Below are 57,671 nucleotides of genomic sequence, written 5' to 3' on the forward strand. Positions count from 1 at the left end.
TATTCTCGAAGGAATTTTGTCAATCCAGGCTGGCTTACCCGCCAAGACAATCGAAAAGAAACTATATTCAATGATTGACGACGAATACATCGAAGAATAGGACGGTTAGTATTTTGCGAAAAAAAAATAAGCATGAAGAAGAGCCAAGTGAGGCTTGGCTTCTACCATATTCAGATATGCTGACATTATTACTAGCTTTATTTATTGTTTTATTTGCCGTTTCAAAAGTTGATACCGCTAAATTACAACAACTTGAAGCTGAATTTGGCAGTATTTTAGCAAGTAATCCTAATTCGAGTTTGATTGCTAAGAGTAAAAATAATGCTCAGGGACAACCCAATAATGTCATCAAACCAATTAATTCGGTTAACTTTAAACGACAACAAGAGCAACAACTTCTAACTAGAACATTTGAGGAAACAAAAAAAGATATTAATAATTCACCACTGCATGACAAAGTTAAGATTACTCTTCAAAGTGATGGTATCCATCTAACTTTAAATAGCGATATTTTATTTGATACTGCTAGTGCAGCCATCACTAGTGAGATGGCTAAATCGTTAACGCTTTTAGCACCACACATTAAGATGCTAGAAAATAATAAATTTATTATTGCAGGTTATACAGATAACTTACCAATTCAAAATAATCCACAATATGCATCTAATTGGGAATTAAGCTCAGCTCGGGCAATTAGTGTTATGAATTATCTAACCAATGCTCACGTTTTAGCCGCTAATAAAGTCACCATTGAAGCTTTTGCAGAAAATAATCCAGTTGCTACTAATGATACAGCTGCTGGTCGTGCTAAAAATCGTAGAATTGAAATAATTATCCAACGCAAATTTTAATAATAACGAAAAAGGACCTCGATTGAATATCGAGGCCCTTTTTCGTTATTATTATTTTAAGGCTGTTTGAGGCACTTTTCGTTGCTCAAGTATAATTTATCATAACTTAGATAAAAAATTCACATATAGCCGTTTTTTTAAGTTTAAATTATGCTATTAATTAAATAATCTAATATCTAATTTTTTTAGACACAAAAAACCCATTATTTATAGAATTCAGTATATCACTTATTTTTTACTTATACTAGCATATATTTTAAATTTAATAAATTAAATTATATGCGCTACTTTTCTTTAGTCAAAGAGAGTTGTACATCAAAACCGTATCTTCTTAAATCTGAAGAGCCAAAACGTGCAAATCACCTCAGCTACTTCCGTCTAAATTAAAAGCGGTCCGATATGCACGCATATCGAAACCGCTTTTCTTTAGTACTCAGCACCTACCGAGGTGATTTGCACTCTTATAATTTCTAGTGGTACAAGTCAAAACGACCCTTGGCAAGCATTTCTTTAACACCACCAGTTTCCCAAAGAGACTTGTTCATAATGATTTTCTTCAAGGCTGAGGCAACATATCCCTTAACCTTAGTACCGTTACCAAGCACACCAATAGCATCAGTGTTACCTAATGAACAAACAGTACCTTGACTTACGTACTTGAAGTCTTCACCTTCTTGACCGTTCATGTCAGCAATGATGTTCATTGCAGCAACATGACCCATTACTAATGCGATTTGAGCAGTAGTTGGGTATGGGCGGCCACTTTCAGCGTCCATAACAGCAGCAACGTCACCAAGGATGTAAACCTTGTCGTTTTCAGGATCTTTAAGTTGTGAAGTAACCATCACACGGTTACGACGAGCTTCGATACCTGAGTTGGCGATAACATCAGAACCTGAAACCCCAGTAGTCCAGATAATCGTACCGGCTGGGAATTCGATGATTTCTTTAGTTTCCATGTTTTGGGCAACTACCACACCATCTTTAACTTCGTTGATTCCACGGCTAGTGTAAACCTTAGCACCACGCTTAGCTAAGCGCTTAACAGCGTAGTCAGCCAAGTCTGATGGGAACATTGGTAACAATGAAGGTGCCGCATCGATACAAGTAAGTTCAATGTCATCTGGAGTAACACCGGCAATCTTAGCGTACTTAGCTTTGTTTTCAGCCATGGCACCAAGTAATTCCATACCAGTAAATCCAGCACCAGCAATCAAGACCTTCAAGTTATCTGGTTTCTTTGATGTCCGGTAGTCTTCCAACTTAGCAATAAAGTGCTTGTAAACAGCTTCTGATGATTCAACATCGTCCATTGGTAAAGCAAATTCAGTTGCACCCTTGATACCGAAAGTTTCTGAACGGAAACCTAAGGCAACAATTAAGTAATCAAAAGTCATTGGCTCGTGACCTTCGATTTCAACTGTCTTAGCTTCTTTGTCGATCTTAGTTACAGTTGCTTGAATAAAGTTAGTGATACCTGGTTTTACAACGTCTGCAATTTGGTAAGTGATTTTATCGGCATTCACACTACCTGCAGCAACTTCATGATAATCGGTTGCTTCGTTGTGGTAGCTGTTACGGTCAATTAATGTAATTTCTACATCTTTCGCTTTGCTTTGCAATACTTTCAATGCTAACAATCCGGCGTAACCTGCGCCCAAAATACCGATTTTCGTCTTGGCCATGATTAAATTCTCCTAAGTTTTTTTGATGTCTGTCCAATGTATACTGCTAAAATGCACATTTTAGCCATATCAAATATAGTATAACTAATTTTGTGCTTTTTTGGCAAGATTTTCAAGCTCATAAATTAATTAATTAAGTTTTAAATTTTATTGTCACTATTTGTTTTTACAATGCGCCCATTTTGAACATACACACTCAAAATTGCAATATCAGCTGGATTTACTCCCGAAATACGTGAAGCCTGGGCCAATGTCTCTGGTTCTATTTTAGCAAGTTTTTGCTTAGCTTCAATAGCTAGCCCTTCAATTGCTGAATAATCGATATTAGCAGGAATTTTCTTAGCTTCCATTCGGTGTAGTTTTTCAACCTTTTCCTGGGCTTTAACAATGTAACCTTCGTACTTGATTTGAATTTCAACTTCCTCAATTACATAGCGATCTAATGGTGTTTCGCTAGCTGGAATGAAGTCCATTAATTTTTGGTAATTGATTTCAGGTCGGCGTAGTAATTCAGATGCTAAAATTGAATCTTTCATTGGGTTTGAACCACAACTTACTAAGTACTCATCTAATGGACCATTAGGGTTAATACGAATACTTTGTAACCGGGCTTTTTCGGCTTCAATGGCCGCCACTTTAGCTTCAAAAGCGGCGTACCGCTCATCATCAATCAAGCCTAATTCATGGCCGACTTTAGTTAATCGTAAATCCGCATTATCATGACGTAATAATAATCGGTATTCAGCGCGAGAAGTTAAGAGGCGATATGGTTCATTCGTTCCCTTAGTGACTAAATCATCAATCATTACCCCAATGTAACCTTCTGAACGCTTCATTTCATAGTCAGGTCGACCAAGGGCGCGCAAACCAGCATTAATTCCGGCAATAATTCCTTGACCAGCAGCTTCTTCATAACCAGAAGTTCCATTCATTTGGCCGGCGGTGTAAAGATTTTTAATAATTTTAGTTTCTAAAGTATGCCGTAATTGGTGTGGGGCAACAACGTCGTATTCAATAGCGTAACCCGGACGCATTAATTCGGCATTTTCCAAACCAGGCACTGAATGCAACATCTTCAATTGGACTTCTTCAGGCATTGAAGTTGAGAACCCTTGGACGTACCATTCATCAGTTGTTCGACCTTCTGGTTCAAGGAACAATTGGTGTTGTAACTTATCAGCAAACCGCACAATTTTATCTTCAATTGATGGGCAATAACGTGGACCAACCCCTTCAATTACCCCAGTAAACATAGGGGCACGGTGTAGATTTTCGTTAATAATCGCGTGCGTATGTTGATTTGTGTAAGTTAACCAGCAAGAAAGTTGTTGTTCCAAGGCCAAGTAGTCTTCATCCTTTGATGTGTAACTAAAGTGGTTAGCTTGGACATCCCCAGGTTGTTCTTCAGTAACTGAAAAGTCAATCGTTTTACCATTAACCCGTGGTGGTGTACCTGTTTTGAAGCGTTTCAATTCAAAACCAAGATCCAATAAGTTTTCTGATAACTTAATTGATGGTTGGGAGTTGTTTGGGCCCGATGTGTACATCAATTCCCCAATAATAATCTTCCCACGTGATGAAGTTCCAGCCGTAAGTACCACTGATTTAGCCTTATAAATGGCCCCGGTATTAGTCCGAACCCCAGTGGCCACGCCATCTTCAACGATAACTTCTTCAACAATTCCTTGGCGAAGCGTTAAGTTAGGGGTTGTTTCAATTGTGTGTTTCATGCTGATGTGGTATTCATCTTTATCAGATTGGGCCCGCAAAGCACGCACGGCAGGACCTTTACCTGTGTTAAGCATCCGCATTTGAACGTATGTTTTATCCGTGTTGCGACCCATTTCACCACCAAGGGCGTCAATTTCACGCACCACAATTCCCTTAGCCGGACCACCAACAGCCGGATTACATGGCATGAAAGCAACCATTTCAAGTGAGATGGTCATCAATAAAGTTTTATTTCCCATGCGGGCAGCCGCTAAAGCAGCTTCAGAACCAGCATGCCCAGCTCCAACAACGATTACGTCGTATGCACCAGCTTCATATGGAACTACAGCCATTTTTAATTCTCCTATTTTTAAAAGTTATTTTCCTAAACAAAATTGACTAAATAATTCTGTTAATAAGTCGTCTTGGACGGAATCCCCAGTAATTTCACCAAGTTTGTCCCAGGCATTGGTCATATCGATTTGGACAATATCAACCGACATCCCCATTGCAATCCCATCAATGACAGCTTGCAATGATTTAGCCGCTTGCGCTAATAACCCGATATGGCGGGCATTAGTAACCATCACTGTAGTTTGGTTATTTTCAATTCCTTCATCAAAGAACAAGTGAGCAATTTTTTCTTCTAATTTGTCCATGTTGTCATTACGTAAAACTGATACAGCAATCATTTCATCAGCGGCAACTAAACTAGCTAACTCCGCTTGGTTAATATTTTGTTCAAGGTCGGTTTTATTTAAAATAACAATCCGTTTTTTATCGTTAGTAATTTCAATTAATTGGCGATCTTCATCAGTTAATGGTTGATTAGTATTTAACACTAACATTACCAAATCAGCTTTCGTAATCGCGGCCCGTGAACGTTCAACCCCGATTTTTTCAACCACGTCTTCGGTATCGCGAATCCCAGCAGTATCAATTAATTTCAACGGCACGCCACGCACATTGACATACTCTTCAATCACATCCCGCGTGGTCCCAGCAATATCAGTGACAATTGCTTTATCTTCATGTAATAAGTGGTTCAAAACTGAACTTTTACCAACATTAGGCCGACCGATAATCGCCGTTGCAAGCCCTTCACGTAAAACTTTACCTTGTTTAGCCGTCCGTAATAATTGTTCAACGTAGGCCTTAACATTTTCAGCCTGTTCTAACAATAACTTGGTTGTCATCTCTTCAACCGCATCATATTCAGGATAGTCGATATTAACTTCCACGACCGCTAAAGTATCAACTATGTCTTTACGAATTTTACGAATTAACGTTGATAAATTACCATCGAGTTGATTTAAGGCTACTTGCATTGAGCGATCCGTTTTAGCCCGAATTAAATCCATCACGGCTTCGGCTTGTGATAAATCAATCCGACCACTTAAAAAGGCCCGCTTCGTAAATTCGCCCGGTTCGGCAATTCGGGCCCCATTAGCAAGTAATAATTGCAAGATTTTGTTAGTTGCCACAATTCCACCGTGCGCGTTAATTTCGATAACATCTTCTCGCGTAAAGGTTTTAGGCGCCAACATTACGGACACCATCACTTCATCAATTTCTTGATTATCGTGATCAGGGTCAATAATGTGACCGTAGTTAATCGTGTGACTGGCAACTTTGGTTAAGTTTTTACCTTTAAAGACGCGGTTGGCAATCACAACGGCCTCTTCTCCACTCAAACGAATAATTGAAATTGCCCCTTCACCAGGTGGCGTACTAATTGCGGCAATCGTGTCAAATTCTGTTAATGCATCTCCTGCGTTAGCCATGATATTTCCTTTCTGGGTACTAAAAAAGTGCCTACACCACCCCATCATTTGGGTGGCGAAGCACTTTCACTACTTCGGTGATATAGAGTGCGACAACCTACGGGAAAAGTCGAGTCCTAACGCGACAACCCGCCTAATGCGGTCTAGGCATTAAAGGGCTTGTGAGTTAGACGGAGACTTTTGTAGGTTGGAGCACATTTTAAGAGTGCGACAAGGGCCGGTTAAGATCCGTAGCATACTAGGCAGAACCGTTGACTCGGTTTATGAGTCAGTCGGTTGTGACGTATATGTTTAGGAACTTGGCCTTTAGAGCACGTTTTTTATTGTATATAATATTCAACAGTCTACGTCACTACTCAAGCACTACTTAAAAAAGCGTCTTGAATAACTGACAACAGATTTATTCTAATCAGTCAAGTAACATATGTCAACCAATCAAATTATTTTATTTCTAACCTAAGCATCAAGACGAGCAGTTGCTTCCGGTGTCAATTCAATTTTAACGCAACGAAATGGTTCTTTCCCAATGGAAGTCGTTAAAATATCTGGATCGTCTGCTAGTGCACTATGAATTACCTTACGTTCAAAAGCTGGCATTGGTTCCAATGTTTCGCTTTGACCAAGGCTAACTACTTTATCAGCTAAGCGATAAGCAAGGCGTTCAAGTTTTTCAGTGCGTTCTTCACGATAATTTCCAACATTTAGCATTACTTGCGGGTGATTAATGCCAGCTTCACTCAAGTAAGCCGTTGCTAGCGTTTGCATTGCATTTAATGTCCGTCCATACTTGCCGATTAATAAGCCTTCGGTTGTTGTTTCAAATTGAATATTCAAGGTGTTTTGGCCCCAAGTAGCGTTAAGGTCACCTTCAATACCTAAAGCTCCCAGGATGGTCACTAAATAATCAATCACATCATCAGTTGCTTTTTCCCAGCGTTCACGATTTTTAGCTTGACGCTCCAATAATTCTTGGGCTTCAATATCAGCTTGTGAATCTACTGTTTTACCAACACTTGGTTCATCCATTGTTGGCTTTGATTGTGTCGCAACTTGCATTGATTGCATCATCTGATTTTGCTCTTTGATGATAATTTCAACTTCTGCCGATACATGGTATAGCCCAAAAAACTTAGCTTGTCCTGCATTGATTACATAAATTTCAACCTCATTACGGTTAACACCTAGAATTTTTAATCCTCGATTAGTTGCTTCTTCTATTGTTTTTCCTTTAAATCGTGCCATTTTATTTCCCACTTATTATATTCTAAATCCTAATTATACCCAAAATTTGCCTATTTGTACGTGTTAAATCAATAAATATTACAAATAATTCATATATATTACGCAAAAAAAGGTAGAAGACTATAAATCTTTCTACCTTTTTACTATTTTATGAACTTTACTAACTAGCAAACGTCTTTTTTAATTAAACCAAATTCCAATCTCACGTTCAGCATGTTCGACACTATCAGAACTATGCACGACATTACGCATAACTCCATCAGACCACTGCCGGCCAAAATCACCGCGAATAGTTCCAAAATCAGCTTCCAATACATTAGTTTGACCAGCCATCCGTCGAAAAACATCTACTACACTAATTCCACTTGCAATAATTGCTACAATTGGTCCTTCTTGCATGTATTTAACCATTTCAGGATAGAATGGTTTATCAATTTTATCTTGATAATGCTGATCCAATTGTGCGCGGGTTGCGTATGTTACCTTAAGTGCTTCAATCTGATAGCCTTTACGTTCCAAACGAGTGATTACTTCGCCAATATGCCCTTGGCTAACACCATCTGGCTTAACTAAAATTAACGTCCGTTCTTGACCCATAATTAAATCCATCGCTTTCATGATTTATAAGTACGTTATTATTAATAACTATATTAACTATTCTATCTGATTTTGTTTTATTTTTCACATTTTTGGCATAAACCAATATTATTTTGCTTATATCTTGATTTAAATAAATTTTATGGTTTTTGTTCACTTATTCACGTATTTTCAGGAAATATTTTGATTTACTCATAATTATTTCCCGAAAATGGTTTTATCCAATAAAAAAGTGTCAAGATTCATCATCTTGACACTTAATGTTACTTACTTCTTTTTAAGCGCATTTCGGCGTGCTTTTTCAAGCTTCCGTTGGCGTGCTTTTTCAGCCGCTTTCTTTTCAGCGCGTGCTGCATTAATCTTAAATGGATTTTGGATAAACCAAGTTTGCACCATTTGGAAGGCGTTTGAAGCCACCCAATAAAGTGATAATGCTGATGGCAATGATAAAGCAGTAATAAAAATAATTACCGGCATCATAAATGTCATCGATTTAGTAATCCCTGTTTGCTCTGGCGCTGAAGCCATTGCTAACCACGAACTACCAAATGTAAAGATTGCTGCTAAGATTGGTAATACCAAAAATGGATCTTGGTGACCAAGTTGAAGCCACAAGAAGTGACCAGTGCGCAATTCTTGTGTTCGGAAAATCGCTTGGTACAAAGCAATCAAGATTGGCATTTGTACTAACAATGGCAACAAGCTTGCAAATGGGTTAACCCCTGCTTCTTTGTATAATTCTTGTGATTCACGTTGCATTGCAAGCCGTGATTCATTATCACGACCTGGATATTTTGCTTGCAAGGCTTTAATTTGAGGTTGTAAATCTTGCATTTTCAACATTGATTTTGATTGATAAATCATCAATGGCAAAATAATAATCCGAATAATTAACGTGAACGCAATAATCCCAAACGCATAATTGTTTCCCAAAAAGTGAGATAAACCAATTAACGCACGGGAGAAGTTCAAGATAATGCCACCATCCCAGATACCAGTTGAATGTTCTGTGATTGGCTTATTACTGCAGGCAGCTAAAAAGACTGTTAACCCTGCCACCATAGCCACAATTAAGCCAAGCTTTTTTTGTGACCGTTTCTTTGCTGTGTGCATAAATTCTCTCCTACATACTTGAGATTTACGAATAATTACTTATTTGAAGTTGGCAAAAGCGTTGCTAATTGTAGGGCATGAACTAAATTTTCACGAATTTCAGCCATTGGTCGTCCATTAGCAGCTGGACGTGCAATCACAAGAAAGTCGTAATTAGGAGCAATCTGTGCTTTATATTCCAATAACGTTTGCCGGATACGACGCTTCACATATACTCGATCGTGAGCTTTTCCAACCTTTTTTCCCACTGAAATTCCCACTCGAAAGTGCTTAGCGGCCGGCTGCTCCATCTTGTATAGGATAAACATACGATTAGCAACTGAATGTTTGCGATCAAATACTTTTTGAAATTCCGCTTCTTTTTTTACGCGATATGACTTCCGCATTTTTTCCCTCTCAATCCTGGAATAAGCGATAAAAAAAAGTCACTGTGACCAGTGACCTTCTTATGCAGATAACACCTTGCGGCCTTTTTGGCGACGACGTGCTAATACTTTACGTCCGTTTGAAGTGCTCATGCGCTTACGGAATCCGTGGACACGTTCACGGTGACGTTTCTTTGGTTGGTATGTGCGTTTCATTGAGAAGACACCTCCATTCTTTTCTATATATTTACATCGAAATTGTAACATCTCTTTGCATTTCCGTAATATCATAGCACAAAAGTAATTAATTGTGAACTAAAAAAATCGGAATATTTTTTTTAATTACCATAGATTATCCCCAATCTGACAGTCCGTTGTCAACAGGCCTGTGAATTATCTTTTTTTCTATACTTAGTTTTACAAGATTTCTACACAAGTTATCCCAAAATCCACAGCCTGTGAATAGTTATTAACATTCACCTGTGGATAAAGTGGATAACTATTTTAAAGCTTGGCGTGTCTGCTTTTTTAAGCCACAAAAACTGGTGGATAACTATTAAATTTTGAGTTTTCCACTGTTTTATCCACATATTTGTGGGAAAGTAACACACAGTGGTGTGGATTTTTTTATTTTTTTGTCCACACCTGTGGATAACACTGGAAAAATTTTTTATTTATGCTATTCTAGATTAAGTTAAATTTATGATTGAGAAGAGGAACCACAATAATATGGTTGAACGGAACGCATTATGGTCGGCAATTGCTGACCGCTTCAGAAACAAACTGGAGCGTCCATCATATGACAATTTCATCCAGCCAGCTCGTCTAGCACAATTTGATGCCAGCAAACATACGGCTGTGATTGAAGTTCCAAATGAATTATCACGTGATCGGTGGCTAAAAACCTATGCAAAGGAATTTACCACCTTTGCATTTGAAACTAATCAAATGCTACTTGCAAATATTGAAGTACGCGTCGTGGAGCCAGTTGTTGACTTAATTGAAGAAATTGAAAAAAATGATAATCCTGATTTACAACGTCAAGCCGTGCTAAAGCATGGAAATAACTTAGATCCAAAGTATATTTTTGACACGTTTGTTGTTGGGGCTACAAACCAATTAGCATATGGGGCCGCTTTAGCTGTCTCAGAAGGTTCTTTGGAATATAACCCATTGTTACTTTATGGTGGGGTTGGTCTTGGAAAAACTCACTTAATGCAGGCTACTGGTAATAACGCATTATTAAACGATCCAAACCAAAAGGTACTTTATGTAACATCCGAACAGTTTACCAATGACTTTATTAGCGCTGTGCGAAATGGAACTACCGAAAAATTACGCGAAGAATATCGCAATGCCGACTTATTATTAGTCGATGATGTCCAATTCTTATCTGGTAAAGAATCAACCCAACAAGAATTTTTTCACACCTTTAATGATATTTTGGGACATAGTGGTCGGATTGTAATGACCTCAGACCGCTTGCCAAAAGACATTCCCGATTTAGAAGATCGCTTAGTATCTCGATTCCAGTGGGGATTATCAGTTGATATCAATAAACCAGACTTTGAAACTAGAATTGCTATTTTGTTAGAAATGTCTGAAAAAGAAAATATTGAAGTTGATCGTAATGTGATTGAATTTATTGCTAAACAAGTCGACAGTAATGTCCGTGAACTTGAAGGCGTATTTAAACGTGTTGCTGTAATATCTAAATTTGATAGCGGTGTTAAAGCAACCATTGATGATGCTACTAAGATTTTAGCGGAACTTGATATCGCACAAAAATCAGAAGTTACAATTGGCTTTATCCAAGAAACTGTGGCTAAATTCTTTAATATATCAGTTGCTGATTTAAAGGGGAAAAAACGGAACAAAGAAATCGTTATTCCTAGACAGATTGCCATGTACTTATCACGTGAATTGACTGATAATTCATTACCTAATATTGGCCGTGAATTTGGTGGTAAGGATCATACAACAGTGATGCACGCAACTGAAAAGATTTCAAATAATTTAGAAAAAAATAGTCCCTTGCAAAAAAATATCGCCATATTAAAAAAACAAATTAGTGGCGAATAAGTTATTCACTTGTGGATAAGTTATTAATAATTAACATAATATCCACACATGAATACACAGGTATGTTTCTTGACATAGCTGGTTTCGTATTAGTTTTCCACAGTATCCACAATACCTATTACTACTACGAACTTTTTATATATAATATCTATATACTTAAACACTCAGATTGGAGCTCGAACTCATGAAATTTACTGTCAATCGTGCAGCCTTTATCAAGGAACTTAACGATGTGTCACGCGCCATTGCATCACGAACAACAATTCCTGTTTTGACAGGTTTAAAATTAGTTGTTGATCAAGATGGAATTACTTTAACAGGTAGTGATTCAGATATTTCAATTGAAACTACTTTAAGTATTGCTGATGAAGCTGCTGCTTTAAATATTGAACAGCCAGGTTCAATTGTTTTACCAGCACGTTTCTTTATTGACATTGTTAAACAATTACCAGCACAAGCAATGACTTTAGAAATGACTACTGGATTTCAAACTAAAATTACATCTGGTTCAGCATCATTTACAATTAACGGTTTAGATGCCAATTCATATCCTAATTTGCCAGAAATTGAAGCCACTAATTCCGTAACTTTAAGTGCGGATACTTTACGTGAAATAATTTCTCAAACTGTAATTGCCGTTTCAAATCAAGAAAGTCGCCCAATTTTAACAGGAGTTCACTTTAGCTTAAGTGAAAACCAGTTTTTAGCAGTTGCAACTGATTCTCACCGACTTGCACAACGTAAAGTTGCCTTAGAGGATACATTAGCTGCAAGTGCTGACGTGATAATTCCTGGTAAGTCACTTAATGAATTGGCTAAAATGCTTGAAAATGTTGAAACAGTTGAAATGCGAATTGCTGAAAATCAAGTATTGTTTATCTTGGGTAAAACATTGTTCTACTCACGCTTACTTGAAGGTAATTACCCTGATACAACTCGTTTAATCCCTAAGGAAAGTGATACAACCGTTACTTTTAACGCTACGGAATTACTTTCAGCCATTAACCGGGCATCATTACTTTCACATGAATCACGCAACAATGTGGTTAAATTAGAAATTGATCCAAGTGGGGCCAAAATTACTGGTAACTCACCTGATGTTGGGCAAGTTGAAGAAGCTTTAAACGTGAAAGTACAAGCTGGTAACGAATTGGCAATTTCATTTAACCCTGATTACATGAAGGATGCTTTGCGTTCATTTGGTAATATCGATATTGAAGTTAGCTTCACAACTGCTTTACGACCATTTACCTTGATTCCAGTTGAAAATGGCGAAAGCTTTATTCAATTAATCACGCCAGTACGGACATTTTAAAAAAGTCTAAAAATCGCCAATACTTATCCACATGTGGATAAGTATTGGCGATTTTTAGACTTTTTTAATAATTTAAATTCTTGGTAATTAAAGTATTTCCAACTTGCCTAAAAAATAGCTAAATGGCGTTTTAAGCTAAAATGAGCTAATTTTTACGAAATATAATAAATCTATCTAAGACTATTCTTTTTTGTTCAAACCGTTTTAAAACGCTAATTGAATTGTTTTAATCGCACAAAAACGGTATAATTAGCTAGTATATTAGTGTCGAGTCGAGTTATTAGTTACTCATTTAGAGAAGTTAATCAAAAACTTGGCTGCAAGAGAAAATAGGACGGTTTAAATGGCAACAGAAGTATTGATAAACACAGAATACATAACCCTTGGACAAATGTTGAAGATTGAAAACGTGATTAGCTCTGGTGGCCAAGCTAAATGGTTTTTATACGAAGTTGAAGTGCTTGTTAATGGTGAGCATGATGAACGTCGCGGGCGTAAATTATATCCTGACGATGTTGTATCAATTCCAGACTTTGGCGACTTTGTCATTCGTGCTAAATAAAAGAATTCATGCAATTAGCGAATTTAACGCTGCATAACTATCGTAACTATGAGAATTTAACGGTCACCTTTGCACCGGGTGTGAATGTCTTATTAGGACCTAATGCCCAGGGAAAAACAAATTTGTTAGAAGCGATATATGTCTTAGCTCTAGCTCGATCTCATCGGACTAGTAGTGATAAAGAATTGATTAACTGGCAAGCTGATGATGCCCGTATTAGTGGTAAAATTCACCGCCAACATGGTGATATCCCATTAGAATTACAATTTACAAAAAAAGGTAAAAAAGCCAAGGTAAATCACTTAGAGCAAGCAAAATTGTCGCAATACATTGGTCATTTAAATGTGGTTTTATTTGCACCTGAGGATTTAGAACTCGTTAAAGGGGCGCCTAGTGTCCGGCGTAATTTTATTGATCGTGAGTTTGGACAAATTAATCCTAAATATTTATATAATGCGAGTCAGTATCGCATCATTTTGCGCCAACGTAATAATTACTTACGGCAGCTAATGACCAAGCAAGCAAAGGATTTAATTTATCTGGATGTTTTAACTGATCAATTAATTGAATTTGGGGCACAAATTTTATTAGCTCGTAAAATACTCTTAGAGAAACTTGAAATTGCAGCAGCACCAATTCAAGCATCAATAACTAATGATCGAGAACATTTAGTTTTCGAATATGCATCACCGATTGTATTAGCAGAATTAACAGATTTAGCTGCGATAAAACAAGCATTAATTGAACGCTATGCTAAGCAACGAACTCGAGAAATTCAGCAAGGAACAACCTTAGTTGGCCCGCATCGTGATGATTTACAATTTATTGTTAATGGTAAAAATGTGCAGACATATGGATCACAAGGTCAACAGCGAACAACTGCTTTGGCGGTAAAACTCGCAGAAATTACTTTGATGAAAGACGAAACTGGTGAGTACCCAGTATTGTTATTGGATGATGTGTTATCAGAATTAGATACACATCGCCAAACACATTTATTAAAAACGATTCAAGATAAAGTGCAAACATTCATTACGACACCTAGTTTGAATGATATTGCGCAACAATTAATCAATGAACCAAAAGTTTTTGCTATAAAAGCAGGACAGTTAACGGAGGAAAATGATGGCTGAAGATAATATCCAAGATTTAGCAGCTGATAATGCAGAGGTAGATGCTGATAAAGCAACACAAATGCAAACTAATGCTGCAGAATATGATGCAAGTCAAATTCAGGTGCTTGAAGGTCTAGAAGCAGTTCGTAAGCGTCCCGGAATGTATATTGGGACAACTACTTCACAAGGACTTCATCACTTAGTATGGGAAATTGTTGATAATGGAATTGATGAAGCTCTTGCAGGCTTTGCTGATCATATTACAGTGACAATTGAAGCCGATAACTCAATTACTGTTACTGATAATGGTCGTGGAATTCCAGTTGATATTCAAGCCAAGACTGGTAAACCAGCCTTAGAGACAGTTTTTACAGTCTTGCATGCCGGAGGTAAATTTGGCGGTGGCGGATATAAGGTTTCTGGTGGACTTCACGGGGTGGGGGCGTCAGTTGTTAATGCTTTATCAACTAATTTAGATGCTAAAGTTGTCCGTGATGGTAAGGTATATGCCATGACTTTTGAACGTGGGCATGTAACTAAAAATATGCACATTTTGGATGAAACTCCCGAACTTGAACGTGGAACAATTGTTCATTTCTTACCAGATCCAGATATTTTTCAAGAAACTCAAATTTTTGATGCCAAAATTTTAACAACACGGGTCCGTGAATTAGCTTTCTTAAATAAAGGTTTGCGAATTTCAATTACGGACAATCGTGAAGGTGAGCCAGCTACACAATCATTCCACTACGAAGGTGGGATTAAAGAATATGTAAAATATTTGGACGAAAAAAAGGATGTCTTATTTGACGAACCGGTCTATGTTGAAGGTTTGGAAAAGGGCATCATGGTCGAAGTGGCCTTGCAATATACGGATGATTATCATTCAAACTTATTATCATTTACAAATAATATCCATACGTATGAAGGTGGAACTCACGAAACTGGTTTTAAAACTGCTTTGACACGGGTAATTAACGACTACGCGCGCCAAAATAAATTAATCAAAGAAAATGAAGACGCTTTGAGTGGGGAAGATGTGCGAGAAGGTTTAACGGCAGTTGTGTCAGTTAAACACCCTGATCCTCAATTTGAAGGTCAAACGAAAACTAAACTTGGGAACTCAGATGCGCGGCAAGCAACTGATCGGATGTTCTCAGAGACGTTCTCACGCTTTATGTTGGAAAACCCGGATGTGGCCCGAAAAATCGTTGAGAAGGGTTTAATTGCCTCTAAAGCCCGGGTCGCTGCCAAGCGGGCACGGGAAATGACACGTAAAAAGTCTGGTTTGGAAATTTCTAACTTGCCTGGTAAATTAGCAGATAACTCTTCAAAAGATCCTGCTATTTCAGAATTATTTATCGTCGAAGGGGATTCAGCCGGGGGGTCTGCTAAGCAAGGCCGTTCACGGTTGACGCAAGCAATCTTGCCAATTCGAGGTAAAATTTTGAACGTGGAAAAAGCCTCAATCGATAAAGTTTTAGCGAATGAAGAAATTCGCTCACTCTTTACAGCGATGGGGACTGGTTTTGGTGGCGATTTTGATATTTCTAAAGCACACTATCATAAATTAATTATTATGACTGATGCCGATGTTGATGGGGCCCATATTCGGACGCTCTTGTTGACATTATTCTATCGTTACATGCGTCCGCTTGTTGAAGCAGGATATATTTATATTGCACAACCACCTTTGTATCAAGTTCGCCAAGGTAAATTTGAAAAGTATGTTGATTCTGATGAAGAATTGGAAGAATTAATTGGTCAATTACCAGCAGCACCTAAGCCAGCTATTCAACGTTATAAAGGGCTTGGGGAAATGGACGCCGAACAATTGTGGGAAACTACTATGGATCCAGAACGCCGTCGTTTATTACGCGTAGATCCAGCGGATGCAATTGAAGCTGACCAAGTATTTGAAATGTTGATGGGGGACAAAGTTGAACCTCGTCGAGAATTTATTGAAAACAATGCCGTCTTTGTTAAGGACTTGGATTTCTAAATACGATTTGGTACGTAGTGATAATTAATGTTGTCATAGTACGGAAAGGAACATATTTTGACTGAAGAAAGTTTTTCAAAACAAGATGGACGCATCACAGATGTTAATCTTGGAAACACGATGCGCGAATCATTTTTAAGCTATGCGATGTCAGTTATCGTAGCACGGGCGTTACCAGATGTTCGTGATGGGATGAAACCAGTTCACCGTCGGATTTTGTATGGCATGAATGAACTTGGGGTGACGCCTGATAAACCATACAAAAAATCAGCCCGGATTGTCGGGGATGTCATGGGGAAATATCACCCCCATGGTGACTCTGCAATCTATGAATCAATGGTGCGAATGGCCCAAGACTGGAGTTACCGTTATCTATTAGTAGATGGGCATGGTAACTTTGGATCAATCGATGGTGATAGTCCTGCCGCCATGCGGTATACCGAAGCAAAAATGTCCAAAATTGCAATGGAAATGCTCCGTGATATTAACAAAAATACCGTTGATTTTGGTGCTAACTATGATGGTACCGAACGCGAACCATTAGTATTACCTGCGCGTTTCCCTAACTTGTTGGTTAACGGGGCTTCAGGGATTGCCGTAGGGATGGCGACTAATATTCCACCACATAATTTACATGAGGTAATTGCGGGATTACACATTTTGATGAATAATCCAGAAGCAACCACGGCTGACTTGATGGAAGCTATTCCAGGCCCTGATTTCCCAACCGGGGGAATTGTGATGGGGAAAGCCGGAATTCGTAAAGCATACGAAACTGGTAAAGGAACAGTCACAGTCCGTGCCAAAGTTGATATTGAAGTTGAAAAAAATGGTCGCGAACGCATTATTGTAACTGAATTCCCATATATGGTTAATAAAGCTAAATTAGTTGAACGGATTGCTGATTTAGCACGTGAAAAACGAGTTGAAGGGATTACGGGTGTTAATGATGAATCTGACCGTGATGGTTACCGGATGGTCGTTGATGTTCGTCGCGACACTTCAGCAAGTGTTGTTTTAAATAACTTGTACAAAAATACATTATTACAAACAACATTTAGCTTTAATATGTTGGCGATTAAAGATAAACAACCAAAAGTATTAGGCTTAAAAGAAATGTTAGTAGCCTATTTGGAACATCAACAAGAAGTTATTCGTCGACGGACCGAATTTGACTTGAAGAAGGCCCAAGCACGGGCGCATATTTTAGAAGGTTTACGAATTGCCTTAGATCATATCGATGCAATTATTAAAGTTATTCGATCATCTGAAACATCTGAAATTGCTAAGAAGCATTTGATGGAAAATTACCAATTATCTGATAAACAAGCACAAGCAATTTTAGATATGCGTTTAGTTCGTTTAACAGGCTTGGAACGCGATAAGATTGAAAATGAATATAATAATTTATTAGAATTGATTGCTGATTTACAAGATATCTTAGCTAAGCCAGAACGAATTAATGAGATTATTTATCAAGAATTACTTGAAATTCAAGATAAATTTGGGGATGACCGCCGTACTGAATTACAGGTTGGTGACGTAACTTCCATTGAAGATGAAGATTTGATTGAAGAAGAAGATGTAATCATTACATTAACGCATAATGGTTATGCCAAGCGTTTAGCAACATCAGAATTCAAATCACAACACCGTGGTGGCCGTGGGGTGCAAGGAACTGGTGTCCATGATGATGATTTCGTTGAACATTTGATTTCAGCATCAACGCATGACACTCTCTTGTTCTTCACTAACCTTGGTAAAGTATACCGTTTGAAAGGATATGAAATTCCTGAATACGGACGCAATGCTAAGGGAATTCCGGTAATTAACTTATTGGGAGTTGAAGGCGGTGAAAAGATCCAAGCCGTGATTAATGTGCGTGGCGATGCTAAAACAAGTAAAGACTTCTTGTTCTTTACAACGTTAAATGGGGTTGTTAAACGGACTGCGGTGGCTGATTTTAGTAACATTCGGACAAGTGGGCTACGAGCAGTCAGCTTGCATGATAACGACCAATTAATTAGTGTTAATATCACTGATGGGGCGGCTAACATGATGATTGCCACCCACGCTGGTTATGCAGTATCATTTGCTGAAGCAGATGTTCGTCAAATGGGACGTTCAGCAGCTGGGGTGCGTGGTATTCGTTTACGTGAAGGTGACTATGTAATTGGGGCAGATATTTTGCTCCCTGATCATAAAGTCTTAGTAATTACTGAAAATGGTTATGGTAAGCAAACCCCAATCACTGAATACCCAATCAAGGGCCGTGGTGGTAAAGGGATTAAAACGGCTAATGTTACTGAAAAGAACGGTCCATTAGCTGGGATGGCCATTGTTAATGGTAGTGAAGACATTATGTTAACTACTGACCGTGGGGTAATGATTCGTTTCGGTTCTGAAAATGTTTCTGAAACTGGTCGGGCAACCCTTGGAGTACGGCTAATTCGTCTTGAAGATAATGCTAAGGTAGCAACTTTAGCGAAGGTTGATAAGGAAGTAGAAACTTCTGCTACTGAAGAATTAGTATTAACAGTAGATACTGATGAAGCAGTTGTTAGTGAAGCAACGACCCCAACGGAAGCAGAAACCGCTAAAGTGCAAAATTTTGCTGATGAACTAGTTAGCGAAAATGAAGTCAATGAAGAAAAGTAAGTTGACATTGTAACGTATTTTAGAAGTTCAAAGCTAAATGTGGCTGAGATTTGATTAATTTTAGTAGTAATTTGTAGCTAAAATTAATTTAAAAAAGCCCATATATTCGAAATATACGAAAATATCCCAGGAAAATCATTTTCCTGGGATATTTTTATTAGGATATTTTCAATACTATTTAACTTTTAGTGTATGTTTTTTATAAAAGTTTTTTGGTCAATTATGAAGTAACTGCGTATTATTTCTGTTAGTAAGGGCCATTGTAACCGTCGTTTGAGCTAAAGTTGCTTGGGCATCAATTACAAATTCTGATGGATACGGTTCGCGGGCTTGAGCAACTGATAATTCCGTACAGCCTAAAATAACATAATCACAGTGGGCGTCAATCAATAATCGATTAATTAACGTATGATATTTAGTGCTGTCAACAAAGTCGTTATCTTTAACGTCATCGTAAATGAACTGCATCGTCATTTTTTGCCAAGCTGGTTCAAGGAGCACCACATCACCACCAAGTGATTCAATGTATTGTTGGTAGATGTGGGATTCAATGGTGCCATTAGTAGCTAATAAACCAATCCGGGGATGTTTATTTTCCATATTAAAGCATTGTTGGGCGGCTAATTGGGGCATGTTGAGAATCGGAAAATTAGCGGCTTGTTCTAATTGGGGTAAGAAATAGTGGGCGGTATTACAAGTAATCACCGCAAAATCAGCCCCGCAAGCATTGAGCTTAGTAACGTCATCAAGGAGGGGCGGTAAAGGATTATCAGTTGATTTGCCCAAAATATATGCAGTACGATCAGGAATTTGGGCATCATTGATTACCAAATAATTTAAATATTCTTGATCTGAATGTGCAGGTGTTAAATCGTTAATTGCACTAACAAAGGTTTCCGTAGCTTTGGTTCCCATGCCACCGATAATCCCAAAAAAGTTCTTCATTATTTCTGGCCTCCAAATTTTTACTAATGTCATCTTAACGTCAAAATGATTAGAAATCAATTAAAAATAATGACAATTAGATTTGAATGATTAAATTAATATAATTAATATTAAGCTTAATCAATATAATTTAAAACGGTATACTTAAAAATAAATACGTATGATATCAACTAGAGGACTTACTTATGAAATTACTACATACTGCCGATTGGCATATCGGTAAGCAATTAAATCAATTTAATTTGATTGACGTACAAAAAGATGCTTTTCAACAAATTAGTACTATTGCCAAAGATGAAGCGGTTGACGGTATTATTATTGCGGGTGATTTATATGACCGTGCAATTCCAAGTGTTGAAGCTGTTAAAAGCTTTGATCTAATGTTAAAACAGTTAAATTTGGAGCAAAATTTACCGATTTATGCCATTTCAGGTAATCATGATGGGGCTAATCGTTTAAACTTTGCTCGTGACTGGTTTGGCACACAACAGCTATATTTAAATACTAAAATTAAAGAAGCACTTATCCCAATCGAAACACCAACTGCGCAAATTTTCTTATTACCTTATTTCGATCCCCAAGATGCTCGAATTTTTTATAATGTTTCAGTTGAAAGCAATGAACTGCGCACAATTCAACAAGCAATGGAACGAGTCGTTACTGATATCATTGCCCAATTTGATCCGCAAAAACGACATATTTTAGTGACGCACTTTAACGTGCAAGGAACAGATAATGAAAATTATGAACTAACCTCTGAAACAACATCAACGGTGGGCGGGTTAAACACGGTTGCTGCTAGTACGTTTGCGGCGTTTGATTATGTGGCACTTGGCCATCTGCACTTATGGCAAGCATCACCCACAAAACAAATTCGGTATAGTGGTTCACCAGTTAAATTCAATACTAAGGAAGCTCAAAATAAAAAAGGGGTCTATATTGTTGATATTCCAGATGATGGGCCGATAAAATATACTTTTAAAGAAATTATTCCTAATAAGGATTTATATGTTTTACGTGGAACATTTGCGGAATTAACTGCACCGGCCACTTATGAACAATATCCTGCTAAAGGGGCGGCTTTTTTTAGCATTCAATTACTTGATCGGCCGCAAGCTAAAAATATTCGTCAACAATTGGAAGAAATTTACGGCGATGTGGTTGAGTTAAAATATCATGTTAATTCAACGCTAGTTAACACTAGTCATCAACAATTACAAGAGCGGGCTGATATATCTGATAGTGAAATTATTAAACAATTTTATGCGGCTGTAATGGCCCCAGATGAATTAAGTCAAGCACAGAGTGACATGATTGATCACATATTAACGACATTACGCAGTGAAAGTGAGGAACAAGCTTAATGCGCCCAATTAAAGTTGAAATGAATTATTTTGGTCCCTATGCCCATGGAGTCGTTGATTTTGATCGATTCACGGCCAGTCCATTATTTTTAATTAGTGGCCAAACTGGGGCGGGAAAAACAACGATTTTTGATGCAATGACCTATGCCTTATTTGGTGAAGGCAGTGGTAGTCGTAAACCCGAAGATATGCGCTCGGATTTTGCAACGTTAAATGATACGACGAGTGTTCGCTTTTGGTTTGAACAACAAGGGACAACCTATTTAGTAACACGAACGCCAGCCCAGGAACGGGCCGCTAAACGTGGTAGTGGGACGACAATGGGCTTAGCGAGTTGTGCGGTATCTGAATATGATATGCGCACTGAACAAGAGCAAGGCACGAGTTACACGAAGAAAAAAGATGTTGATGAGTTTATTAAAGATTTGATTTCATTAACCGCTGACCAATTCCGACAAATAATTTTATTACCGCAAGCTCAATTCCAAAAATTCTTAACCGCTGATAGTGGCGATAAAGAAAAAGTATTACGAGATTTATTTGGCACGAAATTATTTTTAGACTTTAGCGAGCAGTTGAAAATGCAAGCAAGTGAATTAGGTAAACAACAAGAAGCTCAGACAACCCAAATTAATAATTTATTTGAGCAAGTTAAATGGACTGAGGATGAAGCACTAGCTTTCCAAGCAGCGCGAACATTAGCTGAAAAGCAAGCGTGTTTAGCTACTAAAGTCAATGATCAACAAGCAGCTAATATGCAAGCTCAATTACAATTGACCACTTTAGATGAACAATTAACGGTAAAAACGCAAGCCCTAACTGCTGGGGAACTTTTACAAAAAGATTTTGCACGGTTAGCGGCATTAATGCAAGAACAGACAGAATTAAGTGCACAAAGTCAGCTAATGGCAGCTAATCAAGCTGAGGTCCGTAAATTACAGTGGGTTAACCAGCAAGCACCGTTGATGGATCAATATCAACAACTAAGCCAAGCTTTACCGAATTTAGCGACCCAAGTAACGACTATGGCAGCCAATGTAGCAACATTAACGGCAGAAAATGCGCAATTAACGGTGACAGCTAATGAATTAGCCCAAGTACAACCAATGATTGATGAAGCGATTATTACGCAAGGTAAAATTACCAATTATTTAATTCCATTAGCCGAACGTAAATTACGTTTAAGTGCGAATATGGATGCAGCGGATGCTAATGCACGCATGGTTCAAGCAAAAATTAGTACACAAAATAAGCAAATTAAAACGACAGAAAGTCAATTAGCGACGCAAAATACGGAATTAACTCACGATCCTGATTTTACCGCAGCGAGTACCCAGTTAGTAACATTACAAGCAGACATTAAGCAAGCTAATAATGTGGCTGAAAAGTTAGCAGAAGGACAACAAAGTTTAGCACAGGTTGCTGAGCAAAAAGCCACTATCGAAGTTCAAAGTGCAAAGTTAACAACCGTTATCGCTGCAGCCAATCAAGCGGTTGACCAACAACGACAACGACGTCAAAGCTTAATGATTGCCCAATTACAAAATGAACTTACAGACGGTCAAGCATGTATTGTTTGTGGCGCTTTAGAGCACCCAGCAGTGACAAAAATGGCACATCAACAAGTGACTGATGCCGAAATTAGAGCGGCGATAGATGAGTTAGAGGCGCAACAAACCGCCTTAGCGGAAAATACTGCCCAAGCCCAGGTCTTAGCTGAAAAATTAATGGAACTAACAACTAGTCAACAAGCTAAGCAAGCCCAAGTAACAACATTAACGATTGAATTAGGAGAATTAAATACTGCTTTAGGGGAATTAGTTCAGCGTGAATTTACCGTTGCTGGTCCAGCTGAATTTAATTTTAGTGCTTGGCAACAAGTTGTGGCCTTAATTCAAACAGATCTTAATAAGCAACAAGCACATCATAAAGCCTTACAAGCTAACATTGATACTTTAAATGACCAACTTAAAAATGATCGGCAACAATTAGCCAAACTCCAAACTAAAGAAGCTCAATATATTGGCATTCGTAAAACGAATGCCGCTGAACTAGCTGATATCAGTACCGAAGTGTGCGACTTAGCGACGGTGAAGGAGTATCAAACTGAATTGAGTGCAATAACTACCAAAATAGATTTACACCAAACTAAAGTTACTAAGTTACAAGCTCAACAACAGCAACAACAAATTGCCTTAGCTGATGCTAAAGCTAAGCACACTAGTTTACAAGCACAACAAACGAGTGTTGCCACTGAATTAACGGCTGTCACAAAGCAATTAACGGCCGCTCTAGCGACGAAAACAACAGTGTCGACACTTGATGAGTTAGAAGCATTAATTGCACAAGAACGACGTGAAAACCGCCAAGAAATACTTACCAAAATCTTGGCAGCTTACGAAACTAATCAAAAGCGGGTTGTAACTGAAATTAAGATGTTAAAGACAACTCTTAAAGATAAACAACAACCTGATTTAACAGCAATTAAAGCCACTATTGAGGGACTTAAAGTACAGCAACAAGCGGCACAAACCATCCAAACCGAAGTATATGCCCAAGTGATGCAACTTGAACAAACACAAGATGCAATTACCAAAATCGTAACAGCAATTGGCAAGCAAGCCGACGTATTAAATCAATTAACGCAACTGGCAGCGGCTGTGAACGGTAAAAATGACCGACGCTTAACTTTGGAACGCTATGTTCTCCAAAGTTATTTAATAGAGGTTTTAGAGTATGCCAATGAATACTATTTTGCCGATTTAACTAATGGCCGCTATCAGTTTGATATCAACCAAGCAACGGGGAGCTATGCAACTAAAACTGGTTTAGAAATCAATATTTATGATAATGATGCTGATGAGTTCCGGTCAGTTGATACTCTTTCAGGTGGGGAAACCTTTTTAGCATCATTAGCAATTGCATTATCATTGGCAGAAGTTATCCAGAATAAAGCTGGTGGTATTCGCATTGATGCGTTATTTATTGATGAAGGTTTTGGTTCTTTGGATGAAGAAACTTTAGAAAAAGCGATGGAAGCTCTTAATAAACTAGAACGTAGCGGGCGAATTATTGGCATAATTTCGCACGTCGAATCAATGAAACAAGAAATTCAGCAACAATTAAAAGTTGTTAAACGTGGTGATGGCCAAAGTGAATTAAAGTACCAATTAGCATAAATTTTTTTAATGAAAGCATGGCAAAAAATTTTTTCAAACGTATCTTATTGTTGATCGTAAGCATTTGAAATAAAAAAATCTTTTAGGTTGTATGATTCATAAAAAAGTGCTATCATACTAAATTGTTAGTGCATAAATAAAAGGCACTTTCCTTACTACTCTTTGAAGAGTAGTCATAGACCATAAGGAGGAGAACAGTTCAAATGACTTACGAATTAACTTACATCATTCGTCCTGACTTGGATAGTGAAGCAAAAACTGCTTTGGTAGAACGCTTTGACAAGATCTTGACAGACAACGGTGCAGCTATTGCTGATTCAAAGGACTGGTCAACTCGTCGTTTTGCATACGAAATCTCACGTTTCCGTGAAGGAACTTACCACATTGTGAATTTTGATGCTAACGATGACGCGGCTATCAACGAATTTGACCGTCTTGCTAAGATCAGCCAAGACATCTTACGTCACATGATCGTTAAGCGTGAAGCTTAATTTTCATTAGTGTTAACTATCATTGCATTAATTTGCAAGCATGAAAGGAGCATTATTCGTTATGATTAATCGAGTTGTCTTAGTTGGTCGTTTAACTCGTGATGTTGAACTTCGTTACACCCAAGGTGGTGCAGCGGTTGGTTCATTTACTATTGCGGTTAATCGCCAATTTACCAATCAACAAGGTGAACGTGAAGCTGATTTTATTAACGCCGTTATTTGGCGGAAGTCAGCCGAAAACCTTGCTAATTTTACCCACAAGGGTTCATTGATCGGTATTGAAGGTCGTTTGCAAACCCGCAATTACGAAAATCAACAAGGTACCCGTGTTTATGTTACAGAAGTAGTCGTTGATAACTTCTCATTGTTAGAATCACGCGCTGATTCAGAACGACATGCAGCAAGTGGCAACAATAACAACTTTGGTGGCAATAACTTTAATAGTGCTCCAAATTCAGCTTCATCAAATGAGAACCCTTACGGGAACAGTTTTGCTGGCAATAGTCAACCAAAACAACCATCAAATAATGATCCATTTGCTTCAAATGGTAATGATATTGATATCTCAGATGATGATTTACCATTCTAAAAAACAGGAGGAACTCAGTCATGGCTCAACAACGTCGTGGCGGTAACCGTCGTCGCCGTAAGGTAGACTTCATCGCCGCAAACCACATTGAATACGTTGATTACAAGGACACTGAATTGTTGGAACGTTTTATCTCAGAACGAGGTAAAATCTTGCCACGTCGTGTTACTGGTACTTCAGCAAAGAACCAACGTAAGCTTACAACCGCTATTAAGCGTGCTCGTATCATGGGCTTACTTCCATTCGTTGCCGAAGACTAATATCAATTACGTCTTTAAGAAACGTGCCCGCATTTATGCGAGCACGTTTTTTTGTAGTTCGTTTTATTAATATTAGCGCTAGTAAGCGAGAATATTAAAAATATGGTAAAATGAACGTTATCAAATTAAGATTACGAGGTAATGAATCGTGAACCGATTCTTCAATGTAAGTAAATTACCAGAGTTTCTACAAAATGGCCGGATTCGAGTTTTATTCACTATCGTTTCCGGGTTAGCAATTATTGGATTAGTTGCAGCTTTTTGGGCTAATATTGTGTTTGGCTTTATTTTTTTCTTTTTAGAAATTGGCGTCTTAATTTATGTTATTGAGATTTTAAAACGTATTGGGGCAGATTCAACACAATATATTTCAGATTTATCATTTCGAATTGAACGTGGTGAGCAAGAGGCTTTAATTGCAATGCCATTAGGTATCTTGTTGTTTAATGAGAAACATGAAATAAGTTGGATTAATCCGTACTTGCAACAGTACTTCGGTGAAGAAAGTGTCATCGGAACTAAATTAGAAGATGCTAGTCCAGAATTAAATGAATTACTAAATGCACAGGTTGATGAAAATGAGCCTAGCAAAATTTTTTGGAAAAATCGGAGTTTCTCAGTTTCAATTCAAGCTAATCTACGTGTTATCTATTTAATGGATATTACATCATACACTGAAATCGAACAACGCTATTTGGATGAACAGCTTGTTTTTGGGATGGTATCGCTTGATAACTATGAAGAAATTGCCGAGCGATTAAATGATTCTGAGGCGTCAGCTTTACGCTCATATGTAACACGAGAATTGACACAATGGACTGAAAATCATGGCATGTATATGCGACGACTTAATACCACACACTTCTTTATTTTAGGTCACGCTGCCAGTTTGTTAAGCTCTGAAAATGATAAATTTTCAATTTTGGATATTGTCCGTGAAACAACGTCAAAACAAAATATTCCAGTTACATTAAGTATGGGATTTGCATATGCAGAAAAAGATTTGGCTAAATTAGCTCAACAGGCACAAGCAAATCTTGACTTAGCCTTAGGGCGTGGTGGTGATCAAGTAGTTGTCAAGGCTAGTGAAGAAGAAGCTCGTTTTTATGGTGGAAAAACCAATCCGATGGAAAAGCGGACTCGAGTTCGAGCACGGATGGTTTCACAAGCTTTGACTGATTTAATTAGCCAAGCTGACCATATTTATATTATGGGACATAATAACCCTGATATGGATGCACTTGGTTCGGCATTAGGTCTTCGGCGAATTGCGCAAATGAATGGTAAAGCAGCATCAATTATAGTTGACAGTAGGAATGTGCATAGTGATATTCAAATGTTGTTGGCTGAGGTTAATAAAGTTGAAGTTGATAAAAATGCTTTTATAACATATGAAGAGGCATTGATTAATGCGACTGATGATAGTTTATTGGTTATGGTTGATCATTCAAAACCATCAATTTCAATGGAACCACAGTTATATCATAAATTACAATCACGCGTAGTAATAATTGATCACCATCGACGTAGTGAAGAATTTCCTGATAATCCAATGTTGGTATATATTGAACCATATGCTTCCTCAACTGCTGAATTGATTACGGAGTTATTTGAATATCAAGATCATGAACAAGATCCAATTAATCGGATTGAAGCAACTGCTTTATTAGCCGGAATTCAAATAGATACAAAATCATTTACATTAAGAGCTGGAACTCGGACTTTTGACGCTGCTAGTTATTTACGTTCTGCTGGTGCAGATGCTGGGTTAATTCAACAATTTATGAAAGAAAATGTTGAAAGTTATATGGCTCGCACACATTTATTAGAATCAGTAAAAATAGTTGGAAATGCAGCAATTGCTATGGGTGAAAATGATGTTATCTATGATAATGTTGTGGCAGCTCAAGCAGCTGATTCATTATTGCAAGTTCTAGGAATTGAACAATCGTATGTGATAACATTACGTAATGATGGCAGAGTTGGTGTATCAGCACGTTCAACGGGACAGATTAGTGTTCAAATGATTATGGAACAAATGGGTGGTGGTGGTCATTTATCAAATGCAGCTACCCAAGTTGCTGACAGTACAGTTGATCAGGTTGGTCAACAATTACGTGAACTATTAGCTACACAAGAAATTTAAAAGGGGTAAAAAGATGAAAATTATTTTTTTAGAAGATGTTAAAGGTCGTGGTAAGAAAGGTGAGGTAAAAGAAATTCCAGATGGATTTGCAAACTTTCTTATTAAAGGTAAAAAAGCAGCCCTTGCTAACAATTCTGCGATGAGTGCTATTAAGGGACAAAAGAAAGCCCAAGATCGTGAAGCTGCTGAAGAATTAGCTGCAGCTAAACAATTGAAAGCTAAACTTGAAGATGATAAGACAGTTGTTCAAATTCATGCTAAGGCGGGTGCTGATGGTCGGCTATTTGGTGCAGTATCTTCAAAACAAGTTGTTGAGGCAATGCAAAAACAATTTGGTATTAAAATTGATAAACGTAAGCTTGATATGAAGCAACCAATTCGTTCAATGGGATATACTAATGTATCATTGAAATTACACCATGAAGTTGATGCCAATGTCCGTGTTCACGTGGTTGAATAATAAATATAAGTAAATAAATTAATAATAACAAGCGATAAAGTCGACATGAACTTTAGTTCATGTCGACTTTTATTATTGCTTTGACCACAGATGTTATATAATAGATGGGACTTATTTGAAAAGGAGAGGGTAGCATGAATAACGATGAAATGCGAATGCCACCGCAAAGTGTTGAGGCCGAACAGTCGGTTTTAGGGGCGATTTTTCTAAACGCTACCCAAAAAGATGCTTTAGCGGAAGCTGATCAATATTTGACACCACAAGATTTTTATCGGCAAGCACACACACTTATTTACAAAGCAATGAAGGAGCTTGATGAGGCTGATTTGCCCATTGACATCATTACTTTACAAAATAAGCTTAATAGTGAGGGTACTTTAGAAAATGTCGGTGGCGTGGCGTATTTGGCGGAATTAGCTGGTGCAGTACCAACTGCGGCTAATATTGGTTACTACGCGCAAATTGTGAAGGAAAAAGCAGTTTTAAGACGTGCAATAAATATAATGACTGACGGGATTGCTAAGGCTTTCTCAGAAGAAGAGCCATCTGAAGATTTATTAGCTAACTTAGAGGCTAAACTTGAAGCAGTAGCAGAGAATCAAGTTAATGCAGATTTTTTAAATATTCAAGATGTTTTAAAAGATGCGTTACAAGAAATTGAGCGTAATTCACAAAATCAAGATATTGTAACAGGCTTATCGTCTGGATTTCATGAATTAGACGCGCTAACAACTGGTTTTCACGGTGGTGAACTAATTATCATCGCTGCCCGACCAGCTGTTGGTAAGACCGCTTTTGTGCTCAATATTGCCCAGCATGTAGCCGTTCATAGTGATGAAGTAGTTGCAATGTTTGAACTTGAAATGAGTGCTAATGGCCTTGTACAACGCTTGTTGGCTGCTGAGGGAAGTGTCAATTCTAATCATATGCGAACTGGAAATATGGATAAGCAAGAATGGCAAAGTTTAATGATGGCCATGGAAAGCTTATCACATACTAAACTGTTCATTGATGATACGCCAGGGATTAAAATTTCAGAAATTCGAGCTAAGTTACGGCGATTGGAAAAAGAGCAGGGGAAAGTTGGCTTAGTAATTATCGATTACTTACAATTAATTGAATCAAATAATCATGAAAATCGGCAACAAGAAGTTTCGGATATTTCACGATCGTTGAAAAAATTAGCTAAAGAACTAGACGCACCAGTGATTGCTTTATCTCAACTTTCACGTGGGGTTGAACAACGCCAAGATAAGCGTCCAATGTTATCAGACATTCGTGAATCAGGATCAATTGAACAAGATGCGGATATCGTAGCCTTTCTATATCGGGATGATTATTACGAACGTGAAGGTAGTAATGATGATGATGATTCACCGATTGATCCACGCGATGAAGGTGAAAATGATGCAGGTCCCGTTGAAGTTATTATTGAAAAGAACCGTTCAGGAGCTCGTGGAACAGCTAAACTATTGTTTATTAAGTCATATAATAAATTTAGTTCATTGAGCTATGTTGATGAAAGTCAATATCGATAGAGGTAGAAAAAGTCGATTCTTCGGAGTCGATTTTTTAGTTTTTAAATTACAAATAATGGACTAATAAGTATAGTTAGGGAGATTAGAATTTGGTTTAAAATTAAAAGGCGAATAATAAACAAATACGGCATTTATGTAAATGAAGTGGATGTAAACGCATTAGTTTATCCACACCTGTGGATAACTTGTGAACAACTAATTGATAAATGCACATTATCCTTGATAGGATGGGGAAATTCAGTGTTTAAGTATTGTGTGGATAACCATAAAAGAGTTAATTGCCATATACAATAACTTGAATAGTAGACAACTTAAGTTTGTAAATTTTTATAGAATGTTTGTGTGTACAAAAAAATGATAGTTACTTAATAAATCGGAACGGTATTAGTTATTTTACGAAATAAATAAAGTTAAATACGAACTTTTTATTAAAAAAAAGGCTATTTTAGCAGATTATTACTATAAAGACGAATTAAAAATTAAAAATAACAATCGGTTGTAAAAGGCGAACATGTAAACATCACGTAAATGTGGATAACATTTGGTAAAAATGTGGTTTTAAATATTTAGTAGATAAAAATCGCATAAAAGCGGCATTTTTGATTAAGTTTTAATCTGTGGATAACTTTACAAATCTGTGGATAAATTTTAGTGTTCGTATTAGAATACTAATATTATTAGGCTTTATCCCCATGTTGATAAGTTAGCTGTTCGTGTGGATAAAAATTGAAAAATTAAATGCATGGAGGCATAAAATGAATATTAAAATTATTGGTGTGGGCCGGTTGAAGGAAAAGTATTTGAAACAAGGAATTGAAGAATACGCCAAACGGTTGAGTAAATTTGCAAAATTTGAAGTTGTCGAAGTACCCGATGAAAAAGCGCCGGAACAATTATCTGAAGCTGAAATGTTGCAAGTTAAAGAACGTGAAGGTGAACGGATTCTAGATAAAATTAAAGATCGAGAATATGTTTTTGCATTAGCAATTTTAGGTAAAGAACGTTCAAGTGAAGAATTAGCTGCAGAAATTGATAAACTCGCAACCTATGGTAATTCTGATATCACGTTTGTTATCGGTGGTTCATTAGGCTTATCAAAAGCGGTTTTAAAACGGGCCGACACGCAAATTAGTTTTGGACGCTTTACTTTACCGCACCAATTAATGCGCTTAGTACTAACTGAACAGGTTTATCGAGCATATATGATTAATGCTGGTAGCCCATACCACAAGTGACCCCGATTAAAAAACGGAGCTGTGACATAACTCTTTCCTGATGGTAATTTGTTGCTACAACGTGTTCCAGAAATCCCGATATATTCGAAAAGATACGCAAAAAAGCCGAGAAAATACATTTTTCTTGGCTTTTTTGCTATTATTGAGCACCAGTGTTCAACACTTTAATTATATTAAAATTAATGGTAAAATAACTTTTAATATAGAAAAGAGGATTGTTGCGTGTCAGTTGTAGATGATTTAAAAAAATATAAAGAATTGTTAGATAGTGGTGTATTAACGCAAGAAGAATTTGATGTTAAAAAAGCGGAATTGTTAAAACAATCAGATAATAATGTTTTAAACAATTATGTTCAAGATGTAACTGCAAACCCAAATCCTACTGGGGTTAGGAGTAATAAGTCAAAGATTGTGGCAGGTATATTAGGTATTTTTTTAGGCAGTTTAGGAATTCATAATTTTTATTTAGGTAAAACTGCACGGGGACTGACACAACTTATTTTAACGATTTTCGGTTGGCTGACAGCAATTTTCATTATTGGTTACTTGATTATTGTCATTGTTGATATTTGGGTCTTTATTGAAGGAATTTTAATTTTAATTTCAAATCGTGGTTCAAAATGGCACCTCGATGGATTTGGTAATGAACTTAATGATTAATAAAAATAGAAGACAGCAAATGGGCCAAAAGATAACCAAGCTGCTTGGAATTGGTTTAGTAACGATCGGGGTACTGAGTCTAAGTGCGTGTGGGGCACAAAAACATGTCGATAATGCTAGCGCATCAAGCCAAAGTAGTAGCACTAGTAGTAAAACTAGCAGTGCCATTAGTAGCCAAGCGTCTAAGAAGAGTACAAGTCATCAAGTAAGTAGTAAAAAGTATACTCAACAATCAAAGGCCACACCAATACCAGTCATTAATTTGGCCCAAATTCAACAAGGTAATTTTAGAAGTTTACAAGGGCAATGGCAATTAATTGCTACTTCGGTTAATCGCGAAGACGGTAATGGCCAACAAGCTTATCAACATGAAAATGGTAGTGAGCAGCTTTTTGTAAATCAAAATACAATTTCGGATGGTAGTTTTGTTTTACAAGGCTCAACAATTGCGGCTGATTCAGCGATGCAACCAGTAGCCTATAAAGTGGCTGATAAAATGCTCGATGCATCATTTTCAAACCAAGGTGCTGTGAGTGTCAATCATGTAATTACATTCATCCCCCGTGGAGTTGATAGTGGCATCAAAATTGATGGTAAATCAATTGGAACAAGTCAAAATTTAATCCAAGTGTGGAGTAGCGGGCCAAGCTTTTATAGTATTTATGCGCAAACAAGTTGCCAGCAAATACAGCAACTAAATTAAATATCCAAGCAATTCAGTCAAATCAATTCAGTAGCTTAGTAGGGACATGGAAAAATCCAACCGATGGCAAAGAAATTACGGTAATTAATCAAATTACCATTAAACCGACTAGCTCACATTATTCGGGTTTCATGGGTGTAACCACTGATGGTCCAAAAGATTCGGATGGCAATGCTGAAGTCATTACGAATGGCGATATTACGAATGGTTGGTTAGAAGGTGGGATTGGTAATTTTTCAAGTGGTCCCGGGAGTGCTTTTGAACCATTAGCGATTGCTCCGGCGGGCATTAAAATTGCGCCAGAAGATAATTCTGATGTCAGTAAAGATCGCTTAATTGTCGGTAGCGGCCAAGGAGGCTATGCAACCTCAGCTTACTATCGCATTAAATAAAAACGGTAAAATAACCAGCGAAAGATTATTTTCGCTGGTTATTTTTTGTGCTTTAATTCACTATATATGATTTAAAAATCTTTTAACAGCATGAAATTAAATTATTAATCTGACTTATACTTTAATTTATACAAGATATATAGGGGAGATAAACCTTGATAAATAAACGTTTATAACTTGTGAAGTGTTTTGCAATCTTTGACATAAAAAGCGGAATACGGTTTAATAAAGGCATCGCTTAAGCATGTGAAAAAACAAACTAATGAGGATAAGTGAATGAATTTTGTCGCGATTGTTGGAACCAATGCGCGTAAATCTTACAACCGTAAGTTACTTTGGTTCATGAAAAAACATTTTAAGGATCAAGTGAATATCGAGATTATTGAAATCGCGGATTTACCATTATTTAATGAGGATGATGAAGCTCCATTGCGCATTGGTGAAATTGCGCGTTCAATTCAAGCATCCGATGGAGTTATTATTTCAACCCCTGAATATGATCACTCAATTACTGCCGCCTTAAAGTCATTTATTGAATGGATGAGTTATGGCACGTTGCATCCCTTTACCAATAAACCGGTAATGTTAGTGGGCGCATCATTAGGCCGCCAAGGAACTAATAACGCCCAAGAACATTTACGGCAAATTATGGATGCACCGGGACTAGATGCCTTAGTGCTACCAGGGAACCAATTTTTAGTTGGTCCGGCTGCTCAAATTATTGATATGACGACGGAAGAATTAACTGATGCGAATACGATTGGCTTTTTGGAAACGATCATGCAACATTTCATCCGCTTTGCAAGTTTATTGCAACCAATGTGTGGTGAAGGAGTTGATCGCACTAAGCCTGCGCCAACTAGTGATGTTGATATCGCCACCGTTAACTTAGGGTATGCTTCATTAGATAGTGTCATGCCAGGTTCACCGCTTGATGAAGATGCCATCCCCACGATTATTCAACCAACCCCCACTGCAGCAATTATCGAAAAAGGTGATGGTTGGTGGGTTGAAAAGACGATGTTGACGGATAAGGTGGCCGCGCCGGTTGTTGGTACGATTACACCAGCAACTGCCACGCCAGTCGAAGCTGATGCCACAACCGGTGCATCGATGTTTTGATTAAAATTGAAAAAACCTGGCATGCAATGGGAACGATTAATCAGTTGACTTTGTTTGGTACTCGACAAGTTAATGAACTTGATGCCACGATTGCCCTAGTTAATCATTATGAAGATTTATTGACGGTTAATCGCACCCAATCGACGGTCATGGCCGTTAATCAAGCGGCGGGGGCTCATCCAGTGGCCGTTCCACCAATTGTATATCAATTAATTAAACGGGCAGTTTATGAAAGCCAGCAACATTTTGGCTTTAATGTCGCGATTGGACCATTAGTAAATTTATGGCATATTGGCTTTGCAGATGCCAAAGTACCAAGTGATACGGCAATTACGCAAGTCCGGCAAAAAATTGTTAGTGATGGCATTATTTTAGATGATGACGCCCTAACCGTTTACTTGCCAGTAGCGGGGATGGCCTTAGATTTAGGGGCCATTGCGAAAGGCTATATTGCTGATCGGGTCAAAGATTATTGGCAAGCCCAAGGTCAAATGGCGGGCATCATTAATTTTGGCGGCAACATTGTACTACTAAATGCCGCCCCCCACAATGATGATGGGCGCTGGACAATTGGCGTGCGAGATCCACTTGTCCGTCATGGTGCAACAATTGCCTTACTTACCACCCCGGCAATGTCGATTGTGACTAGCGGAGTCGCTGAACGTCATCTAGTGGCAAATGGCCAAACGTATCACCATATTATTGATCCAGAAACTGGTTATCCACACGATAATGAACTTGCGAGTGTGACCGTTTTATCACCAAAATCAATTGATGGTGAAGTTGAAACGACCCGACTATTTTTCAATGATGGGCCCATCGAAGCGGATGACTATCCCTTTGGAGCGATATTTATTTATCGTGACCGCTCGATTCGCTTAGTAAACATTAATCCGGCTGATTTTAAAATTATTCAGCCCACATTTTATATTAAGGAAGCATAGATTATGGTAGATCAAATTGAAGTAGAAAAAGAAAAAACATTTGTTGATAATCAAGGAACTATCAACTTACCCACGGGCCACGTGTCATTAACCGCCTTACGTCAAATTTTAAATAGTTTACCATTTGAAATTACATTTGCTGATGCTGATGACCGGTTAGCATATTATTCTGATAATGAACATCGCATCGAACGGTATGCAGCGTCTGAATTAGGAGCATCGTTTGTCAGTTTATTTCCAAAAGCTGATCAAGTTGCGGTAAGTAGGATGCTAAGTGATTTACATCAAGGTGCCGCTGAGCATTTTGAACAATGGTTCCCTAAAAATAATCAGACCATCTACAATAATTTTTACGCCGTGCGCGATATTGATGGGACTTTCTTAGGAACGTTACGATTTACGGGTGATATTAGCCGGATTCAAGGCTTCCGCGGGGTTAAGACTACCTTTAATTCAGGCAAAGTTGATAACTAGTTGTTAAATATTAAGATTCCATAAGTTATTATATAGGCAAGGTTAGTTGTGTTATACTTTGTGAAGGTGGTAGATTATGTTACTCAATGACTTAGATTATTTTGTAGCGCTTGCTGAAGAAGGAACATTTACAGGTGCATCACGCAAAAAATTTGTATCACAGCCTTCAATTACAAACGTATTACAGCGCTTGGAAAAAGAATTGGGCGAACAATTGATTATTCGTCAACGCGGAACACGCTCAGTCCAACTAACTACTGCTGGTACAACTTTATTTCAACATAGTAAGAATATTTTGCGAGAAACAGAAATAATTAAAAGTGACATAACTAATCAACATAAAGTTGGTATCGGTGTCCCACCAATTATTGGGGCGACTATTTTTCCTAAGATTATGCGCCGCTTAAATGACCAAGAGATTGAAGCCTTTCATATGGTCGAGAGTGGTTCAAGTAATATGTACGAGCTGCTTGATAACGATAAGGTTGACATGGTATTTGTCGGTAGCTTAATGCCCGAACATGATCGAAATTATGATAGTCACTATATAACCAAAAGCCAATATGTAGTTATTTTGCCTATTGATCATCCTTTGGGACAAAAAACAAGCCTAAATTTTGATGATTTACGGGGTGAGCGCTTTATTTCAGTTGGTGAGGCATTCATGCAACATCGAGTATTAGTTGAGCAACTTATCAAACATAATATGGTTGATGAGCTACACAGGACATATATAACTAACGAAATAACTACAGAACAAGCATTAATTGCGGCTGGCAACGGCATTGGTATTATGGTTGAATTAGCAGTTCAAGGGCGTAGTGATCTAGTAACGGTACCCTTAGCTGAACCACTTGATTTCTATATTTATTTAATCCAAAAGCGTGATCATCAATTATCCGCTTTTGCAAATCGTTTAAAACAAAAAATGGTTGAAGTTATTAACGAAATATACTTAAAAGACAATAAGGAGAATAAGTTATGACCCAAGAATTTCGAATTGAAGCAGATGCAATTGGTGAAGTAAAAGTTCCGGTTGAAGCCGCTTGGATGGCCCAAACCCAACGTTCACTTGAAAACTTTCCAACTGGTGCTCGGATGCCACTAGCAATTATCCGGGAATTACTCAATATCAAACGGGCTGCTGCTTTAGCTAACAAAGCCAATGGTTCATTAGATGCTGCTCGCGCCGATGCGATTATTACAACGATTGAAGCGTTACTTAAACTAGATGATGTTGAATTACGTAAGGATTTTCCATTGTCAGTTTACCAAACTGGTTCTGGAACCCAAACTAACATGAACACGAATGAAGTTGTGGCTCACTTGGCCAGTCAAACGGGGATTGAAGTATTACCCAATGACCACGTTAATATGGGCCAATCATCAAATGATATTTTCCCAACAGCGATGCACATTGTCGCCGTGGCAGCCGTGGCAGATGTTGAAGCAGCTTTAGCCCACTTGATTGCCGAATTACGCCTCAAACAAGACGCTTTCTGGGATGTGATTAAAGTTGGGCGGACGCACTTACAAGATGCAACGCCATTGACATTTGGCCAAGAATTATCTGGATACATTTCAGCCTTGAAGCACAACCAAGCTAACTTAGAAATTTTACGGCCGCAATTGTACGAATTAGCTATGGGTGGGACCGCAGTCGGTACGGGGTTAAATGCCAATACTGAATTAGGAGCTGCGATTGCCGCCACCGTTTCAGAAGTCTATGGCTTCCCATTTACCGGTGAAAGTAATAAGTTTTACGGCCTTGCTAACCATACGGCAATTAACACAGTTCACGGTGCCTTTAAAGCCTTAGCCGCTGATTTAATGAAGATTGGAAATGATATTCGCTTCTTAGCTTCTGGTCCCCGGGGTGGCTATGGTGAATTAACAATTCCAGCTAACGAACCCGGTTCATCAATCATGCCTGGTAAAGTTAACCCAACGCAAGTGGAAGCCTTAACGATGGCGGCTGTGCGGGTGTTTGGTAACGATACGACGATTACGATGGCCGCAAGCCAAGGTAACTTTGAATTAAACGTCTTCAAACCAGTAATGATTGATGCGTTCTTAGAATCAGCCGAATTATTAGCCGGCACGATGACAGGCTTTGCTGATCGCATGATTCACGGCCTTGAAGTTAACCCAACGCGGATGCACGAATTGCTTGATAATTCATTGATGACCGTGACGGCATTATCCCCCCACATTGGTTACCATGCGGCTGCTGAAATTGCTCAAGCCGCTGATAAGAATGGGACAACGTTAAAAGTGGCCGCTTTAGCATCCGGCGCCTTAACTGAAGCACAATATGATGAATGGATGGACTTCATGGCAATGACGAACCTTGAACGTTCACATAAGGAGTAAAAAAATGGCTAAATTTATTTTTCCAAAAGCTGATATCGCTGATTTAAAAGATGCCTATGACTTTGTGGTGATTGGCTCTGGGGCCGCAGGGATGACCGCCGCCATTCAAGCCCAAGAACTTGGCCTAGATGTCGCAATTTTTGAAAAATTAGAAGTTTTAGGTGGGAATTCAAACCGGGCTTCTTCTGGCATGAACGCCGTGGAAACCTTTGTGCAATTAAATAATAAAATTGTTGATTCGCAAGCTTCATTTTATGAAGATACATTAAAAGGTGGTGGCGGGACCAACGATAAAGACCTTTTGGAATATTTTGTTACGCATACGGAATCAGCTATTGACTGGTTATACAACCACAATATTAACCTCACGGATATTACGGCTACTGGGGGGATGAGCCAAAAACGGGCTCACCGTCCGGGTGATAAATCAGCCGTGGGCGGTTACTTAGTTAAAGGTTTGCAAAAACAATTAGCCTTTAAAAAAATTCCTTTATTTGATGGTACTGAAGTGACGCGATTAGAAAAAACGGGTAATCAAATTACTGGTCTAACGATTAAAAACGCCAAGCTTGGTGAAAAAACAATTCAAGCCAAGGCGGTCTTAATTGCTTCAGGTGGGTTTGCGCAAAACCGTGAAATGTTAGCCGAATATGCCCCTGAATTACTTGATTTAAAGACAACTAACCACCCTGGTGCCACTGGGGATGGAATGAAATTGGTAACGGCAGTTGGTGGGACGTTAGTGGATATGAATAAGATTCAAATTCACCCAACCGCCCAACAAGATACTGATCACGTCTATTTAATCGGTGAAGGGGTGCGTGGTGAAGGGGCGATTTTAGTTAACCGCGCTGGCCAACGGTTCGTTAATGAAATGACTACCCGTGATAAAGCGACGGCGGCGATTAATGATTTACATGAAGATGGGGCGACGTTAATTTTGGATCAAGGAATTCGCGAAGCCTTTACCGCAATTGATTTCTATCACGCCATTGGTTTGGTAATGGAAGGGGCGACTTTGGCTGAGTTAGCTGAAAAAGCGCATTTAGATGCCGCTAATTTAGCAGCAACCGTAGCGCAATGGAATATTTTCCAAGCTGCCGGTGCCGATACCGAATTTGGCCGTAGCACCGCCATGGAACGGGGGATTTTAAAGGCCCCTTACTATGCCATTCACATTAAACCAGCCATTCATTACACAATGGGTGGCGTCAAGATTAATCCGTTAACCGAAGTTGTCGCAGCAAACGGGGATGCCATTAGTGGATTGTATGCCGCCGGTGAAGTAACGGGTGGTCTACACGGTAACAACCGCATCGGTGGGAACTCAATTGCCGAAACCGTGGTCTTTGGGCGCCAAGCAGGGAAGCAAGCAGCAAAATTTATTCTAGGTTTGTAAGTAAAAATACTTAATTAGAGGAAAATTGGGATGAGTTCATTAGAAAAAATTGACTATCGTAAATTCATTGCGCCAGTCATTGTTGGTTTGATTATTTGGTTTGCCGCACCCCTGCGCCCAGATACATTGAGTGTCGTGGCATGGCATATGTTTGCAATTTTTGTCGCCACCATTATTGGTTTGGTTACTAAGCCCTTACCATTAGGTGGGATTGCGTTACTCGGTTTTGTCGCCACGGTGTTAACTGGTACCGTACCAGTTGAAAAGGCGATTGTTGGCTTTGGGAACAGTTCAATCTGGTTGATTGTGATGGCCTTTTTCATCTCACGCGGGTTTATTAAAACTGGTTTAGGTCACCGGATTGCGTTAATCTTTGTGCGGGCCTTTGGGAAGAAAACATTAGGTTTATCATACGCATTATCAGCGGTTGATTTGATTGTCGCCCCAGGAACACCTTCAAATACCGCACGGGCTGGTGGGGTGATGTATCCGATCATCAAGTCATTAGCGCAAACTTTCAAATCAGATCCAGCTGATGGAACTGAACGCAAGATTGGTTCATTTTTAATTTTTACTGAATTTCATGCCAATATGATTACGGCAGCGATGTTCTTAACTGCCATGGCTGGGAATCCAATTGTACAAGCCTTTGCGGGTAAGCAAGGGGTTAACATTACGTGGATGAACTGGTTCTTAGCCGCATTGGTTCCCGGAATTATTTCATTAATTGTGATTCCCTTTGTGATTTACAAACTTTATCCACCAGAACAAAAAGCAACGCCAGATGCTAAAAATTGGGCCACCGGTGAATTAGCCGCAATGGGTAAGATTACTAAGGCTGAAACGATGATGATCATTGGTTTCGTAGCCGCATTGGTTCTTTGGATTACTGGTGCGATGACTGGGATTGATGCGACAACAACTGGGTTTATTGTGATTGCGTTCTTATTAGTTGCCGGGGTGCTTTCATGGAATGATATCTTAAAAGAAACTGGTGCTTGGAACACTTTATTCTGGTTCTCAGTTTTAGTTATGATGGCCGGTGAACTCAATGTTTTAGGCTTTATTCCATGGTTATCACACATTATTGGTAGTAGTTTACATGGTTTAAATTGGTTTGTGGTGTTAATTATTTTAGTTGTTGCCTACTTTTACAGCCACTACTTCTTTGCTTCAGCAACAGCCCACATTTCAGCGATGTATGCCGCTTTCTTAGCGGTTGCCTTAGCTGCCCATGTCCCAGCAATGTTAGCCGCTTTAATGCTTGGATTCTTCGGTAACTTGCTTGCTTCAACAACTCACTATTCATCAGGACCTGCGCCAATTTTATTTGGTTCAGGCTACGTTAAACAAGGTGATTGGTGGCGCTTGAACTTTATTTTAGGAATTCTTTACATCATCATTTGGGTCGGGATTGGCTCACTTTGGATGAAATTGATTGGCCTTTGGTAAATTACGACGAGTAACAATTGAATAAAGCTAGATACATGGGTATGCGATCATCTCGATTTTCGAGGTGGTCTTTTTTTAATTAAAATTAATTTAATTTAAGAAAAATAAGAAGGAGAATTTTATGCTTAAAGGTATTTTATCAAAAATTATGATTAGTGGTACTTTGTTAGTTGGTTTAATGAGTGCTACTGCATTTGCTTCTACGTGGACAATTTCACAAGAAAATGTCAGTGACAGTGGTCGTTGGAGTACGTTAGGATCTTCTAATACGAAAACAACAAATGACAATGATGCTTCCTTTAATGGAGATGCTTTACCTAATTGGAAGGGTTATAATGTCAAATTAATTAATTCAAAATTAGAAGCACGATCATCTAAAACAGGATTATATCTCGATAAAACAAGTTATGCAGGAAATAATTCTGGTCTTGTGGGTTATGGATATTACGCAGACGTTCGCTCTGCCCCATCGGAACCTAATTTTAGTAATGTTAAGTTACACTTCAGTGCAGATCATAAATAATAAAGGCATAACGTAGTACATTCAAAGATGTGTGCTGCGTTTTATTTAATAGAAATGGAGATTTAAAATGCGGAAACGAAGGAATATTTTTTTACTAATATTAGTAGCAATTCTATTTATTGTTGTAACGATAGCAATACTCGCATCAGTTAAGGATAATAAGGGAATTCCGCAGAATGGGTTGTTGGCGCTTAATATTTTTTTTGGTATACAAACTAATGGCTTTGACTTAGGGGTTACCAGTATGTTTTTTATATTTACGATAGTTCAATTATGTGGATCATTAATGCATATCTACATTAAAAATAGTAATTATTTAATAATGGTGCAGCAACGTATAGGTTATCGGCATTTTGTAAAACAAGGAATTATTTGTACTTTTGCGGTGACAGTTGGCTTATCTTTATTAATAAATTTGTATGAAGTCGGGGTAATTTCTTTATTAGTACATCCGTTTACATCAACTTCAATGCCAATACAAAACAGATTCGCTACATTTAATAACGGTACGGTAACAGGTGTAATTATTTATAGTGCTCTGTCAGTAATAGGGCTTGGTATATATTCTGTATTGATTTTTATTATTGGATTGTTCATAAAAAAAACAATTCTCTATATTCCTTTGAGTGCGATTTTGAGTATAGTTTTATCGGTCATGCCTATTGTAATCTTGAAACCATTAGGGGCTGGACCAGTAGCTGCATTAATTGCATATATCTTAACCCCTCTTGGATTATATTCTCCAAATCAAGCAGTATACATGCCGATATTTCAACTTTCGTGGTTTAACAATTATATTGCGTTTATGGTAACAGGGGTTATATATTTAACGATTACATGGTTACTTGCCCAAATATGGATTAAACGGAAGGAAAAACTAGGGTAATTCATAATGCAAAGAAGAACATTTTTATCAATTACTTTTAATGCTTTTATCATTCCAGTGATTTTAGGACTGGTAGCCGGCAGTAATTCGTTGATGGGAAATACTAGCCATTTAGATTTCATTAGTATTGATATTGCATCGCATTTTACTACCTTGATTACCCAACCACTTTTGAGCTTATATATTGCATGGCAAGTTGCAAGCTATCGAAAAATTACGCCATTAATTAAAATTAGAAAGCAAAAAGATGTAATTCAAATAATGTTATTACGGCTAATTTTAGCCGAATCATTATGTTATTTTATTATTTTTTATAGCATGTTTTTATTTTCTGGTATCCGTTGGTTTATGGATGGTAACGCAATATTAGGAATAGCAATTATGCTTTTACACATGGTAGTTATTTGTGGCTTAAATATGGCATTGATTGTGTTATTGGATTATAAATATCGGACTAGCATTATTTTTAGTATTCTTATTTTGCCCATGTTGTATCACTATATTATCGAAATACAAAGTTTACTAATTATGTATAGTCCAGTATTTGATCCACTATATCGAGCTATACATGAGATTTATCGCTAAATTGTAGGAGAAAGTTATGCTTAAAGTTGAAAAAATCACCAAAAAATTTAAAGGAGTTGATGTCTTAAAAGATGTTACTTTTAATCTAGAACCTGGCCAATTAGTCCATATTCGTGGCATTAACGGGTCTGGGAAGTCTACTATATTTAAAATTATTACTGGATTATTAAAACCAGCAACAGGTACGATCATGCTCGGTGATAATGATGTTGTTGGGGCGTTGATTGAAAATCCCGGTTTTTTAGAATTTGAAGATGTACTAACCAATCTACGTTTCTTAGCCGATTTAAATCATAATTATAATGAAGCTTATATTATCGAATTAATGAAAAAATTTCAATTAGATCCAGCTAACAAGCAGCCGGTTGCTAAATATTCAATTGGAATGCGTCAAAAGTTAGGGATAATTCAAGCAATCATGGAAAATCAAAATATTATCTTATTAGATGAACCTACCCGAGGTTTGGATGTTGAGAGTATTAATCAATTTGCGGCACTAATTATGGAATTAAAGGCCGCTGGTAAAAGTATTATTGTGGCTAGTCATGACGATGTGGCTGCAATTACGTATGATCAACAATTACAGCTAGTTGATGGATGTCTCAGTTGATGAAAAGATTAGGCATAATGAGTGTATACTTTGTACTAAGTTTGGTCTTAGTCACGCTTGTACCACCGTTGGTAAGTGTGGCTCCGGTACATGATGTTATTGAATTAATTTTTGGTTATGAAAATAACCACATTTATTTAGCTCTTGTGAGTAGTTTGATATTTCTTTTTGATTATTTGACCATATTAATACCATTGTTAGATTTAGTGGTACTACATCAATTTATACATTTTCGGCAAGTTAGTCGAGCACGGATTTTACAAGCAGCCGTGAAATATATTGCACCATATTTTATTTTATTTATGTTACTAAAGTTGTATATACTTAAATTTGTTGATACACCACAAATATTTTTAACAATTGGGATATATGGTATGCTCTGGTTGGTACTAATATACAGTGCCGTAAAAGAACAAAAGCAGACAATATGGTTAGTTATTTTAGCAGTATTATTAACTGTAAGAATTTTAATGGCCAATGTATTTTACTGAAATTAACACGTTTAAGCTTCTTGTTAGATACATAAACATAGCCAAAAACAGCTTGGAAATTTTCCAAGCTGTTTTTTGTGGTATTAAATTTCAGATTTATTCCCAATTTTGAACAATACCATACCGATGATTACATAGGTTGATAAAACAATCAAAGGTTGTGAAATAGCGTTACCATCAAAGAAAGTAATATTACGAAGCAAGGTACCGGGTGCACCAGGTGGTAATAGTTGACCTAAGACGCCCCAACCGTTTGGTAACATTTCAGGCGCCGAAGCAAGGCCTGAAAGGGGATTTCCCAATAGGATTAATAAGATGGCGGCAATTCCTAAACCAGGATTACCGAGAACTTCCAGAACTCCTAGGACGAAGAAACCAGTCGCTGCGATTCCTAACATTGCACCGAGTGAAGTTAAGAAGTAATTCCCATCAAAAGTACCGATACCATATTGAATAACGCCAACAAGACCAAGACCACCAATCAGTGAGAAACTAAGAATTGCGGCAAATTTTTGCTTTTTACCTTTAATTAAATTAGCGATGGCAACTGCACCAATCCAACTACCAAGAGCAATTGGTAAGGCCCCAGCGGCTAATCCAGTTCCTTTTGGATCAGCTTTTGGGAAGCTCTTAATATCAATAATGTTAGCTTTCTTAGTATTGATGGCTGCTAATTGTGTAGTAAGGACTTTGAGCATGCGTGGATCATTGGTTTGGCTAATTTTGCATAGCTTTCTTGGTTTGGTGTTAATAATCCAATTGGCACGTTATTAATGCCTGAGTTAACCGCGGGTAGAGAAAATGCCGTCATCATAATTGCTAATACGACAGTTAAACCCACTGTTAACGTTAAAATGAATTTCCATGTTGATTTCATTTGTTTTCCTCCATTGCTGTTTTGGTAAATAAAGCATAGCAAACCGATAAATGGAGCAAAACCATCAATAAACGATAAGTGTTGGATAAAATTATTTCAGCATGATTTTAACTAAATTAGGCGCAATACTACGGATAATTACCGAAAATTCAGCTGGTGACTCACGAAAATCGGCTTGAATCCACGTGACAATTAAATTTAACATGACGCCTGAAATTGCTGACAAGCGTATTTTTCAGGAATGACTAATTCGCCGACAATATCGGTTTGCACAAAAAGTTGTTGTGCAAAGCTAGTTAAACGTTCGGTGAAGCGCCCATCCGAACGGTCACTTAAATACAGCCGAATTGTTTCACGTTCAGCGTAGAGGCGCTCGATAAGAGTAGCGATACGGTGGTTAATTAATTCTTGGTTACTGACGGCTGCAACATTGAGTTCCGATAAGAGTTAGGTTTTCAATGAATGTTAATTGAAGTTGGGACATTAAATCTTCTTTGTCTAAATAATGATCATAGAAGGTTGAGCGATTAATGGCGGCGTGCTTAATAATTAAGCTGACCGTGATTTTGGGATAGCCAACGGAACGTAATAACGTGACGAACACTTGGCGAATTTTTTGGTCGGTTTTACGATAGCGTAAATCTTGCGTTTTATTTTTCATGGTCATTAGTATAGCAGAATATGTTTAAGAAAAAAAAGAAGCCAATTCGGCTTCTTTTTTAGATTGGTTCATGAAAGACGGTTTGAAGTTTTTTGAAGAGGGGGAAGGTAAATAAAATCCAAGCTAAACTCAATGAGTAACCAGCTAAAATATCACTTGGGTAGTGCACACCAAGGTAAACTCGTGATAAACCAATTACCGCTATTAAGGCGATTAAAACAACTTGGACGGCAAAACGAACAGCTTGATTTTTGATGATGTAAAAAACGATAATTGCTAAAATCCCATAGAAAATCATACTACTAGTTGCGTGACCACTGGGGAAACTAAAACCTTTGTGGTGAATTTTTGGCCGCGGGCGTTGGAAGTAATTTTTCAAAATATTAACGGCACCTAAGCTTAAAAGCATTGAGCTAATAAAAACCCAGATCGCTTCAACATAACGCTTGATAATAATTAAGAGGACGGCAGCAATAGTGACAAGCCAGTTATAAAGATGACCGTTACCGATTTTATCAAGATGTTTAAAAAAATGCTTGCCAAAAGGATAGCCCCCGCGGACATGGTGCATGATGGTTACATCAAAATTAGTTAACGCTTGAGGAATACTAAGAAAAAGGATTACTAATACGATAAAAATTGCTAGTGCGATACTGCCTAAAATATTTAATGATTTTTTTTCATAGAGAACCTCGATATTAAAATGATATTTATTTGAGTATAACGGTGAAAATAGTAGAAAAATACTATTACAATAAAAATTTATATAAAAAAATACTTGCATAAATTATTTTTAATGGTATATTTAACTGCAATAACTTGAGGAGGAGATAATCATGCATAATAGTTTTATGAACATTTGGCAAAGCTGGCAAAGCTGAAGTTGTGTGTATGCAAAGGGCATAGACACAATTTTTAGGAACTTTCTAAAAAGTGTCTATGCCGGTGATTATCTCAAACGTTTAAAACCGGTTAGCAGTATGCTACCGGTTTTTTTATTGCCTTTTTAGGAAGTTTTCTAATGTGTAATTTTTAAATGAAATTAGCTAGTTTAGAGGAGAATTTATGAAAAGAGCAACAAAATATATTATTGGATCAGTAACAATTGGTATCTTAAGTATGGTATTAGCAGGATGTAGTTCTTCGAATACCAATAATAATCAGACGGCTTCATTAGGTAATTTAAAAATCAACTATGATAATAAAAAGCAAGCAATCAGTAACGGTACTCTCAATATCGGTTTAGTTCAAGATACTCCGTTTCAAGGAATTTTTTCACCAACATTATTAAATACGACAGCAGATAGCACATTGCTAGCGCCAACGGGAGGTTCATTATTTAAAACAACGACGGCATTTAAAATTATTGATGGTGGGGCAGCTAATATTAAATTAGATAAGGAAACTAAAACGGCCACAATTACTTTACATAAAGGTTTAACTTGGTCAGATGGTAAAGCTGTAATAGCAAAGGATTTAGAATTTCCGTATGAAATTATCGCTAATCCTGCATATCAAGCCCAGCAATACTCTGATTCATATGCCAATATTGTTGGTATGACAGCCTATCACAATGGTCAAACTAAAACAATTACAGGAATTACATATCCTAAAGGCCCCAATGGGAATATTCTACAAATTAAATTTAATCATATGACACCAGGAATGTGGCAGTCAGGTTCCGGATATTATTTTGAAGGTGCCGAACCTTATCACTATTTAAAAAATATTAAACCAGCTAATTTGGCAGCATCAAAAGAAATTCGCCAAGCACCGTTAGGCTATGGCCCATATAAGGTAAGTAAGATTAATGCTGGTCAATCTGTTTTATACGTTCCTAATCCATATTATTATGGGACAAAACCTAAATTAAAGTTAATCAATGCTAGTGTTGTATCAACAGCAACTGCTCAAGCTGCTTTAAAAGATAAGAAATATGATATTATGTATAATTTACCAACTACAGCTTACCCTGCAATTAAAGCTTTACCTGATTATGTTCAAACAGGTAACCAATCATTACGCTTATCATATCTTGATTTTAATTTAGGACACTATGATAGTAATACATCAATGAATATCATGGATCGTAAAACCCCATTACAAAGTATTGCTCTACGTCAAGCAATAGGCTACGCAATGAATGTTGACCAAGTTACACAAAAATTTGATAATGGTTTAAATCAACGCTTGCGAACAAGTATTGTACCAGTTTTTAAGGGTGCTATTAATACAAATATTAAAGGCTATCCACTAAATATCAATAAAGCCAATCAACTACTTGATAATGCTGGCTTTAAATGGAATCCTAAGCATGAGTATCGTTTAACACCTGAGGGAAAACCATTCAAATTAACATTTGTATCACGAGCTAGCGACGCCAATACTGAAGCTATTTCACAAAATTATATTCAACAGTGGAAGCAAGTGGGAATTAATGTCGGTCTTTATCATGGACGATTGACAGATTTTAATACTTGGGTCCAAATGATGATGGGGGGGACAAATAATGATTGGGATTTCACAATTGCTTCTAATTCAGGAACATCTGATCCGTCACAAATTGCCTTATTTGGTAAAGGAACCCAATATAATATTGGCCATTTTACAACCCCTAAATTCAGTCAGCTACAAGCTAAAATAGATTCTCCGGCTGCCATTGATCCAGCAGTTCGCAAACAGGCTTTATTTGAATATCAGAAGTATGTTCAAAATAACGTGCCATTTATTCCACTAACGTCTGGCTTAGATTGGATACCAGTTAATCAACGAGTAATTGGTTATACAAATGATGTTGCTGCTAGTCAAGAATTATGGGCTAATATAGCTGTATCGGCTTCAAAAACAAAGTAATTACACTAACTTGACAATTATGAAACTAATTACTATAATTTAAATAGTAATTATTACTATTTAAAAGGATGAAAATATGCGCAAAAATATTATTTTACAAAATACGGAAGCAAATGAACGAATTTACTTAACGAGTAAAAATGTTCGCAATACCCCTGATCGATTATCATTGATGAAATATTCACCAAAATTACAACGTAAAGCATTATTTATTGAAGTTAAGTAAGGAGTATTATGGCAAAAAAATCAAAAATTGCAAAAGCAGCGAAACAAGCAGCCTTAGTGGAGCAATACGCTGCTAAACGGGCGGAATTAAAAGCTGCTGGGGATTATATTGGCTTATCAAAATTACCCCGTAATTCAAGCGCGGTACGCCTACATAACCGAGATCAGTTAGATGGTCGGCCCCATGGTTATATGCGTAAATTCGGCATGTCACGGCTTAATTTCCGCCAATTAGCCCACAAGGGTCAGATTCCTGGCGTTCAAAAAGCTAGTTGGTAGGCATGAATCTCTAAATTTTAAATTATCCTGAAATAAATTAATTTTGTTTTGATATACGATAAATTTAAAGGGAACACGGTACAATGAAGCGGTAGTTATCAATTGTGATAACTACCGCTTTTTTATGTATAAAAAATTTAAGAGGATTCCAAGATGCAATTTCGCAATCAAAAAAAGCCATCTCACCGTAAGGCCTATCTTACGGGTGCCGTTGTTGTTTTACTGGCGGCTGGTGGCGGGATTATTGGTTACCAACACACGCATTCGAATACAGCAGTTCAACAAACAGCTACTAATAAATACCAAGTTTTACAAACAAATTGGCAAAATCAATTAATACCATCTGGTAAATTACCTGATAATGCAAGTTCCAAAGCCTATGTTGCCAAGCTTAATAAGCAAGCAACGGAATTATTGAGGACCATGCATTTAAAAGGCCAAGATACCCTTTGGAAAGCTAGGGGTGGTAAAGTTGGTTCGGCAAATATGACACATCAATTTAATAATTTACAAACATTAGCGTTAGCATATGGCACGCTGGGCACCCAACAATACCATGATGCTAAAGTATTAAAAACAATTGTAGCGGGCTTGGACTTTATGACCCAGCCAAGCCGCTATGACGGGAAACACTATTCTGGTAATTGGTTTGATTGGCAAATCGGGACACCGCAAAGTTTTATTAATATTTTGATGATTTTGGGTAATAAATTACCCAAAGCCGAGCAACAAAAATATCTAAAAATTATTCAAACGTACGTCCCTAATGCTAACCAACAATTGAAATTACGGCCGCAAGATAAAAATTTCCCTGTAATTTTTAAACAAGATTTTAAAGCCACGGCCGCCAATCGTGTTGATTTAGCAAGTACGGTGTTAGGGTTAGGCATCTTACAACAAAATGCTAAAATGATCACAACTGCAACGCAAAATGTGGTGGCGGTCTTTAAACCAGTTAAAACAGGCGATGGGTTTTATCGTGATGGTTCCTTTATTCAACACACGGATGTCGCCTATACTGGTGAATATGGAAATGCACTGATTGGCCAAGCTAGTCGCGTCCTCGCAGTAGTTAAAAACACCCCATTTGCGCTACCAACCGCGTCTGCTGAAAAATTTAGTAATGAAGTCATTAAAGCGTTTATTCCGGTACTTTATCAAAAAAATACGCTGGCGATGGTGGAAGGTCGGGGAGTAACTCGAGCACCCGCCGGAACTGGAGGTCAAGGTTGGCAACCAGCGACTATGGCAAACTTATTATTAGTTGCCGATGCTGCACCAAAAGCCCAACAGACTCAATTACAAGCGGCTGTGAAATATTGGGTTAATAAAGATCCTAAATATTTCTGGACCAGTGTGCGTGATTATAATGATTTACGCTTATTGAGTGCGGTGGAAAGTAACCACCAGATTCAAGCAACTAAAGCCCAATTTAGAGGAACGAAACTATATGCGGCGATGGGGCGCTTTGTGCAACAAAGTCAGAAATTTAGTTTAGGAATTAGTTTATCTTCCCAACGCGTGGCAAGTTTTGAAGCCGGTAATGGTGAAAATAAACATGGTTGGCACATGGGTGATGGCCAACTATATCTTTATAATGGTGACGGAATTCAATATGGCGAAAGTTACTGGCCAACAATTGATCCCTATCGCTTGCCTGGGACAACGATTGATACGAAGCCCTTACCGAATGTTGGAGATGGTTTCGTAGCACCAACACCTCAAAATACGTGGGCTGGGGGAGTCACCAATGGTAATAATGCCGTAATTAGCATGGCCCTTGACCAACAAGGTTTGCACTTAGGTAAACAAACCATACCGATGAATTTACAGGCGAAAAAATCATGGTTTATGGTTGATAATCAAGTCGTGGCATTAGGGGCTGGGATTACTGGTGCGAGTAATACAGGGATTGAAACCGTGGGTGAAGATCGGTTGTTGAGTAATGAAAAACAATATCAATTATTGTCAGATCATGGTGAAATCAAGCCGACTAGTACGGTTAAAGATGCTAAATGGTTGATGCTTAAAGCACCAAAAGTCCAACAATCAATCGGCTATTATTTCCCAAAAACCACCACGATTGAAGCAAGTCAACAAATTCGTACAGGGCGTTATGCCGATATTAATAAGAAATTTACTAATCATAAAACCTACACTGGGAAATATGAAAAATTAATTATTAAGCATGGTAAAAATCCGGTAAATCGCAAATATGCATATATTTTAGTTCCGAATGCATCAAGGACTAAGATGCAAAAATTGGTCCAACAAAATCCAATTAAGATTTTAGCAAATGATGCACAAATTCAAGCGGTTAAAACTACTAATGATGTGTATTTAGGCATTAATTTCTGGGGACCGATGGGTGGTGAATTAGCCGGGATTAAAACTAATCACGGCTTAGCATTGTTACGAACAAAACATGCTGGCATCACGACATATACTTTTAGTGATCCAACCCAGAGTGCAACGCAAGTGGCGGTTAAATTACCTGAAAAAATGGCCGCTAAATTAAAAATGAGTCCAGGGATTACGTATGATTCACAAACGGGTGAATACTTACTAAACTTTACTAATTTAGCTGGCAAGGCTTTAAAAATTAGTTTTAAATAAAAAAAAGATGGGTGAAATTTTATTTCATCCATCTTTTTTTGTCTCTAGTGCATAATACTGTCCAGGTTGGAATCGAACCAACACTCTTTCGATTAACAGTCGAACGCAGTACCATTGTGCCACTGGACAAACATTTATTAACGATTTATATGTGGGAAAAATTCCCAACTGTCCAGGTTGGAATCGAACCAACACTCTTTCGATTAACAGTCGAACGCAGTACCATTGTGCCACTGGACAAATATTTATTAAATTTCTATGTGATTATTATATAATCATTACAAAAATAGTCAATAACTTATTTAAAAATAATTTTATTTATATATAAGGTACTATTAAGATGCTAAATTACTTTAATTATTTAATATTTAAATAATTAAAATAAAGATTATTGTTTTATTAATAGAAAGATGGTGCTAGTATATATTTATGAAAACGCTTTCAATATAATTTTTATTATTTAGTAGGAGATCGATATGATTAATGCAGTAGGAACAAAAGCTAAGCATCACCGTGATTTTGGTGTTTTATCAGATGGTTATTTAACTAAAACACCAATTTTACAATTTATTATTGTTTCAATGATGTTTCCGCTCTGGGGAACAGCCGCAAGTTTAAATGATATTTTAATTACCCAATTCAAGACAGTCTTTGAACTTAATGATGCCGCAACAGCCTTTGTGCAATCAGCTTTTTACGGCGGATATTTTTTAGTTGCAATACCTGCTAGTATTGTCATCAAGAAAACTACTTATAAAACAGCTATTTTAACTGGTTTAGTCGCTTATATATTAGGAGCTGGATTATTTTTCCCAGCATCACGTGTAGCTACATATTCAATGTTTCTAGTTGCCATTTTTGCGATTGCAATCGGGCTTTCATTCTTGGAAACAGCATGTGATACATACAGTTCATTACTTGGTCCTAAAAAGCACGCTAATTTACGCTTGAATATTTCACAAATTTTAAACCCAATTGGTAGTATTATTGGAATTTTACTTGGTAAATACTTGATTTTTGGCCAAGTTGGTAATTTATCAGAAAAGATGGCTAGATTACATGGAGCTGCCCGATTAGCATATGGTGAAAAAATGTTGCAATTAACTTTGCAACCATATAAATATATTTTATTCGTGTTAATTGCGATGTTAATTCTTTTGGCATTAACACCAATGCCTAACACAAAACCTGCCGCTGTGGCTGGCCAAGTAAAGGCTAAATTAAGTGAAACCCTTGCATACCTTGCTCATAATCGATTATTCAAAAAAGGAATTATGGCCCAATTCGTTTATGTTGGTATGCAAACAGCGGTTTGGTCATTTACGATTCGGTTAGTGCTTGATTTAAATCATTCAATTAGTGACGCCCAAGCTTCAAATTACTTAATTTATTCATATATTGTGTTTTTCTTAGGTAAAGTGCTTGCAACATCACTTTTTACGAAGATTAAACCAACTAAAGTGTTGGCAGTGTATTCAGTTTTAGGAACAATTGCATTAGCAATTGCAAGTTTGGCATCTGGGAACATTGCCATTTATGCAGCTGTTGCAGCAAGTTTCTTCTTTGGTCCTCAATGGCCCACAATTTATGCTCATACATTGGATACGGTTACGGAAAAGAAACACACGGAAACTGCAGGGGCAGTCTTGGTTATGGCAATTGTTGGGGGAGCAGTTATCCCCGCTATCCAAGGGGTTATTTCAGATTCACTTGGATCATTACAATTATCATTCTTATTTCCAGCGCTATGTTTTGCCATTGTAAGTCTATACTTCATTTCAGAAGTTAAGAATGATATTGAATAAAGATGAGAAGATATTAGAAGTGGCGATGACATAACTAAAATTTAGTAGTAATTTATTGCAAAAAAGGCTTCAAAAGCCTAATATATTCAAAATGATATGCCTCCTTGAAGAAATTTTTTCAGGGAGGCATATTAGCATATTTTTCAATAATGCTTGATTTTCACCATATGTCTTTAGTGCTAATTAAAATTAATATTAGATATATACTTAAACTATAGATAAAATAGCCGATATCATATATATAGATTAGTTAACGAAATAATAGATTTGCAATGGAGATTAGCAAAATGGAAATAAGTGGGTATGTTCAAGCGTTAGTGCAAGCAACAGCGGGGCGATTAGCATCAAAGAAACCAGTAACGGATGAGTTATCAAACCACTTTGCACAAATGATGGATACTCAAAATCAGCAGCAATTGATAGTTCAAGCGGGTGATACGGTGTCGCAATTGGCATTGCAACACCATACATCAATTGCTGCGATTGTCCAAAGCAATCATTTACAAGATCCAAATTTAATTTTGGTGGGCCAAAAGTTAACGATTGCCAGTAGTAGCCAAGGTGGGATTCCTGAAGTAGCAGCAAGTTCTAATGATGCCCAAATGGTTAGTGAGGATGGAGTCCAACAACAAGCTGTTCAATTTGTTAAACAATTTTTGGGTAATGCGTATGTATGGGGGAGTGCCAAACCAGGGGCTTTTGACTGTTCAGGCTTAGTTAGTTATGCTTATAAACAATTTGGTGTTGAGCTGCCACATTTAGCTCAAGCACAAGCAGATCAAACCCAACATATTGCGACTAAAAATGCTAAGGCGGGGGATTTGTTATTTTGGCAAAATCAACGTGGGCATGTTTATCATGTTGCAATTTCTTTAGGTGATGGTCATTACGTGAATGCACTAGACCCAGCTCATGGGGTACAAATTGATGGAATGGCAGCCCCAGCCAACTTCGCTGGACGAGTAGTTCGTTAAGCGTTAATGAATTAAAGTAAGGTGTGACATAATTAATATTTAGCAGTAATTTGTAGCTAAATGCATTATAAAAGTTTGATATATACAAAGATCTCAGGGAAAATTAAATTTTATCTGGGATTTTTGTGTTATCGTTTTTAGTAATGGTTGTCTAAGTTTTACTAGGTAATGTGATGTGGCGTCAATTTTTTATTGCGATTGAACATGTAAAACAAAATTACTAGACATCCGTAAAAAAGGTAATTATGATTGAATAGGGATTAAAAGTTATAATGGTAATCGTTACAGTACGAAATGTAATCTATGGACTAAATACGAACATCAATGACTTATAATTGTATTTTAATTAAGAAATAGAATAAAAAAGTTGTAATAAATAATTTATTAATATATAATTGTTCTTGTTTACGAACTATAATAAATAAAGAGAATGGATGGATATGATATTGGAAAAAGAGTTTAGCACTGTTGAAGCAGCACTTGAAGAGTTGAAAAAGGGTGGTTTTGTAATCCTTTCAGATAACGAAGATCGTGAAAATGAAGGTGATTTGGTGGCCCTAGCATCTGAGGCTACTCCAGCCATTATTCACCAAATGTTAAAAGAAGCCAATGGGTTGATGTGTGTTCCTGTTAACACTGAAATCGCCAACCGTTTGAACTTAACTGATATGGTTGAAAACAGCACTGATCCACACCAAACACCATTTACAGTTACTGTTGATGGTACCTTTGAAGCAACTGGTGTTACCACTGGTGTCTCAGCTTTTGATCGTGCTGCATCAATTAACCATATTGCTGATATTAATGCGCAAGCTACTGATTTTAATCGTCCAGGTCATATTCAACCATTGATTGCTAAGCCACAAGGTTTACGTGAACGGATTGGTCACACCGAAGCTGGAGTTGATTTAGCGTTACTTGCCGGTTCACAACCAGCCGCTATTATTATTGAAGTACTTGGTGAAGATGGCCATATGGCTCAACGTGATGATTTATTTGTCTTAGCTCAAAAGTTAAACATTCCATACATCACAATTGCCCAAATTATTGAATACATGGATGCTAATAACATTGTGCAAGCCGTTGATGTTTTAGCCGTTAAATAATATTTCTAATTAGCCATTTATTTTAGCACACAAACAAAAACGGTCTCTCTGCTGAGAGACCGTTTTTTGAATTGAATTGAAATAGAAATTTTAAGTAGAGAGTTAATTATTTAGCATTACCAGTGTACCAGTCAAAACTTGTTAACCAGTAACTTGTCCGGTAATGTTCATCTAAAGTAGCAATTAAGTCCATGTCTTCTTTACTTAAAGTGAAATCAAAGACTTGTGCATTTTCAATAATCCGTTGTTCGTGGACTGACTTTGGAATGACCGTAAAGCCCATTTGAAGGCTCCAACGAATTAAAATTTGCGCGGCTGATTTACCATATTTGGAAGCGATTTGACTAATAACAGGATTGTTAAGAACCTTACCACCACCAAGGGGTGACCATGCTTCCAAGTGGATGTTGTGATCATCAGCATATTGCACCATATCAGGTTGTTGCAATAATGGGTGCAATTCGATTTGGTCAACGGCTGGGACGATGTTAGCATCAGTCAACAAGTCTTCCATCGTTTCTTGGTTAAAGTTACATACCCCAATGGCTTTAGCTAAACCTTGGTCATAGATTTTTTCCATGGCCTTCCAAGTATCCTTATACTTACCAGTTACTGGCCAGTGAATTAAGTAAAGGTCAACATAGTCCAAACCAAGGCGTTCAAGGCTACCTTCAAAGTTAGTTAAAGTTGAGTCGTAACCGTGATCAGGATTAGCAAGCTTAGTGGTGATGAATAAATCTTCACGTGAAATACCGGCTTCAGCAATCCCTTGTTCAATACCTGTGCGAACGTCGGCTTCGTTACCATATGCTTTGGCAGTATCAATTAAACGGTAACCGTTTTTGATGGCCGCAGCAACAGCTGGTGTCGCTTCACCGTTTTCAGCTTGCCAAACTCCCAAGCCAAAGCGTTCCATTTTAACGCCATTGTTTAAAGTAACTGTTGATGTAATTGTAAAATCTTCAGACATTTATCTACCTCGTATTTTTATAAAGTGTGTTTAGGGTAAATCATTACCGGCAGCAAAGTAAATGTTGTACCATTCTTGCTTCGTTAATTCAATGTCAGCACCAGCTGCGTTTTCAATAATGTGAGCAGGCGTCATTGCACCTAATACAACTTGGATATTAGCTGGAATACGAATAATCCAAGCAGTGGCAATGGCATTTTTAGTAACACCATATTTATCAGCTAATTCACCAAGGTATGCATTAAGTTCAGCAAAATCAGGGTTATCGATGAAGGTACCACCGAAGAAACCAAATTGGTATGGTGACCAAGCTTGGATTGTCATATCATGCAAGCGTGAGTATTCAAGAATCCCACCATCATGTGAAATACTACGTTCATCAGCCATGTTAGTGTGCATGCCGCGGTCAATCATTCCTGAATGCATGATACTAAATTGGAGTTGATTAATAATTAACTTTTGGTTAATCGCACTTTGAACTAAATCAACTTGTTGGGGATTAAAGTTAGAAACCCCAAAGTGACGAACTTTACCACTCGCTTGAAGTTTATCAAAGGCTTCAGCAATTTCTTCAGGTTCCATTAGTGGATCGGGACGGTGGAGTAAGAATGAATCAAGATAATCAACGCCAAGGCGCTCTAAAATACCATCGACACTGTCAAGAATGTGTTGTTTTGAAAAATCATAACGTTTACCAAAGACAAAGCTACCATGACTACGAGCTTGATCTAAGACAATCCCACCTTTTGATTGAATAAATAATTGGTCACGGGTAATATCAGATTTGGCTAAAGCTTGTTTAAAAACTTTTTCTGAATCACCATTCCCATAGATATCAGCAGAATCAATAAAGTTAATGCCAGCATCAAAAGCTGTTTGCAAAGTTTTGGCAGCATCATCGATACTTAGAGCGTTCATACGCATAATACCAAGGGCAACAGCTGAAGCTTTAAAATCTGTGTTACCAATTTTAAATTCACGCATTGTTAAATCCTCCATTATTCGTTTGTGTGCGATAATTTACTTAAGCACTAACTCAATAGTACAACTTAGACATATATCTAAGTCAAGATAAGTGTTAAACTATTTTTAAGTTAGTAAAAACATAAGAAATAAACAAAATGAAAGGTTAGTCATGGCATATTCAATTAGCGAAGTATCTAAAAAATTTAATATCTCACCATTTACGTTACGATTTTATGATAAGCAAGGTTTGATGCCCTTTGTAAAGCGTGATGCGGCTGGCCGCCGTGCATTTTCAGAAGAAGATCTAGATTTTGTTTCTTTAATCATTTGCTTAAAACAATCTGGTCTTGAACTTGAGGAAATCCGCCAGTTCGTCGAAATGACCCAAGCTGGTGATGTAACGTTAGCTAATCGATTAGAATTCTTTGAACGGCAAG

Annotated in this window: 55 protein-coding genes and 2 tRNA genes (2 of these 57 cut by a window edge); 40 read left to right on the forward strand and 17 right to left on the reverse strand. The window is 37.5% G+C overall.

The window, feature by feature from the left end; genetic code table 11:
• Positions 1–100, forward strand: partial view of a MotA/TolQ/ExbB proton channel family protein gene (locus HF964_RS04265; RefSeq protein WP_168721825.1) — the 3' portion only. It extends 659 nt beyond the left edge of the window; the window shows 100 of its 759 coding nt (coding positions 660–759); its start codon lies beyond the left edge, outside the window; it ends in the stop codon at positions 98–100.
• Positions 101–113: 13 nt separating this feature from the next.
• Positions 114–851 (forward strand): OmpA/MotB family protein, encoded by a 738-nt coding sequence (locus HF964_RS04270; RefSeq protein WP_168721826.1) that lies wholly within the window; start codon positions 114–116, stop codon positions 849–851.
• A gap of 470 nt (positions 852–1,321) precedes the next feature.
• On the opposite strand, the gene HF964_RS04275 is transcribed toward HF964_RS04270, so the two are convergent.
• From HF964_RS04275 to rpmH, 8 genes are all read right to left on the reverse strand, one after another.
• Positions 1,322–2,536: an NAD(P)/FAD-dependent oxidoreductase gene (locus HF964_RS04275; RefSeq protein WP_168721827.1), complete on the reverse strand. Its 1,215-nt coding sequence runs from the start codon at positions 2,534–2,536 to the stop codon at positions 1,322–1,324.
• 140 nt (positions 2,537–2,676) lie between these two features.
• Entirely contained in the window at positions 2,677–4,599 is a 1,923-nt protein-coding gene (gene mnmG, locus HF964_RS04280) for a tRNA uridine-5-carboxymethylaminomethyl(34) synthesis enzyme MnmG (RefSeq protein ID WP_168721828.1), read from the reverse strand.
• 24 nt (positions 4,600–4,623) lie between these two features.
• On the reverse strand, positions 4,624–6,030 hold the full coding sequence (gene mnmE / locus HF964_RS04285; RefSeq protein WP_168721829.1) for a tRNA uridine-5-carboxymethylaminomethyl(34) synthesis GTPase MnmE: 1,407 nt from the start codon (positions 6,028–6,030) through the stop codon (positions 4,624–4,626).
• Between the two features lie 456 nt (positions 6,031–6,486).
• The gene (gene jag / locus HF964_RS04290) at positions 6,487–7,272 is read right to left on the reverse strand and encodes an RNA-binding cell elongation regulator Jag/EloR (protein ID WP_168721830.1); all 786 of its coding nucleotides are present in this window, start codon (positions 7,270–7,272) and stop codon (positions 6,487–6,489) included.
• A gap of 180 nt (positions 7,273–7,452) precedes the next feature.
• Entirely contained in the window at positions 7,453–7,869 is a 417-nt protein-coding gene (gene ndk, locus HF964_RS04295; protein WP_168721915.1) for a nucleoside-diphosphate kinase, read from the reverse strand.
• Positions 7,870–8,136: 267 nt separating this feature from the next.
• On the reverse strand, positions 8,137–8,982 hold the full coding sequence (locus tag HF964_RS04300; RefSeq protein ID WP_168721831.1) for a membrane protein insertase YidC: 846 nt from the start codon (positions 8,980–8,982) through the stop codon (positions 8,137–8,139).
• Positions 8,983–9,017: 35 nt separating this feature from the next.
• On the reverse strand, positions 9,018–9,368 hold the full coding sequence (rnpA, locus tag HF964_RS04305) for a ribonuclease P protein component (RefSeq protein WP_168721832.1): 351 nt from the start codon (positions 9,366–9,368) through the stop codon (positions 9,018–9,020).
• Positions 9,369–9,428: 60 nt separating this feature from the next.
• Entirely contained in the window at positions 9,429–9,563 is a 135-nt protein-coding gene (gene rpmH, locus HF964_RS04310; RefSeq protein ID WP_002828338.1) for a 50S ribosomal protein L34, read from the reverse strand.
• A 513-nt stretch (positions 9,564–10,076) separates the two neighbouring features.
• On the opposite strand from rpmH, the gene dnaA reads away from it, so the two are divergent.
• From dnaA to gyrA, 6 genes are all read left to right on the forward strand, one after another.
• On the forward strand, positions 10,077–11,429 hold the full coding sequence (dnaA, locus tag HF964_RS04315; protein WP_168721833.1) for a chromosomal replication initiator protein DnaA: 1,353 nt from the start codon (positions 10,077–10,079) through the stop codon (positions 11,427–11,429).
• Positions 11,430–11,613: 184 nt separating this feature from the next.
• Positions 11,614–12,744, forward strand: coding sequence for a DNA polymerase III subunit beta (dnaN, locus tag HF964_RS04320; protein ID WP_168721834.1), 1,131 nt, complete (start codon positions 11,614–11,616; stop codon positions 12,742–12,744).
• A gap of 343 nt (positions 12,745–13,087) precedes the next feature.
• Positions 13,088–13,306, forward strand: a complete 219-nt coding sequence (gene yaaA, locus HF964_RS04325; RefSeq protein WP_168721835.1) for a S4 domain-containing protein YaaA — start codon at positions 13,088–13,090, stop codon at positions 13,304–13,306.
• 8 nt (positions 13,307–13,314) lie between these two features.
• Positions 13,315–14,439 (forward strand): DNA replication/repair protein RecF, encoded by a 1,125-nt coding sequence (gene recF / locus HF964_RS04330; RefSeq protein ID WP_168721836.1) that lies wholly within the window; start codon positions 13,315–13,317, stop codon positions 14,437–14,439.
• Between the two features lie 61 nt (positions 14,440–14,500).
• Entirely contained in the window at positions 14,501–16,423 is a 1,923-nt protein-coding gene (gene gyrB, locus HF964_RS04335; protein ID WP_210726993.1) for a DNA topoisomerase (ATP-hydrolyzing) subunit B, read from the forward strand.
• Between the two features lie 120 nt (positions 16,424–16,543).
• Positions 16,544–19,081 (forward strand): DNA gyrase subunit A, encoded by a 2,538-nt coding sequence (gyrA, locus tag HF964_RS04340; RefSeq protein ID WP_168721916.1) that lies wholly within the window; start codon positions 16,544–16,546, stop codon positions 19,079–19,081.
• Between the two features lie 216 nt (positions 19,082–19,297).
• Here gyrA and HF964_RS04345 read toward each other — a convergent pair whose 3' ends face one another.
• Entirely contained in the window at positions 19,298–20,026 is a 729-nt protein-coding gene (locus HF964_RS04345; RefSeq protein WP_168721838.1) for an aspartate/glutamate racemase family protein, read from the reverse strand.
• 185 nt (positions 20,027–20,211) lie between these two features.
• Here HF964_RS04345 and HF964_RS04350 point away from each other — a divergent pair, with 185 nt between their 5' ends.
• From HF964_RS04350 to HF964_RS04465, 24 genes are all read left to right on the forward strand, one after another.
• Positions 20,212–21,390 carry an exonuclease SbcCD subunit D gene (locus tag HF964_RS04350; RefSeq protein WP_168721839.1) on the forward strand — a complete coding sequence of 393 codons (1,179 nt, stop codon included), beginning with the start codon at positions 20,212–20,214 and terminating at the stop codon, positions 21,388–21,390.
• Positions 21,390–24,569, forward strand: a complete 3,180-nt coding sequence (locus HF964_RS04355; RefSeq protein WP_168721840.1) for an AAA family ATPase — start codon at positions 21,390–21,392, stop codon at positions 24,567–24,569. Before HF964_RS04350 ends, HF964_RS04355 begins: the two co-directional genes overlap by 1 nt.
• 203 nt (positions 24,570–24,772) lie before the next feature.
• Positions 24,773–25,060 carry a 30S ribosomal protein S6 gene (rpsF, locus tag HF964_RS04360; protein WP_168721841.1) on the forward strand — a complete coding sequence of 96 codons (288 nt, stop codon included), beginning with the start codon at positions 24,773–24,775 and terminating at the stop codon, positions 25,058–25,060.
• A 61-nt stretch (positions 25,061–25,121) separates the two neighbouring features.
• Complete coding sequence (gene ssb / locus HF964_RS04365) at positions 25,122–25,649, forward strand: single-stranded DNA-binding protein (RefSeq protein ID WP_168721842.1); 528 nt, start codon at positions 25,122–25,124, stop codon at positions 25,647–25,649.
• Between the two features lie 20 nt (positions 25,650–25,669).
• A complete protein-coding gene (gene rpsR, locus HF964_RS04370; RefSeq protein ID WP_168721843.1) occupies positions 25,670–25,909 on the forward strand; it encodes a 30S ribosomal protein S18 in 240 nt (79 codons plus the stop codon).
• A gap of 148 nt (positions 25,910–26,057) precedes the next feature.
• Positions 26,058–28,055, forward strand: coding sequence for a GGDEF domain-containing protein (locus HF964_RS04375; RefSeq protein ID WP_168721844.1), 1,998 nt, complete (start codon positions 26,058–26,060; stop codon positions 28,053–28,055).
• Positions 28,056–28,068: 13 nt separating this feature from the next.
• Entirely contained in the window at positions 28,069–28,515 is a 447-nt protein-coding gene (gene rplI / locus HF964_RS04380; protein WP_168721845.1) for a 50S ribosomal protein L9, read from the forward strand.
• A 134-nt stretch (positions 28,516–28,649) separates the two neighbouring features.
• Positions 28,650–30,053, forward strand: a complete 1,404-nt coding sequence (dnaB, locus tag HF964_RS04385) for a replicative DNA helicase (protein ID WP_168721846.1) — start codon at positions 28,650–28,652, stop codon at positions 30,051–30,053.
• Positions 30,054–30,808: 755 nt separating this feature from the next.
• Entirely contained in the window at positions 30,809–31,288 is a 480-nt protein-coding gene (gene rlmH, locus HF964_RS04390; RefSeq protein ID WP_168721847.1) for a 23S rRNA (pseudouridine(1915)-N(3))-methyltransferase RlmH, read from the forward strand.
• A gap of 222 nt (positions 31,289–31,510) precedes the next feature.
• The gene (locus HF964_RS04395) at positions 31,511–31,948 is read left to right on the forward strand and encodes an NINE protein (protein WP_168721917.1); all 438 of its coding nucleotides are present in this window, start codon (positions 31,511–31,513) and stop codon (positions 31,946–31,948) included.
• A 19-nt stretch (positions 31,949–31,967) separates the two neighbouring features.
• Positions 31,968–32,651 (forward strand): DUF6287 domain-containing protein, encoded by a 684-nt coding sequence (locus tag HF964_RS04400; protein WP_168721848.1) that lies wholly within the window; start codon positions 31,968–31,970, stop codon positions 32,649–32,651.
• A complete protein-coding gene (locus HF964_RS04405) occupies positions 32,624–33,043 on the forward strand; it encodes a DUF6287 domain-containing protein (protein WP_168721849.1) in 420 nt (139 codons plus the stop codon). Before HF964_RS04400 ends, HF964_RS04405 begins: the two co-directional genes overlap by 28 nt.
• Positions 33,044–33,319: 276 nt before the next feature.
• Positions 33,320–34,165 (forward strand): NADPH-dependent FMN reductase, encoded by an 846-nt coding sequence (locus HF964_RS04410; protein WP_168721850.1) that lies wholly within the window; start codon positions 33,320–33,322, stop codon positions 34,163–34,165.
• A complete protein-coding gene (locus HF964_RS04415) occupies positions 34,162–35,109 on the forward strand; it encodes an FAD:protein FMN transferase (protein WP_246220242.1) in 948 nt (315 codons plus the stop codon). Before HF964_RS04410 ends, HF964_RS04415 begins: the two co-directional genes overlap by 4 nt.
• A 3-nt stretch (positions 35,110–35,112) precedes the next feature.
• Positions 35,113–35,583, forward strand: a complete 471-nt coding sequence (locus HF964_RS04420) for a PAS domain-containing protein (RefSeq protein ID WP_168721851.1) — start codon at positions 35,113–35,115, stop codon at positions 35,581–35,583.
• 76 nt (positions 35,584–35,659) lie between these two features.
• Complete coding sequence (locus HF964_RS04425; RefSeq protein WP_168721852.1) at positions 35,660–36,568, forward strand: LysR family transcriptional regulator; 909 nt, start codon at positions 35,660–35,662, stop codon at positions 36,566–36,568.
• Complete coding sequence (locus HF964_RS04430; RefSeq protein WP_168721853.1) at positions 36,565–37,956, forward strand: class II fumarate hydratase; 1,392 nt, start codon at positions 36,565–36,567, stop codon at positions 37,954–37,956. Before HF964_RS04425 ends, HF964_RS04430 begins: the two co-directional genes overlap by 4 nt.
• Positions 37,957–37,960: 4 nt before the next feature.
• Positions 37,961–39,355, forward strand: a complete 1,395-nt coding sequence (locus tag HF964_RS04435) for a flavocytochrome c (RefSeq protein ID WP_168721854.1) — start codon at positions 37,961–37,963, stop codon at positions 39,353–39,355.
• A gap of 30 nt (positions 39,356–39,385) precedes the next feature.
• Entirely contained in the window at positions 39,386–40,807 is a 1,422-nt protein-coding gene (locus HF964_RS04440; RefSeq protein WP_168721855.1) for an anion permease, read from the forward strand.
• A gap of 121 nt (positions 40,808–40,928) precedes the next feature.
• The gene (locus tag HF964_RS04445) at positions 40,929–41,330 is read left to right on the forward strand and encodes a choline-binding protein (RefSeq protein WP_168721856.1); all 402 of its coding nucleotides are present in this window, start codon (positions 40,929–40,931) and stop codon (positions 41,328–41,330) included.
• A 67-nt stretch (positions 41,331–41,397) separates the two neighbouring features.
• Positions 41,398–42,216, forward strand: coding sequence for a hypothetical protein (locus HF964_RS04450; protein WP_168721767.1), 819 nt, complete (start codon positions 41,398–41,400; stop codon positions 42,214–42,216).
• A 6-nt stretch (positions 42,217–42,222) separates the two neighbouring features.
• On the forward strand, positions 42,223–42,801 hold the full coding sequence (locus tag HF964_RS04455) for a hypothetical protein (protein ID WP_168721857.1): 579 nt from the start codon (positions 42,223–42,225) through the stop codon (positions 42,799–42,801).
• Between the two features lie 16 nt (positions 42,802–42,817).
• Positions 42,818–43,411 (forward strand): ATP-binding cassette domain-containing protein, encoded by a 594-nt coding sequence (locus HF964_RS04460; protein ID WP_168721858.1) that lies wholly within the window; start codon positions 42,818–42,820, stop codon positions 43,409–43,411.
• Positions 43,411–43,902: a hypothetical protein gene (locus HF964_RS04465; protein ID WP_168721859.1), complete on the forward strand. Its 492-nt coding sequence runs from the start codon at positions 43,411–43,413 to the stop codon at positions 43,900–43,902. Before HF964_RS04460 ends, HF964_RS04465 begins: the two co-directional genes overlap by 1 nt.
• Positions 43,903–43,985: 83 nt before the next feature.
• Here HF964_RS04465 and HF964_RS04470 read toward each other — a convergent pair whose 3' ends face one another.
• The 4 genes from HF964_RS04470 to HF964_RS04480 all read right to left on the reverse strand — a co-directional run bounded on the left by HF964_RS04470 (position 43,986) and on the right by HF964_RS04480 (position 46,011).
• On the reverse strand, positions 43,986–44,600 hold the full coding sequence (locus tag HF964_RS04470) for a hypothetical protein (protein WP_246220243.1): 615 nt from the start codon (positions 44,598–44,600) through the stop codon (positions 43,986–43,988).
• Complete coding sequence (locus HF964_RS09970) at positions 44,573–44,779, reverse strand: hypothetical protein (RefSeq protein ID WP_246220244.1); 207 nt, start codon at positions 44,777–44,779, stop codon at positions 44,573–44,575. The genes HF964_RS04470 and HF964_RS09970 overlap by 28 nt, the downstream gene beginning before the upstream one ends.
• 412 nt (positions 44,780–45,191) lie before the next feature.
• Positions 45,192–45,440: a TetR/AcrR family transcriptional regulator gene (locus tag HF964_RS04475; protein ID WP_168721860.1), complete on the reverse strand. Its 249-nt coding sequence runs from the start codon at positions 45,438–45,440 to the stop codon at positions 45,192–45,194.
• A 58-nt stretch (positions 45,441–45,498) separates the two neighbouring features.
• Positions 45,499–46,011: a phosphatase PAP2 family protein gene (locus tag HF964_RS04480; protein WP_168721861.1), complete on the reverse strand. Its 513-nt coding sequence runs from the start codon at positions 46,009–46,011 to the stop codon at positions 45,499–45,501.
• A 494-nt stretch (positions 46,012–46,505) separates the two neighbouring features.
• On the opposite strand from HF964_RS04480, the gene HF964_RS04485 reads away from it, so the two are divergent.
• The 4 genes from HF964_RS04485 to HF964_RS04500 all read left to right on the forward strand — a co-directional run bounded on the left by HF964_RS04485 (position 46,506) and on the right by HF964_RS04500 (position 51,413).
• A complete protein-coding gene (locus HF964_RS04485; RefSeq protein WP_168721862.1) occupies positions 46,506–48,293 on the forward strand; it encodes an ABC transporter substrate-binding protein in 1,788 nt (595 codons plus the stop codon).
• A gap of 76 nt (positions 48,294–48,369) precedes the next feature.
• Positions 48,370–48,519, forward strand: coding sequence for a 50S ribosomal protein L33 (gene rpmG, locus HF964_RS04490; RefSeq protein ID WP_168721863.1), 150 nt, complete (start codon positions 48,370–48,372; stop codon positions 48,517–48,519).
• 8 nt (positions 48,520–48,527) lie between these two features.
• Entirely contained in the window at positions 48,528–48,797 is a 270-nt protein-coding gene (rpsN, locus tag HF964_RS04495; RefSeq protein WP_168721864.1) for a 30S ribosomal protein S14, read from the forward strand.
• Between the two features lie 153 nt (positions 48,798–48,950).
• Positions 48,951–51,413: a polysaccharide lyase 8 family protein gene (locus HF964_RS04500; RefSeq protein WP_168721865.1), complete on the forward strand. Its 2,463-nt coding sequence runs from the start codon at positions 48,951–48,953 to the stop codon at positions 51,411–51,413.
• Positions 51,414–51,470: 57 nt separating this feature from the next.
• On the opposite strand, the gene HF964_RS04505 is transcribed toward HF964_RS04500, so the two are convergent.
• Both HF964_RS04505 and HF964_RS04510 read right to left on the reverse strand, forming a co-directional pair.
• A tRNA-Asn gene (locus HF964_RS04505) sits at positions 51,471–51,542 on the reverse strand.
• 39 nt (positions 51,543–51,581) lie between these two features.
• Positions 51,582–51,653: transfer RNA gene (locus tag HF964_RS04510), tRNA-Asn, on the reverse strand.
• A 236-nt stretch (positions 51,654–51,889) separates the two neighbouring features.
• Here HF964_RS04510 and fucP point away from each other — a divergent pair.
• The 3 genes from fucP to ribB all read left to right on the forward strand — a co-directional run bounded on the left by fucP (position 51,890) and on the right by ribB (position 55,298).
• A complete protein-coding gene (gene fucP / locus HF964_RS04515; protein ID WP_168721866.1) occupies positions 51,890–53,218 on the forward strand; it encodes an L-fucose:H+ symporter permease in 1,329 nt (442 codons plus the stop codon).
• 287 nt (positions 53,219–53,505) lie between these two features.
• Positions 53,506–54,192 carry a C40 family peptidase gene (locus HF964_RS04520; RefSeq protein ID WP_168721867.1) on the forward strand — a complete coding sequence of 229 codons (687 nt, stop codon included), beginning with the start codon at positions 53,506–53,508 and terminating at the stop codon, positions 54,190–54,192.
• A gap of 446 nt (positions 54,193–54,638) precedes the next feature.
• Positions 54,639–55,298 (forward strand): 3,4-dihydroxy-2-butanone-4-phosphate synthase, encoded by a 660-nt coding sequence (gene ribB, locus HF964_RS04525; protein WP_168721919.1) that lies wholly within the window; start codon positions 54,639–54,641, stop codon positions 55,296–55,298.
• A 106-nt stretch (positions 55,299–55,404) separates the two neighbouring features.
• Here ribB and HF964_RS04530 read toward each other — a convergent pair whose 3' ends face one another.
• Positions 55,405–56,268, reverse strand: a complete 864-nt coding sequence (locus tag HF964_RS04530; protein WP_168721868.1) for an aldo/keto reductase — start codon at positions 56,266–56,268, stop codon at positions 55,405–55,407.
• Between the two features lie 30 nt (positions 56,269–56,298).
• The gene (locus HF964_RS04535) at positions 56,299–57,252 is read right to left on the reverse strand and encodes an aldo/keto reductase (protein WP_168721869.1); all 954 of its coding nucleotides are present in this window, start codon (positions 57,250–57,252) and stop codon (positions 56,299–56,301) included.
• Positions 57,253–57,403: 151 nt separating this feature from the next.
• Here HF964_RS04535 and HF964_RS04540 point away from each other — a divergent pair, with 151 nt between their 5' ends.
• Positions 57,404–57,671, forward strand: partial view of a MerR family transcriptional regulator gene (locus HF964_RS04540; protein WP_168721870.1) — the 5' portion only. It continues 173 nt past the right edge of the window; only the first 268 of its 441 coding nucleotides appear in the window; the start codon lies at positions 57,404–57,406; its stop codon lies beyond the right edge, outside the window.

The organism is Periweissella fabalis (assembly GCF_012396505.1).
Classification (GTDB): Bacteria; Bacillota; Bacilli; order Lactobacillales; family Lactobacillaceae; genus Periweissella; species Periweissella fabalis.

Bases quoted from the DNA above. Each gene is read 5' to 3' on its own strand.
- HF964_RS04275 (WP_168721827.1), bottom strand. From the start codon at position 2,536: ATGGCCAAGACGAAAATCGGTATTTTGGGCGCAGGTTACGCCGGATTG.
- mnmG (WP_168721828.1), bottom strand. From the start codon at position 4,599: ATGGCTGTAGTTCCATATGAAGCTGGTGCATACGACGTAATCGTTGTT.
- mnmE (WP_168721829.1), bottom strand. From the start codon at position 6,030: ATGGCTAACGCAGGAGATGCATTAACAGAATTTGACACGATTGCCGCA.
- jag (WP_168721830.1), bottom strand. From the start codon at position 7,272: ATGGCACGATTTAAAGGAAAAACAATAGAAGAAGCAACTAATCGAGGA.
- ndk (WP_168721915.1), bottom strand. From the start codon at position 7,869: ATGGGTCAAGAACGGACGTTAATTTTAGTTAAGCCAGATGGTGTTAGC.
- HF964_RS04300 (WP_168721831.1), bottom strand. From the start codon at position 8,982: ATGCACACAGCAAAGAAACGGTCACAAAAAAAGCTTGGCTTAATTGTG.
- rnpA (WP_168721832.1), bottom strand. From the start codon at position 9,368: ATGCGGAAGTCATATCGCGTAAAAAAAGAAGCGGAATTTCAAAAAGTA.
- rpmH (WP_002828338.1), bottom strand. From the start codon at position 9,563: ATGAAACGCACATACCAACCAAAGAAACGTCACCGTGAACGTGTCCAC.
- dnaA (WP_168721833.1), top strand. From the start codon at position 10,077: ATGGTTGAACGGAACGCATTATGGTCGGCAATTGCTGACCGCTTCAGA.
- dnaN (WP_168721834.1), top strand. From the start codon at position 11,614: ATGAAATTTACTGTCAATCGTGCAGCCTTTATCAAGGAACTTAACGAT.
- yaaA (WP_168721835.1), top strand. From the start codon at position 13,088: ATGGCAACAGAAGTATTGATAAACACAGAATACATAACCCTTGGACAA.
- recF (WP_168721836.1), top strand. From the start codon at position 13,315: ATGCAATTAGCGAATTTAACGCTGCATAACTATCGTAACTATGAGAAT.
- gyrB (WP_210726993.1), top strand. From the start codon at position 14,501: ATGCAAACTAATGCTGCAGAATATGATGCAAGTCAAATTCAGGTGCTT.
- gyrA (WP_168721916.1), top strand. From the start codon at position 16,544: ATGCGCGAATCATTTTTAAGCTATGCGATGTCAGTTATCGTAGCACGG.
- HF964_RS04345 (WP_168721838.1), bottom strand. From the start codon at position 20,026: ATGAAGAACTTTTTTGGGATTATCGGTGGCATGGGAACCAAAGCTACG.
- HF964_RS04350 (WP_168721839.1), top strand. From the start codon at position 20,212: ATGAAATTACTACATACTGCCGATTGGCATATCGGTAAGCAATTAAAT.
- HF964_RS04355 (WP_168721840.1), top strand. From the start codon at position 21,390: ATGCGCCCAATTAAAGTTGAAATGAATTATTTTGGTCCCTATGCCCAT.
- rpsF (WP_168721841.1), top strand. From the start codon at position 24,773: ATGACTTACGAATTAACTTACATCATTCGTCCTGACTTGGATAGTGAA.
- ssb (WP_168721842.1), top strand. From the start codon at position 25,122: ATGATTAATCGAGTTGTCTTAGTTGGTCGTTTAACTCGTGATGTTGAA.
- rpsR (WP_168721843.1), top strand. From the start codon at position 25,670: ATGGCTCAACAACGTCGTGGCGGTAACCGTCGTCGCCGTAAGGTAGAC.
- rplI (WP_168721845.1), top strand. From the start codon at position 28,069: ATGAAAATTATTTTTTTAGAAGATGTTAAAGGTCGTGGTAAGAAAGGT.
- dnaB (WP_168721846.1), top strand. From the start codon at position 28,650: ATGAATAACGATGAAATGCGAATGCCACCGCAAAGTGTTGAGGCCGAA.
- rlmH (WP_168721847.1), top strand. From the start codon at position 30,809: ATGAATATTAAAATTATTGGTGTGGGCCGGTTGAAGGAAAAGTATTTG.
- HF964_RS04400 (WP_168721848.1), top strand. From the start codon at position 31,968: ATGGGCCAAAAGATAACCAAGCTGCTTGGAATTGGTTTAGTAACGATC.
- HF964_RS04410 (WP_168721850.1), top strand. From the start codon at position 33,320: ATGAATTTTGTCGCGATTGTTGGAACCAATGCGCGTAAATCTTACAAC.
- HF964_RS04420 (WP_168721851.1), top strand. From the start codon at position 35,113: ATGGTAGATCAAATTGAAGTAGAAAAAGAAAAAACATTTGTTGATAAT.
- HF964_RS04425 (WP_168721852.1), top strand. From the start codon at position 35,660: ATGTTACTCAATGACTTAGATTATTTTGTAGCGCTTGCTGAAGAAGGA.
- HF964_RS04430 (WP_168721853.1), top strand. From the start codon at position 36,565: ATGACCCAAGAATTTCGAATTGAAGCAGATGCAATTGGTGAAGTAAAA.
- HF964_RS04435 (WP_168721854.1), top strand. From the start codon at position 37,961: ATGGCTAAATTTATTTTTCCAAAAGCTGATATCGCTGATTTAAAAGAT.
- HF964_RS04440 (WP_168721855.1), top strand. From the start codon at position 39,386: ATGAGTTCATTAGAAAAAATTGACTATCGTAAATTCATTGCGCCAGTC.
- HF964_RS04445 (WP_168721856.1), top strand. From the start codon at position 40,929: ATGCTTAAAGGTATTTTATCAAAAATTATGATTAGTGGTACTTTGTTA.
- HF964_RS04450 (WP_168721767.1), top strand. From the start codon at position 41,398: ATGCGGAAACGAAGGAATATTTTTTTACTAATATTAGTAGCAATTCTA.
- HF964_RS04455 (WP_168721857.1), top strand. From the start codon at position 42,223: ATGCAAAGAAGAACATTTTTATCAATTACTTTTAATGCTTTTATCATT.
- HF964_RS04460 (WP_168721858.1), top strand. From the start codon at position 42,818: ATGCTTAAAGTTGAAAAAATCACCAAAAAATTTAAAGGAGTTGATGTC.
- HF964_RS04465 (WP_168721859.1), top strand. From the start codon at position 43,411: ATGAAAAGATTAGGCATAATGAGTGTATACTTTGTACTAAGTTTGGTC.
- HF964_RS04470 (WP_246220243.1), bottom strand. From the start codon at position 44,600: ATGCTCAAAGTCCTTACTACACAATTAGCAGCCATCAATACTAAGAAA.
- HF964_RS09970 (WP_246220244.1), bottom strand. From the start codon at position 44,779: ATGAAATCAACATGGAAATTCATTTTAACGTTAACAGTGGGTTTAACT.
- HF964_RS04475 (WP_168721860.1), bottom strand. From the start codon at position 45,440: ATGAAAAATAAAACGCAAGATTTACGCTATCGTAAAACCGACCAAAAA.
- HF964_RS04480 (WP_168721861.1), bottom strand. From the start codon at position 46,011: ATGCACCATGTCCGCGGGGGCTATCCTTTTGGCAAGCATTTTTTTAAA.
- HF964_RS04485 (WP_168721862.1), top strand. From the start codon at position 46,506: ATGAAAAGAGCAACAAAATATATTATTGGATCAGTAACAATTGGTATC.
- rpmG (WP_168721863.1), top strand. From the start codon at position 48,370: ATGCGCAAAAATATTATTTTACAAAATACGGAAGCAAATGAACGAATT.
- rpsN (WP_168721864.1), top strand. From the start codon at position 48,528: ATGGCAAAAAAATCAAAAATTGCAAAAGCAGCGAAACAAGCAGCCTTA.
- HF964_RS04500 (WP_168721865.1), top strand. From the start codon at position 48,951: ATGCAATTTCGCAATCAAAAAAAGCCATCTCACCGTAAGGCCTATCTT.
- fucP (WP_168721866.1), top strand. From the start codon at position 51,890: ATGATTAATGCAGTAGGAACAAAAGCTAAGCATCACCGTGATTTTGGT.
- HF964_RS04520 (WP_168721867.1), top strand. From the start codon at position 53,506: ATGGAAATAAGTGGGTATGTTCAAGCGTTAGTGCAAGCAACAGCGGGG.
- HF964_RS04530 (WP_168721868.1), bottom strand. From the start codon at position 56,268: ATGTCTGAAGATTTTACAATTACATCAACAGTTACTTTAAACAATGGC.
- HF964_RS04535 (WP_168721869.1), bottom strand. From the start codon at position 57,252: ATGCGTGAATTTAAAATTGGTAACACAGATTTTAAAGCTTCAGCTGTT.